The sequence below is a fragment of the Microcystis sp. LE19-10.1B genome (genome assembly GCF_027530565.1).
Lineage (GTDB): Bacteria > Cyanobacteriota > Cyanobacteriia > Cyanobacteriales > Microcystaceae > Microcystis > Microcystis aeruginosa.
Window position 1 is genome coordinate 1 of the sequence record NZ_JAPZQM010000183.1, and the last position, 44116, is coordinate 44116.

General features: G+C 44.1%; 46 protein-coding genes. 18 read left to right on the forward strand and 28 right to left on the reverse strand.

Features of this window, described 5'->3' with window-relative positions; genetic code table 11:
- The first annotated feature begins 458 nt into the window (after positions 1–458).
- On the forward strand, positions 459–2306 hold the full coding sequence (gene ltrA / locus O9332_RS06520; protein ID WP_288024368.1) for a group II intron reverse transcriptase/maturase: 1848 nt from the start codon (positions 459–461) through the stop codon (positions 2304–2306).
- A gap of 97 nt (positions 2307–2403) precedes the next feature.
- Positions 2404–3873 (forward strand): carotenoid oxygenase family protein, encoded by a 1470-nt coding sequence (locus O9332_RS06525; RefSeq protein ID WP_002763641.1) that lies wholly within the window; start codon positions 2404–2406, stop codon positions 3871–3873.
- A 44-nt stretch (positions 3874–3917) separates the two neighbouring features.
- Here the strand turns inward: O9332_RS06525 and O9332_RS06530 are convergent, their stop codons facing one another.
- Entirely contained in the window at positions 3918–4793 is an 876-nt protein-coding gene (locus O9332_RS06530) for a Tab2/Atab2 family RNA-binding protein (protein WP_012264424.1), read from the reverse strand.
- A gap of 182 nt (positions 4794–4975) precedes the next feature.
- The gene (locus O9332_RS06535) at positions 4976–5995 is read right to left on the reverse strand and encodes a glycosyltransferase (RefSeq protein ID WP_004163274.1); all 1020 of its coding nucleotides are present in this window, start codon (positions 5993–5995) and stop codon (positions 4976–4978) included.
- A 2-nt stretch (positions 5996–5997) separates the two neighbouring features.
- Between O9332_RS06535 and O9332_RS06540 the strand changes: the two genes are divergently transcribed.
- Positions 5998–6288, forward strand: a complete 291-nt coding sequence (locus O9332_RS06540; protein WP_288024380.1) for a hypothetical protein — start codon at positions 5998–6000, stop codon at positions 6286–6288.
- On the opposite strand, the gene O9332_RS06545 is transcribed toward O9332_RS06540, so the two are convergent.
- The 5 genes from O9332_RS06545 to grxC all read right to left on the reverse strand — a co-directional run bounded on the left by O9332_RS06545 (position 6240) and on the right by grxC (position 8365).
- Positions 6240–6545: a DUF3593 domain-containing protein gene (locus O9332_RS06545; RefSeq protein WP_043999528.1), complete on the reverse strand. Its 306-nt coding sequence runs from the start codon at positions 6543–6545 to the stop codon at positions 6240–6242. The genes O9332_RS06540 and O9332_RS06545 overlap by 49 nt on opposite strands.
- On the reverse strand, positions 6538–6849 hold the full coding sequence (locus O9332_RS06550) for a DUF2499 domain-containing protein (RefSeq protein WP_002734463.1): 312 nt from the start codon (positions 6847–6849) through the stop codon (positions 6538–6540). The genes O9332_RS06545 and O9332_RS06550 overlap by 8 nt, the downstream gene beginning before the upstream one ends.
- Before the next feature lie 107 nt (positions 6850–6956).
- The gene (locus O9332_RS06555) at positions 6957–7148 is read right to left on the reverse strand and encodes a hypothetical protein (protein ID WP_288024385.1); all 192 of its coding nucleotides are present in this window, start codon (positions 7146–7148) and stop codon (positions 6957–6959) included.
- Positions 7115–8089, reverse strand: coding sequence for a glutathione synthase (gene gshB / locus O9332_RS06560; protein WP_079206826.1), 975 nt, complete (start codon positions 8087–8089; stop codon positions 7115–7117). Before gshB ends, O9332_RS06555 begins: the two co-directional genes overlap by 34 nt.
- 15 nt (positions 8090–8104) lie before the next feature.
- Positions 8105–8365, reverse strand: coding sequence for a glutaredoxin 3 (grxC, locus tag O9332_RS06565; protein ID WP_002803525.1), 261 nt, complete (start codon positions 8363–8365; stop codon positions 8105–8107).
- Positions 8366–8836: 471 nt separating this feature from the next.
- Here grxC and O9332_RS06570 point away from each other — a divergent pair, with 471 nt between their 5' ends.
- The gene (locus O9332_RS06570) at positions 8837–9277 is read left to right on the forward strand and encodes a hypothetical protein (protein ID WP_002753281.1); all 441 of its coding nucleotides are present in this window, start codon (positions 8837–8839) and stop codon (positions 9275–9277) included.
- Here O9332_RS06570 and O9332_RS06575 read toward each other — a convergent pair.
- Positions 9274–9561, reverse strand: a complete 288-nt coding sequence (locus O9332_RS06575; RefSeq protein ID WP_002763635.1) for a YggT family protein — start codon at positions 9559–9561, stop codon at positions 9274–9276. The genes O9332_RS06570 and O9332_RS06575 overlap by 4 nt on opposite strands.
- 166 nt (positions 9562–9727) lie before the next feature.
- Positions 9728–9853, reverse strand: coding sequence for a hypothetical protein (locus tag O9332_RS06580; protein WP_287970302.1), 126 nt, complete (start codon positions 9851–9853; stop codon positions 9728–9730).
- Positions 9854–10075: 222 nt separating this feature from the next.
- Between O9332_RS06580 and rplI the strand changes: the two genes are divergently transcribed.
- The 4 genes from rplI (at position 10076) to O9332_RS06600 (ending at position 12733) form a co-directional block, all read left to right on the forward strand.
- Positions 10076–10534, forward strand: a complete 459-nt coding sequence (gene rplI / locus O9332_RS06585) for a 50S ribosomal protein L9 (RefSeq protein WP_002763634.1) — start codon at positions 10076–10078, stop codon at positions 10532–10534.
- A gap of 99 nt (positions 10535–10633) precedes the next feature.
- On the forward strand, positions 10634–11218 hold the full coding sequence (locus tag O9332_RS06590; RefSeq protein WP_288024389.1) for a chromophore lyase CpcT/CpeT: 585 nt from the start codon (positions 10634–10636) through the stop codon (positions 11216–11218).
- 22 nt (positions 11219–11240) lie between these two features.
- Positions 11241–12029, forward strand: a complete 789-nt coding sequence (xth, locus tag O9332_RS06595; protein ID WP_002763631.1) for an exodeoxyribonuclease III — start codon at positions 11241–11243, stop codon at positions 12027–12029.
- A 149-nt stretch (positions 12030–12178) separates the two neighbouring features.
- Entirely contained in the window at positions 12179–12733 is a 555-nt protein-coding gene (locus tag O9332_RS06600) for a hypothetical protein (RefSeq protein WP_288024393.1), read from the forward strand.
- Here the strand turns inward: O9332_RS06600 and O9332_RS06605 are convergent, their stop codons facing one another.
- The 6 genes from O9332_RS06605 to hslO form a co-directional block, all read right to left on the reverse strand.
- On the reverse strand, positions 12734–13051 hold the full coding sequence (locus O9332_RS06605) for a hypothetical protein (RefSeq protein ID WP_002782546.1): 318 nt from the start codon (positions 13049–13051) through the stop codon (positions 12734–12736).
- 119 nt (positions 13052–13170) lie between these two features.
- Positions 13171–14064: a beta-carotene hydroxylase gene (gene crtR / locus O9332_RS06610; RefSeq protein ID WP_002763623.1), complete on the reverse strand. Its 894-nt coding sequence runs from the start codon at positions 14062–14064 to the stop codon at positions 13171–13173.
- 161 nt (positions 14065–14225) lie between these two features.
- A complete protein-coding gene (locus tag O9332_RS06615; protein WP_288024396.1) occupies positions 14226–14645 on the reverse strand; it encodes a helix-turn-helix domain-containing protein in 420 nt (139 codons plus the stop codon).
- A complete protein-coding gene (locus tag O9332_RS06620) occupies positions 14629–14928 on the reverse strand; it encodes a type II toxin-antitoxin system HigB family toxin (protein ID WP_002766833.1) in 300 nt (99 codons plus the stop codon). Before O9332_RS06620 ends, O9332_RS06615 begins: the two co-directional genes overlap by 17 nt.
- A gap of 595 nt (positions 14929–15523) precedes the next feature.
- Positions 15524–17479 carry a hypothetical protein gene (locus O9332_RS06625; protein WP_002759589.1) on the reverse strand — a complete coding sequence of 652 codons (1956 nt, stop codon included), beginning with the start codon at positions 17477–17479 and terminating at the stop codon, positions 15524–15526.
- Positions 17480–17542: 63 nt separating this feature from the next.
- A complete protein-coding gene (gene hslO, locus O9332_RS06630; protein WP_002759591.1) occupies positions 17543–18457 on the reverse strand; it encodes an Hsp33 family molecular chaperone HslO in 915 nt (304 codons plus the stop codon).
- Between the two features lie 84 nt (positions 18458–18541).
- Here hslO and O9332_RS06635 point away from each other — a divergent pair, with 84 nt between their 5' ends.
- Both O9332_RS06635 and ffh read left to right on the forward strand, forming a co-directional pair.
- A complete protein-coding gene (locus O9332_RS06635) occupies positions 18542–18958 on the forward strand; it encodes a hypothetical protein (protein ID WP_002759593.1) in 417 nt (138 codons plus the stop codon).
- Between the two features lie 170 nt (positions 18959–19128).
- Positions 19129–20565 (forward strand): signal recognition particle protein, encoded by a 1437-nt coding sequence (gene ffh / locus O9332_RS06640; protein WP_002759594.1) that lies wholly within the window; start codon positions 19129–19131, stop codon positions 20563–20565.
- Between the two features lie 3 nt (positions 20566–20568).
- Here the strand turns inward: ffh and thiL are convergent, their stop codons facing one another.
- The 3 genes from thiL to O9332_RS06655 form a co-directional block, all read right to left on the reverse strand.
- Positions 20569–21537 carry a thiamine-phosphate kinase gene (gene thiL / locus O9332_RS06645; RefSeq protein WP_288024402.1) on the reverse strand — a complete coding sequence of 323 codons (969 nt, stop codon included), beginning with the start codon at positions 21535–21537 and terminating at the stop codon, positions 20569–20571.
- Positions 21534–21656 carry a hypothetical protein gene (locus tag O9332_RS06650; RefSeq protein WP_288024429.1) on the reverse strand — a complete coding sequence of 41 codons (123 nt, stop codon included), beginning with the start codon at positions 21654–21656 and terminating at the stop codon, positions 21534–21536. The genes thiL and O9332_RS06650 overlap by 4 nt, the downstream gene beginning before the upstream one ends.
- A 140-nt stretch (positions 21657–21796) precedes the next feature.
- Positions 21797–22468 carry an MBL fold metallo-hydrolase gene (locus tag O9332_RS06655; protein ID WP_288024423.1) on the reverse strand — a complete coding sequence of 224 codons (672 nt, stop codon included), beginning with the start codon at positions 22466–22468 and terminating at the stop codon, positions 21797–21799.
- 104 nt (positions 22469–22572) lie between these two features.
- Between O9332_RS06655 and O9332_RS06660 the strand changes: the two genes are divergently transcribed.
- The 3 genes from O9332_RS06660 to cax all read left to right on the forward strand — a co-directional run bounded on the left by O9332_RS06660 (position 22573) and on the right by cax (position 25952).
- Positions 22573–24057 carry a site-2 protease family protein gene (locus O9332_RS06660; protein ID WP_288024405.1) on the forward strand — a complete coding sequence of 495 codons (1485 nt, stop codon included), beginning with the start codon at positions 22573–22575 and terminating at the stop codon, positions 24055–24057.
- Between the two features lie 156 nt (positions 24058–24213).
- A complete protein-coding gene (locus tag O9332_RS06665) occupies positions 24214–24837 on the forward strand; it encodes a YdcF family protein (protein WP_002759600.1) in 624 nt (207 codons plus the stop codon).
- A 26-nt stretch (positions 24838–24863) separates the two neighbouring features.
- Positions 24864–25952 (forward strand): calcium/proton exchanger, encoded by a 1089-nt coding sequence (cax, locus tag O9332_RS06670; RefSeq protein WP_288024409.1) that lies wholly within the window; start codon positions 24864–24866, stop codon positions 25950–25952.
- Positions 25953–25954: 2 nt separating this feature from the next.
- Here the strand turns inward: cax and rsmG are convergent, their stop codons facing one another.
- Positions 25955–26632 (reverse strand): 16S rRNA (guanine(527)-N(7))-methyltransferase RsmG, encoded by a 678-nt coding sequence (gene rsmG, locus O9332_RS06675; protein WP_288024426.1) that lies wholly within the window; start codon positions 26630–26632, stop codon positions 25955–25957.
- 133 nt (positions 26633–26765) lie between these two features.
- Entirely contained in the window at positions 26766–27413 is a 648-nt protein-coding gene (locus O9332_RS06680) for an ABC transporter ATP-binding protein (RefSeq protein ID WP_002780686.1), read from the reverse strand.
- Between the two features lie 85 nt (positions 27414–27498).
- Here O9332_RS06680 and O9332_RS06685 point away from each other — a divergent pair, with 85 nt between their 5' ends.
- Together O9332_RS06685 and O9332_RS06690 are read left to right on the forward strand one after the other, a co-directional pair.
- Positions 27499–28413 carry a Sll0314/Alr1548 family TPR repeat-containing protein gene (locus O9332_RS06685; RefSeq protein WP_002759604.1) on the forward strand — a complete coding sequence of 305 codons (915 nt, stop codon included), beginning with the start codon at positions 27499–27501 and terminating at the stop codon, positions 28411–28413.
- A gap of 493 nt (positions 28414–28906) precedes the next feature.
- Positions 28907–29947: a fatty acid desaturase gene (locus O9332_RS06690; protein ID WP_002759606.1), complete on the forward strand. Its 1041-nt coding sequence runs from the start codon at positions 28907–28909 to the stop codon at positions 29945–29947.
- Positions 29948–30312: 365 nt separating this feature from the next.
- On the opposite strand, the gene O9332_RS06695 is transcribed toward O9332_RS06690, so the two are convergent.
- The 4 genes from O9332_RS06695 to O9332_RS06710 all read right to left on the reverse strand — a co-directional run bounded on the left by O9332_RS06695 (position 30313) and on the right by O9332_RS06710 (position 35107).
- Entirely contained in the window at positions 30313–31899 is a 1587-nt protein-coding gene (locus O9332_RS06695; protein WP_002759608.1) for a serine/threonine-protein kinase, read from the reverse strand.
- A 156-nt stretch (positions 31900–32055) separates the two neighbouring features.
- Positions 32056–33279, reverse strand: coding sequence for an RNA-guided endonuclease InsQ/TnpB family protein (locus O9332_RS06700; RefSeq protein ID WP_002759610.1), 1224 nt, complete (start codon positions 33277–33279; stop codon positions 32056–32058).
- A 141-nt stretch (positions 33280–33420) separates the two neighbouring features.
- Complete coding sequence (locus O9332_RS06705) at positions 33421–34911, reverse strand: UDP-N-acetylmuramoyl-L-alanyl-D-glutamate--2,6-diaminopimelate ligase (protein ID WP_288024416.1); 1491 nt, start codon at positions 34909–34911, stop codon at positions 33421–33423.
- A 58-nt stretch (positions 34912–34969) separates the two neighbouring features.
- The gene (locus O9332_RS06710) at positions 34970–35107 is read right to left on the reverse strand and encodes a hypothetical protein (RefSeq protein WP_196219830.1); all 138 of its coding nucleotides are present in this window, start codon (positions 35105–35107) and stop codon (positions 34970–34972) included.
- Between the two features lie 141 nt (positions 35108–35248).
- Here O9332_RS06710 and O9332_RS06715 point away from each other — a divergent pair, with 141 nt between their 5' ends.
- Positions 35249–35995, forward strand: a complete 747-nt coding sequence (locus O9332_RS06715; RefSeq protein WP_002759613.1) for a DUF4079 domain-containing protein — start codon at positions 35249–35251, stop codon at positions 35993–35995.
- 6 nt (positions 35996–36001) lie between these two features.
- Here the strand turns inward: O9332_RS06715 and O9332_RS06720 are convergent, their stop codons facing one another.
- Entirely contained in the window at positions 36002–37435 is a 1434-nt protein-coding gene (locus tag O9332_RS06720; RefSeq protein ID WP_288024419.1) for a DUF7305 domain-containing protein, read from the reverse strand.
- Positions 37436–37909: 474 nt separating this feature from the next.
- Positions 37910–40135, reverse strand: a complete 2226-nt coding sequence (locus O9332_RS06725) for a glycosyltransferase (RefSeq protein ID WP_002759615.1) — start codon at positions 40133–40135, stop codon at positions 37910–37912.
- Positions 40136–40321: 186 nt separating this feature from the next.
- Between O9332_RS06725 and O9332_RS06730 the strand changes: the two genes are divergently transcribed.
- Entirely contained in the window at positions 40322–40504 is a 183-nt protein-coding gene (locus O9332_RS06730; protein WP_002759616.1) for a hypothetical protein, read from the forward strand.
- Here O9332_RS06730 and O9332_RS06735 read toward each other — a convergent pair.
- The gene (locus O9332_RS06735) at positions 40497–41036 is read right to left on the reverse strand and encodes an NUDIX hydrolase (RefSeq protein ID WP_002759617.1); all 540 of its coding nucleotides are present in this window, start codon (positions 41034–41036) and stop codon (positions 40497–40499) included. The two genes, O9332_RS06730 and O9332_RS06735, sit on opposite strands and share 8 nt — an antisense overlap.
- A gap of 120 nt (positions 41037–41156) precedes the next feature.
- Here O9332_RS06735 and rpsN point away from each other — a divergent pair, with 120 nt between their 5' ends.
- Positions 41157–41459, forward strand: coding sequence for a 30S ribosomal protein S14 (gene rpsN, locus O9332_RS06740; protein WP_002740009.1), 303 nt, complete (start codon positions 41157–41159; stop codon positions 41457–41459).
- A 135-nt stretch (positions 41460–41594) separates the two neighbouring features.
- Here rpsN and O9332_RS06745 read toward each other — a convergent pair whose 3' ends face one another.
- Complete coding sequence (locus O9332_RS06745; protein ID WP_288024421.1) at positions 41595–43748, reverse strand: polyribonucleotide nucleotidyltransferase; 2154 nt, start codon at positions 43746–43748, stop codon at positions 41595–41597.
- Positions 43749–44116: the final 368 nt, after the last annotated feature.

The following is a 44116-nucleotide window of genomic DNA, read 5'->3' on the forward strand; positions in this document are numbered from 1 at the left end:
CATAATACAGTGAGTTCTTTTCTTCTTCCGTGAATTCTAGGTTAATCATGTTTTTAATGAGTGCTTTGCTTCTAATTATGACTCTTAAACTATATTATTGTCCTTGAGTAAAAAATGCAAGTTGTAGCCGTGCAAAGTATAGCTAGTAGTGAAATAGGTTGACACACTGCGTTCAAAAGAACAAGGGGAAAAGTAAGGAATTTACTAACTCACTTACACAGACCTTTAAAAGTACCCCGATGGATAGGACAAATCTAAAGATGGAATGCCCATATAAACGGAACGTGATAAGCCCTTTCAGGCTCTGAGTATCGGTCGAAATACCCAGTAGTGACAAGTGTAAGCGCAAGCCTTCAAGGGTGTGAGATGTAACCAAAAGCCAACGCCTGACGGTAATAGTCAGGATATGCTAACAGGTTACGGTTTGATTGTAAGGATAGAGTCTAGTAGGAGTCTATATGACGAAATCGAGAGAAGGTAAAGGGTTCGGGAAACCGAAAACCACTAAGACTACGAATGTATGGAAAGCTATCAACTGGGGTAAAATCCAAAGATATGTTTTCAAGCTCCAAAAGAGAATATACCAAGCGGCTAAATCGGGACAGAATGCAAAGGTTAGAAGGTTGCAACGTCTATTGGTGAAATCATACTATGCCCGTCTATTAGCAGTTCGCAAAGTAACCCAAGATAATCAAGGAAAGAAAACAGCAGGAGTCGATGGAGTGATAGCAATATCCCCAGAGCAAAGGCTAAATCTAACCGAAGAAATCAAGGGAACACTTAAAGCAAAACCGTTAAGAAGAGTATGGATTCCTAAACCAGGCAGGGATGAAAAACGTCCACTAGGAATACCAACCATCAAAGACAGAGCTAGACAAGCGTTGATTAAATCGGCACTCGAACCAGAATGGGAGTCAAAAATGGAAGAAACCAGCTACGGTTTTCGACCCGGAAGGTCTTCCCATGATGCAATCGCCAGAATATTTACAACCATCAATAAAAGTAGCTACTTCGTATTAGATGCTGATATTGCCAAGTGTTTTGACCGAATTAATCACAACTTCCTACTGTCAAAGATTCATTGTCCAAGCTCCCTAAAGAAAGACATTAAACAATGGCTCAAAGCAGGAGTCTTGGATAACGGCGTATTTGAAGAAACAGAAACAGGGACACCACAAGGAGGGGTAATAAGTCCACTACTTGCTAACATCGCACTGGATGGAATGGCAAGATTAATCGAAACACTATTCCCCAAAAAGGGTAGTAAAACTCAAGCTGTTCTAATAAGATACGCCGATGATTTTGTAGTAATTTCACCATCACTCGAAATCATTGAACAGTGCCAAACTGCCATTTCTGAATGGTTAAAACCGATAGGACTAGAACTCAAACCAGAAAAAACCAGAGTGTGTCATACACTCAACCCCATTGAGTACAATGGGAAAACAGAAGAACCCGGTTTTGATTTTCTAGGATTCAATATCAGACAATATCCAACAGGAAAGTACAAATCTGGGAAAACAGGAGGGAGAGGAAGCCAATTAATTGGTCACAAAACCCACATCAAACCCAACCAAAAAGCAGTTAAAGCCCACACAGAAGCGATTAAAGGTGTAATCAAAAAACACAAAACAGCACCTCAATCAGCCCTGATTAGTCACTTAAACCCAATCATTAGAGGTTGGGCTAACTACTACTCAGGAGTAGTATCTATGGATACCTTCAATAAACTAGACAATACAATCTGGTTAATGTTAAGGGCATGGACAGTATCAAGATGCGGTAAAGCGAACCACGAAAAGCTGAGAAACTACTTTAGACCGGGTACAGTTAAACTCAGCAATGGGAAAGAAAGACACGAATCTTGGTTATTTCAAACCAAAGATGGTCTCTATCTATGGAAACATAATTGGACACCAAATGTCAGACATACCCTAGTACGCCCCGAAACTTCACCTTACGACGGAAATTGGACCTACTGGGCGACCAGAAGAGGACAAGCAATCGACACACCGACAAGAGTAGCCAAACTACTTAAAAAGCAACAAGGCAAGTGTAACCTATGTGGGCAGTATTTCACCCCATCGGATTTAATTGAAGTTGACCACATTCACCCTCTAAGCTTAGGCGGAAAGGATGAATATAAGAACCTTCAATTACTACACCGCCACTGTCACGATGATAAATCGGCATCTGATGGAAGCCTAAATCCATCTGGTTTGACAAAATCAGTAGTCAAACTAGATAATACAAGGCCAACCAAAGGAAGTCAAGCTGTATCCTTAACAAGGGAACAGTCAAACTAGGAGCCGTGTGAGGTGAAAGTCTCATGCACGGTTCTGAATGGGAGGGGAGGTCGGTGACGACCTTCTCGACCCCTAATAATACAAACGTAAAACTACTATGGTATTAACTCCGACAATTGGCGAAAAATCCTATAATCGTCAGGATTGGCAAAAAGGCTATCAATCCCAACCTAACGAGTACGATTACGAGGTAGAAGACATCGAGGGGCAAATTCCCCCCGATTTACAGGGTACAGTCTTTAAAAACGGCCCCGGTTTACTCGATATCGCTGGCACTGCGATCGCTCATCCCTTCGATGGGGATGGTATGATCAGCGCGATTAGCTTCAACCATGGGCGCGTACATTATCGTAATCGTTTTGTGAAAACTGAGGGTTATCTCCAGGAACAGAAAGCGGGAAAACCCCTTTATCGCGGTGTTTTCGGCACGAAAAAACCGGGGGGAATTTTCGGCAATGCTTTTGATTTGCGTCTGAAAAATATTGCTAATACTAATGTTATCTACTGGGGTGATAAATTACTGGCACTTTGGGAAGCGGCCGAACCCCATCGCCTCGATGCTAAAACCCTTGATACTATTGGTTTAGACTATCTCGATGGTATCTTGGAAAAAGGCGATTCTTTTGCCGCTCATCCTCGCATCGATCCCGCTTGTATCTTCGATAATCATCAACCTTGTCTGGTAAATTTTGCCATTAAAACGGGTTTGTCGAGTGCCATTACTCTCTACGAAATTAGTCCCACGGGTAAGTTATTACGTCGTCATACCCACAGTATACCTGGCTTCTGTTTTATCCACGATTTTGTTATTACTCCCCACTACGCTATCTTTTTCCAAAACCCGGTTGGTTATAATCCTTTTCCCTTTCTTTTTGGGTTAAAAGGTGCGGGGGAATGCGTCATCAATCAACCGGACAAGTTAACTAAGATTATTATTATCCCCCGGGATCCTAACAAAAGAGAAGTGAAAGTTTTAGAAACTCCATCGGGTTTTGTGTTCCATCATAGCAATGCTTTTGCACAAGGGGAGAAAATTTATATCGATTCTATTTGTTATCAATCCTTACCACAACTGGATTCAAATAGCAATTTTCAATCGGTAGATTTTGATAGTTTAGCTCCCGGACATCTGTGGCGATTTACACTAAATTTATCAGAAAATACCGTTACAAGAGAATGTATTCTAGAGCATTGTTGTGAGTTTCCCAGCATTAATCCTGCAAAAGTTGGTCGAGATTACCGTTATTTATACATCGCTGCCGCTCATCATGCCACTGGTAATGCTCCTTTGCAAGCAATCTTAAAACTGGACTTATTAACGGGAGAAAAACAATTACATTCTTTTGCCCCCCGGGGATTCGCAGGTGAGCCAATTTTTGTGCCTAAACCCGATGGAATCGCTGAAGATGATGGTTGGTTATTGGTAGTTACTTACGATGCGGCCAATCATCGATCGAATGGGGTAATCTTAGATGCTAAAGATATCACTAATTCCCTAGCAGTTATCCATCTTAAACATCATATTCCCTACGGGTTACACGGTAGCTGGACTAGACAATGTTTTTAAGTTAATTCTGTGGGGGTGGATTGAAAACCCACCTTGACTAAACTTTACTCTTGAGAGCCTTCTTGTAGTAGCCAAAAACCAGCGAAGGATTCCGATTCAGGGTTAGATTGAATGGCTAAAAAATGCAGATTATTGGCTTTTTGTTTAGCTTCTTCAAAGTTTTTGGCTTCGTTTAAAGTCTCGGCATTAGTGACGTTGACGAGAATCCAGCTATCACTAGCACCCGTTTCTAAACGTAGCAGAGGACGAGAACCAGTTTCTAACTTTAAATAGGCCATTTCTAACCCTGACATCCAACCAGATAATGGTAAAGCGCGGGGGGAAAAAATAACTAAACCGGGGATTTTTAGATTCTCATCTAATCCCATCCCTAGTATAGGCAAATTTTCTCCGAAGCTAATATCCCAATCTTTTAAATCATTAAAAGAAGACAATTCTAGCGTAACAAAAGCCCATTTATCTGCCTTATCTCCCCGGACAGCATCGGGAAGGGGAACAGCATTTAAAGGAGGATAATTAACGGAAGCGGTTTTAGTTAAATTTTGATCATAACCAACTTCTTGAGGGTAGAAATTAACCATTCTTTCTTCTATCCATCTAGTTAAAGCATGAGTGCGACGACTAGGGGAAGCGGGAATACCGATATCCTCGCAAGCTTTGCTAATCATGTTATTCATCTGACGACGGAAAAAGCGAATTTTTTTGGGAGTTACCCCCGCTTCCTTGATAGCTGCAGTAACTGCCTCTCCTAACCATTGGGAATTAACCATCGTATTAGGACAATAACTGGCATATTTAAATATTGTATCGGAGGAGCGATCGATTGTTGCCGGAGTTTCACAGATTAATAATTCCCATCTTTTTTTATTATTTTCATCCACCACCGGCCGCGAATAAAAATCAAGTTCCCAAATAGTCATATTTTTTTCAGTTATCAGTTATCAGTTATCAGTTATCAGTTATCAGTGATTCAGTTATCAGTGATTTAGTTATCAGTCATCAGATTTGAGTTTTCAGTGAACAATATTAAGTGGCAAGTTCCGAGATGTCTTTTCACTGATTACTGTTTACTGATTACTGTTTACTGCTCACTGATTACTGCTCACTGCTCACTGAAAAATCCCCTATTCCCGACAACAGTACGAACGCGGTAGATGGGACGTTTTTGGGATTCATGGTAAGTTCGCATCAAAATTTCTGCCAAAAGACCAAAACAGAGTAATTGTACCCCAGTTAAAAAGAATAACACGGCCAGGATTAACAAAGGTCGATCGCCGATTTCTTGTCCGAAACCGAGTTTGAGAATAGTCAGATAAGTGCCTAGAATAATCCCCACTACCATCGATAACAGTCCGTAGAGTCCAAAAATGTGCATCGGACGGGTGAGGAACTTTTTCATAAAAAAGACAGTAAATAAGTCCATAATCACGCGAATTGTGCGACCTAAACCATATTTACTCTGTCCGAACCGTCTAGCGTGGTGATTAACGGGAATTTCGGTTATTTTTGCCCCTTCAATAAAAGCCAATGCGGGTAAAAAGCGATGTAATTCCCCGTAGAGATTCATATCGGCGACTAATTCGGCTCGATAGGCTTTCAAAGAACAACCGTAGTCGTGTAATTTGACCCCTGTAACCTTTGCTATCAGCCAATTAGCTATTTTTGAGGGTAAAAGCCGTTTTACCCGGTCATCTTGGCGATTTTTGCGCCAGCCACTCACGAGGTCATAACCTTCCTCTAATTTGGCCAATAATAGGGGTATATCATTGGGATCGTTCTGTAAATCGCCGTCGAGGGTAACGATTATCTGTCCCGTGGCATAATTAAATCCGGCAGCCATGGCGGGGGTTTGTCCGTAGTTGCGTCGCAATATTACCGCCTTGAGATCATCGCGATTTTTGGCTAAATTAGTTAAAACCTCGGTGGAACCGTCCTTAGAACCGTCGTCAACACAGATTATCTCGTAGTTAATTTGATAAGAACGCAAAATCGTGGCGATACTCTCGACGAGATGGGGGATACTGTCCACTTCGTTATAAATGGGAACCACTACCGATAAAGTCTGGATGGCAGCCTGCGGGTTTGGTTCGTTGACACTGATGGACGGTGTAATCGGGGACATATTTGACTGACGCGGGGACGTTTTGGGGCGATTGTATCACAATTCAGTTATCAGTTATCAGTTATCAGTTATCAGTTATCAGTCATCAGTTCACTGATTACTGTTTACTGTTCACTGTCCACTGTTCCCTGAAAATACCCCCCACTTCCCACTTCCCCACTTCCCCACTTCCCACACCCTACACCCCACACCCTACACCCCAATTCCCACTTCCCCACACCCCACACCCCACACCCCACACCCCTTATCCCTGTTCCCCTTTCTCTGTTTCCTTTTTCGCTAAAATTGCCTGACGAAAACCTAAGACGACGAGAATATTGGAGAGGGTGAGGAAAAATTCGGCGCTGCCGTGTAACCAATCGACGTTAGCTAATTCTTGACCATAGTGGATTTTGGCGTAGATACCGGCAGGAATGGTGATAAAAACGAAGATTAACAGCACATAAAAGCCAATTAGGGCTAAACGGGGCATTTTTCCCGAACGAGTGATCAACCAAAGAAACCCCAGATAGGGAAACAGGGAGATGGCAAATAAACTCTCTTTATTCATTGTTAACGCTAATTTTACTGGAACGCCACAGCCACCAACCGGCAGCACAGAGGGTAAAATTTCCTAAGACAGTCATGGCTGCCTGTAGGGTGACTAACCAGGATAAGGCACTGATATTATCAAAAAAATGCCATGTACAGGCACACATGGCCCCAATTAAAGCGGGTAACATTCCCCAAGATAACATTCGCCACGATCGATCGCTACTGATGTCGCCATAGGTCCACACTAACCAGATCGCCGCTATCCATTCTACGACACTCGATACATGAACTATCCACGTCGGTATTGATAAAGCATTCATTCGCAAAGGAAAAAGTAAAAAGTTAAAAATAGGTTTTAGGGTTTTAGGGTGTTAGGGTTTTAGGGTGTTAGGGTTTTAGGGTTTTAGGGTGTTAGGGTTTTAGGGTGTTAGGGTTTTAGTTGAATTCCCCCATCTCCCCATCTCCCCATTCCCCCATCTCCCCATCTCCCCATTCCCCCATCTCCCCATTCCCCCATCTCCCCATTCCCCCATCTCCCCATTCCCCCATCTCCCCATCTCCCCATCTCCCCATCTCCCCATTCCCCTAATCCCTGCTGCCCAAATGATTTTCTAGCCATTGAATTACCTGTTGAGCTAAACTAACATTGTTTAATCGATCGATCTCGCGAATGCCGGTGGGACTGGTGACATTAACTTCGGTGAGGTAGCCACCAATCACATCTAATCCGACAAAATATAGGCCATCTTCTCGTAATTTTGGGGCTAAAGTGGCACAGATTTCTAATTCTCGATCGCTGATTTCTGTTTTTGCTACTCGTCCACCCACGGCCATATTACCGCGAAATTCTGAACCGGTGGGAATGCGATTAACTGCCCCGATGGGTTCACCATTGAGGACAATAATGCGTTTATCTCCTTCTTGGGCAGCTGGTAAATAATCTTGAATCATTACCGGTTCTTGTCCCCATTTTGTGCTAATTTCAATCATTGAATTGAGATTGCGATCTTCGGGACTAAGAAATAAAATTCCCTCCCCTGCTTTGCCCCCCAAAGGTTTCATAACTGCCGCCCCTTTTTGGTTGACAAATTCCCTAATTGTCGCTTTATCTTGGGAAACAATTGTGGCGGGCATTACCTGAGCAAAGTGAATAGTATATAACTTTTCGTTGGCATGGCGTAAACCCCTAGTTGAGTTAATTACTTGGGTTTTTTGGGGGTCGATCAGGTCTAATAAATAGGTGGCATAGAGATAGGCAATCGTCACGGGTGGGTCTTTTCGCATCCAGACAAAATCGAAGTTTTCTAGGCAGGTAAAAACTGTCTCTTGTCTTTGATACCATTGAGATACAGCCACCCAATGATTATCTTTTAACTCCACGGGAACCAGTTCAATTTTAGTTAGTTTTGCCCAAGCTTTTCCCGCAATCGCACTGAGATCCGTGATGGAAGTCATCCAGACTTCATGGCCTAATAATTGGGACGCTTCCATGATAGCTACACTGGTATCATGGCCCGGATCTAAATACTCGATCGGATCGATAATAAAGGCTAGTTTCATTAATAGTTTTTATCCTTAATTCTGCAACAGGGGAGCTAAACCACCACTTCTATCTAAAGCATAGATGTCATCGCAGCCCCCGATGTGTTGATCGTTTATAAAAATTTGTGGTACACTTGTACGACCATTGGCTCGATCGGACATTTTGGCTCGCGCTCTTTCATCACCATCGATACAATATTCGGTAAACTCCACCCCTTTTTTCTTGAGTAATGCTTTAGCGCGGATACAGAAAGGACAGGAACTCCAAGTATAGATCTCAACATTAGCGGCCATAAAATTTATCTCCCTTCTTTACATATCTTAAATTTTAGCCGATAACCGAGCAGTGATCTTCCTTCAGGTCAGAAAACGCCAATTAGGGCGATTCCACTGATATATTGCTTGTATTTCCCATTCTTCACCGTTTTGAAAGCGAATACGGCAACTAACAGGGGGGGAATCATCCTCACTTTCATTTACGGCGTTGTCAGATCAGAATAGGTAAAGATGCAATGCAATCCTTGCTATCAAAGTAATTTCAGTTCCGGTGCTGATTCGGAGCATCTTTCAATTTGACAACGCCTATTGTAGGGCTAATTCATGAATTAGCCCTACACCTATTACCTCACAGGTAAACCCGTCGCAACTATCGAGAGCGTCTGTGGGAATCCATTCCCATGAGAGTCCTAAAAAAGCTGATTTCAAAGGGTGACGATCCACGATAATCTAAGTATTGGGGAAATCATACCGTAAAATCACTCATCTATGACACCACGCTCGCTCACCGTTTTGCTCCTTTCTGTTCTTTTCTGGCTGTCTAGCTTGCTTATCATCCCTACTGCTCAAGCTTTGACCCCAATTCAACTATTAGATGTATCTTACAAAGACTGTCCCCCCGAATTAGCCGAGGGGAGTGTCACCAGTGGGGGAACCAGTTTTCCGGCTAATTGTTTTTTAATCACCGGCAAAGCTAAAAATAATTCCGGAAAAACCGTCTATGATGCCGATGTTTTTGGTCGGATTTACGATGCTAACGGGGAACCGGCTTTACAAAATCGTAGCCGAGTCGGGGCAATTCCAGAAGTGCCGCCAGGGATTAGTGATTTCGAGATCAGAATTTCTGTTTCTACCAATCAACCAACCCCCTTGCGACTGGAAAAATTCAAAGCTTCCGGTTTTACCAGCAGTGTGGATCCGCGGATTTAGAAACTGCTACTGACCAGACTGCTGGCCCCTGTGGCTACGACACTCTGAACAACGTTGAGCAGCAGGAACGCGAGGATCGGGGACAAGTCCATCCCGCCTAGGGGTGGGATAATCGAGCGAAAGAGGTTTAAATAGGGATCGGTAATCGGACTGAGAAAAGACATAATCTGATAGGCCCAACCAGCATTTTGGAACCAAGTCAGTAAAACCCTAACAATTAGGATTACCGAGTAAATTTGCAGGAAATTGTTGATTATCGTCAAAATAAACCCTATATCGCTCATAAATAAATCTTTCCTCAAGAGGGCGTGATGGTTAGTTTAGCTTTGATCTTACCAAAAAAATAGTCTTTAGTTACTCTCGCCGCCCTGTCTTACTGGTTTTAACCAGCTATCGGCATTCCTCCCAGTTGACGGACACTGGGGAAGAAAACTGAATACAGCAGTTATCTTAATGATGAGATAGGAAGTTTTCCTTTTGGGGAGACTCGGATTGTTCAAGTAGGGTTTGCGGCAAAAAGTTTTTCGTGGGGGTAGGGTGTGGGGTGTGGGGTGTGGGGTGTGGGGTTTTACCCATTTTCAGGGAAAAAGTCCAGGAATTTTCCCCCCAATCACTCCAATGGTCGGCAGTTTTTGAGGGAAAAAAAGTCTAAAAACCTTATCCAACAAGGTTGTTAGATTTATTCAGCAAACCCCAAGTAGTTTTTCCATAGCTAACTGACGGTCCGGATGGGAGGACAGATAAAAACGATTGCATGGTATGATAGGGGTTTTGGAACTATTGTTTTAGGTCAAGATCATGGCGAAACGAATGCAGGTTATCCTCAATCAAAAAGTCAGCAAATTAGGTGAAAATGGCGATGTGGTGGAAGTGGCCCCCGGTTATGCGCGCAATTACCTTATCCCCCAAGGTGTGGCCGTTTTAGCCACCAAGGGCGCGATTAAACAGGCAGAATTTAGGAAAGAAAAAGAGCGTCAACGTCTCCTCGCTGAAAAACAAGAAGCGGAAACCAGAAAAACTGCGATCGAAAAACTCAGTCCCTACAGCATCCCTAAACAGGTGGGTGAAAACGAGGCAATTTTCGGTACTGTCACCAGTCAAGATGTGGCTACGGTTATTCTAGAAAATGCTAAATTAGAAATCGATCGCCGTGGTATTACCGTCCCCGATATCGGTCAATTGGGAGTCTATAAAGTACAAGTCAAACTCCATCCCGAAGTTAATGCCGATATCGAAATTAAAGTAATTGCACAATAACAATTATCGGGGCATAGTTATCAGTAATCAGTGAAAATTTATCAGAGCGATTAACTAGCTAATGGCTGCTAGCTAATAACCATTAAAATATCAAAAATTATGACTCATCCCACGGATATAAAAACCCTAGCGCGCTGGATGGCGGCGGATTTTAGTAATCAAGAACAAGCTTTTGCTAATCCGCCTTTTTTTGCCCATATTCGCGTGTGTATGCGTCCTTTACCCGATGAATTACTGAATGGAACCAGCTTATTTTTAGAGCAGGCCTACGATTTTATGCTCAATACTCCCTATCGTTTGCGAGTATTTAAATTATCGGTAGTCGATGATCATATTGAACTAGAAAACTTTAAAGTTAAAGAGGAAGCTAACTTTTTTGGTGCTTCTAGAGAACCCCAACGTCTCAAAAATCTCAGCTTAGACTTATTAGAACCGATGCTGGGTTGTGATATGAATGTCACTTGGACAGGTAACAGTTTTAAAGGGGTGGTAAAACCGGGTAAACAATGTTTAGTCTTTCGCAAAGATAGAATGACTTATTTAGATAATAGTTTTGAAATTAGTGAACGGGGATTAATTAGCGTTGATCGCGGTTTAGATCCCGAAACCGATCAATTAGTCTGGGGTTCGATCGCCGGTCCCTTTGAGTTTGTGCGTCGCACCAGTTTTGCTGAGGAAGTGTGAGAAAAATTATCGGTTTTTAGCTATGAAAATCGCCACATGGAATGTCAACTCGATTCGCAGCCGACAAGAGCAGGTAATTAACTGGTTACAACTCAATCCCGTTGAGGTTTTGTGCTTGCAAGAAACTAAGGTAATCGATCGAGATTTTCCCAGAGAAGCTTTTGAATCTTTGGGTTATCATCTCTATATTTCTGGACAAAAATCCTATAATGGTGTGGCGATTTTTAGCCAGAAACCCATGGACGATATCACTGTGGGATTTAGTCCAATTATCGGCGAAAATTTAACAGGAGAACTAGACGAACAAAAACGGCTAATTACTGGAGTAATCGGCGATATTCGGATTATTAATCTCTACGTTCCTAATGGTTCTTCCCTAGATAGTGACAAGTATATTTATAAGCTTAAATGGTTAGAAACTCTCAGGAAATATCTAGATAAAATTATTAATTCTCAACCGGAAGAATTATGTATCTGCGGGGATTTTAATATTGCCTTAGAAGATAAAGATATTTATGATCCCAAGGGCAAAGAAAATCATATTATGTCTTCAGCTAAAGAAAGAGAAGCTTTAGAAAAGGTCTTAGAAATTGGCTTACAAGATGCCTTTAGAAAATTCACCTCGGCAGCGGGACATTATAGTTGGTGGGATTATCGCAGCGGTGGTTTTGCTCGTAACCGAGGTTGGCGAATCGATCATCTTTATTTAACTCCTCAGCTATACGAAAAAGCCGTTAATTGCCTGATCGATCGAGAACCCAGAAAACAAGAAAAACCTAGCGATCATACCCCTGTTATTCTGGAAATATAAGGCAAAAATAGCTAAAGGATCAACCTAGACTTTGCACAGTCAGAATTTTGCTCTCTTAGCTTCCCTAACTAGGGACTTTCACCTTGAGGATTTATTCGGTAACGAGAAAATGCTATGATTCGGGTTGAATTTACCAAGTTTATTAAATTATGCGTTCTCCCCAATTAATTGTTCTATTGCTCGGTTTATCCCTTCTCCCCGGCATCTCCCCCGCTTTTGTCCATGCTAATCCCTCGATAGTGCCAGTGAAACAATCGAGTAATCGCGATGGGGGACAAACAATCAAGGAAGCGGAAATTAAAGCAATGATTCAAGACATTGAAACCGCTATTAAAGATAAAAATATCGCCCTAATCCTCAAACACTATGCCCCGTTTATTTCCTCGCAATTGACCATTAAAACCGATGCTAGTACCGAAATTTTTGAGTTAAATGGCATCACGGAACATAAAATATTTTTAGAGGAATCCTACAAAAATATTAAAAGTATAGAGGTTCTTTCTGAGAATTGGGACGTGGATATTCTTGCTAATGACGAGATGGCGATGATCACTCGCGAGCGGGTAGTCAATATTACCAACACCGAGGGTGATAACTATATAGTGGCATCGGCAGCGGTGGCTAAAGTCGCTCCCATCGACGGTAAATTGAGGATATTTTCCATTCAAGAAACCGCCGAAGTGGGACGCAGACCAAAAAAATAATCAACCTCTCCGGTTGGGACTAGACCAACCCGACTCCCGCCGTCTTCTTCCCTCGATAAAACCGTCATCATAGTCTCTAGAATTGCGCGGATTATCATAGCGGGCAAAGTTAAAACCGTCCTCTAGTCCGCGCTGAAATTCTTGCTCTGGTGGCACAAATCGATAACGTTGTCTATTATCCTGTACCGCCCGGTTGATTAACAAGGCCCCCGCTCCAATACCCACGGCCTCACCAAAGGTTAAAGACCTAGCATAATCGATGTTAATTGTCAAGAAAGTTGTTGTTAAAATTAAGGCTTTTCCCCAATGCTGACCCATAAAATCCTCCTTCAAAAAATCAAGTTGACAACGAAACCAGTACAGATACAGAGTTTCTCATAAAATCGACCACCGACTCCCCAAAACGAAAACCTTGTACCTCACCATTACGATAAATGCTATGAGCTAGATTTAGAAGAATGGGAGTGAAAGCGAATCCCCAAGAAGACATCGTAGAGGAAACTCCAGAAATTCTTACCTTGCAGTAAACCTAAAGACTGTTCACAATCTTTCGCATCTAAAAGCGGTTTAGTGGCATAGTATGCCGGTTGGTATTTGTACCAGGGAATCGACGGCCAAAGATGATGCACTAGATGATAATTCTGCCCTAAAATCAGCAGATTTAAGAGGGGACTGGGGTAAACTCGGGCATTTTTCCAACGATTGCGCTCTTGGAAAGGACGATGGGGGAGATAATCGAAAAATAAACCGAGGGCAATTCCCACCACTAAAGCGGGAACAAACCAAAAATTCATCACATAGCTGATAAAACCGTATTGACAGGCGACGATGACTATGGTAGCAACAAAAAGACGACTGAGGAACCATTCCAGCAGTTCGTATTTCCGCCAGAGTTGCCGCTTAAAAAAGAAAATCTCGTGATAAAAAAATCTGGCCGCAATCATCCACAAAGGGCCACCGGTGGAGACAAAATGATCTGGATCATTTTCGGGATCGTTAACGTGAGCGTGGTGCTGTAAATGGACTCTAGTGAAGACCGGAAAGGCAAAACCGAGCATTAAAGCACTACCATGACCTAAAATAGCATTAAATAGCCGATTGCTATGGGCAGAATTATGAGAGGCATCGTGGATAACTGTCCCCGATAAATGTAAAGCGAGGACATTAGCACTAAAACAAATCCAGTCAGGCCAGGACCATAGCCAATAGCCACAGGTAGATAGGGTTATTAGGCTCAAGGCACTAAAAAACATGGTAACGTTTGGGTTGAAGCCCCCCGGTGCTTTTAAATACTCTTTGGGGACTGTCAGCAACATCTCGGCCGACTGCATTATGGGTGTTGCTCCTTATTGTGTTCGCTTTACTGGCGTAAATTATCATACTACGGCTTTTTCATAAAGTTTTGTAACATTATCTTAATTAATCTAAAGTTATGAAGAAAGTAAGGATTTGTTATATGGTCTTCCCCCCCAGTCCCCGAGGGAAAGCGAGGCTAAAAGAGAAAATCACGGGCGCTTAACGCCAGTTTCGCACTTAAACGATTAAAAAATTCGGCTAGAGACTCGGCTTGAGAGGGAGCGATCGCTTGTTTCCCCCCTATCACCGATTCTACTCTATCCCGATCGCCGAAAATATCGACAAGACACTCCCTATCGATATCGAATTCATCAAGTAAAGATTCTAACGTAGCGGTAGGATTTGTTCGGGCGATCGGATAATGTTTCCGCTCGTATTCTTCCACTAATAACACCAATAAATCGAATAATAGTCCTTCGTCATTGCTTAACTCCCGTGACATCATCCCTTCAATTATGCTTAAAAATCGCTCGTATTCTTGGGAGTTATTAATCGGTTTCGGTTGATACTGCAAGAGTAAATCACCATAGGTTAATGGATTAGAAGTAGGGATCATTTTTCCAGTTCTCCTTATTGTATTCAGCGTGACTTAGAATATATTTAACGAAAATGGTTTGACGAGAATAATTGATGTCAGCGATTAAACGGTATTTGTTTCCCTTGATATTAAAAACTGTAAAATTTCCCACCGCCTCCGCTTTCGGGTAGCGACCTTGAACCTCTACTAAATTTTTCCAGTTAGCCTTACTAGCGAAGTTATACCAATCCCTAAGAGCGTCTTCCGCGTCCGAGTGGCGTTCCCAAAACTCTCGTAATTTGACTTTACTGATCACGCGCATCGATCGCTAGTTTTATTGTTGTTTTTAACTTAGATAAGTAGCTGGTTATAATTAAATTAAAAATGGATTTTAGGTTCGATCCCCCCTGCCCCCCTTGATAAGGGGGGTGCCGATCCCCCCTGCCCCCCTTAATAAGGCTATCCCTTATAGGGATCTTTCTTAACAATTTTTGCAGTAAGCACTCCAACCCTTATCCTGACTTGATTTCAGTTTTTTCTTTGTCAGTAAGGGTGTCAACAAGGAATATTACAAATTGTTAACCGAGTCTTGAAAGCCTTGTGCTACAAAGGTTTGAAATGTTAAGAAAGATGTGACTAATGGACAGCCTTGATAAGGGGGGTGTCTGATAATTTTTAACGCCTACCTACTTATTATCTTTTTAAAATTGGCTTTGGTTATTTGTTGGCAATTTATACTAAATCGGTTTTGAATAGTGCGATGAACTCCCAAGTTATGGATTGTTTCTCCCCGCTCCCCCGCCATCCTATCCCTTGTAAACAGGATTTAGTATAATACAGATTTAACTTGACAGACCCCTGGGGATGAGGGACTTTTTTTAGGGGTAATCCACGGCAAAAACAGCCCCTAAAACTGATTATTGACCCGGACTTGGTGCTTCTATCGGGGACTCTGGGGAAAGGGGAGTCGATTCAACTATTGGTGGTGGGGCCGGAGGTTGGAGAATATTGCGCCAGCCTCGTATTTGGGAGCGAGCCGAACTGTAAGCGGTACTTTCCGGGGATACGGATTCAGCAAGGCGAATAGCTTCCAGATAACTGCCATTATTAGCTAGGTCCGTGGCTAAAGACAAAAGCTGATAACTCCAACGTTCCAGCAATTCAGTCCGTTGCACACCCGCATCGGTTTTAGTGGAAATATTGGTAACTAAAGCAATCGCCTGGGTTAAACCTTCTGCGGTTCCCGTCGCCGCTAATTGATTAGCCTGTTGGAGATTTTGACGGGCCCGCAACTCTCGGCGCCAACGACGGATATTTTGGGAAGCTTCCGAGGAAAGAGTGCGACCGGGGGGAATTTGATTGGCAGTTTCGATCGCTGTGCTATAGTCTTTGAGATTGGCCAAAGCTTGAGCCTGATCTAAAATGGGTTGATCCTCCATGCGTTCAATCCGCACTTGCCAGTCGCGAATTTCCCTTTGGGCATCTCGGTATAAGGCCCGATTCTTAGCGATTGCCCGCGCCTGAATAATAGCGTTACTGAGGGAATTAATATCGCCGGGGAGAGCGATTTCCTGCGCCCGTTCTAAAATCGGCCGGTCTTCAATCACTTGTATTTGACGATTCCAAGAGGCAATTTCCTGCTGTGCTTGCGACCAGAGGGGGTTATTACGGGGAACCTCGCCCGCTTTCGCGATAGCGGTGCTATACTGCTCGATCGTACCTGCTTGTGCTAAATCTCTAGCCTCGGACAGTATTCTTAGATCCTGTACCTGTAACTGCCAGCGCTCCCTCATAGCTAGGGCCGTTTGATGGAGAGGTCGAGAAGCGTCGATTTGTTCTAGTCCCAGTATGCCGGCTTCCAATCCCTCCACCGTGCCGGCTTCCGCATCTAAGGCCGCTGCGGACAAGAGGGACCAATCGGTGACATCTTCTTTAATTTTGAGGTCTTTGGGGGTTTGGTTAGCCAAATCCCGGAGAGCTTGCCATTGCTTCCGCTCAATTAATCTTTCGGCGTATTCTTTTAGTTTATCCTCGGTTTTCCCGATTAATTTTTCTGCCTCCTGATAGGCATAACTGCTGGCTTGAATTTTTCTAGCTTCTTCGATGACTTTCAACCAATTGTCGAGACCGCCCCGGGCAAAGAGATTAAAGGCATTATCTAATTTACTGCTATCTTCCCGGGCGACGGTAATTTTAGCGAGCGCTTCATTATATTTAACCGTTGCCCAATATTCGTTATTTAAGTTCAATAAATCCACTGCTAGGCGGAAAGATTGATTCCAGTTGGAAGCGCGGAGATTTTCCTCTAGTTTGCTTAAGATATCGTTGCCTTCCGTCCAAGTTCCTTGCCACTTAGCGATTCTTTCTTCAATAATTGCCGCTACTGCCATATTATTGGGGATTTGACGAGCTTTAGTGATCGCTTGCTGTAAATTTCCCGCTTGATAGTCTTTTTCAGCCAAATTCAGGATATCTCGCGCCCATTCTTCCACCTGTTGATTAACTTGCGATCGCAAGGGATGGTCATCGGGTAAAGCTTCCACTAGGGCAATTGCTGCGAGTAAACCCTCCACGGTGCGACTATCGGCGGAAAGTTGAGCGCAGTAGAGACGCAGGGAGGCAGAAGCAATAGGCCAGAAGATTTTTGGGCAATTGGGCGACTTCTGCATATTTAATAACTGCCAAGTGGCGAGAAAGCCAACACCGCCAAAGACGACGACAAATAAAGCCGCCCAAACTTTCCAAGTGAAACGATGCTGGTATCGAGACCAAAAGAGAAAAAGAAAAGACTTAGTTTTCTCTGGCCAACGAGTCAGGGAGTCAATCGATTCTCGTTTGACTAGATTTTTGGTTAATTCTTTTCCTTTAAACATTCACGACTCCCTGACGGATATTTTAGATAGATTTTACCCTAAGGGCGCTCATTGCCCAACTTCTCAGCAAGATTCAGCTTGTAGAGACTCGACTAATTGGATTAATTGCGTCTCGTTGGCACTATACACTTCCTGGCAAAACTCACAGATGGCTTCCGCTTGTTTATCCTTTTCGATAATGTCTTTTAATTCATCGACCCCAAGGAATTTTAAAGCTCCTAAGGCCCGTTCAAAAGAGCAGTCACAATCAAAACGCAGCATCTGCACAGCTGGAAAAATTTCTAGACCCATATCTCCGAGAAGTTCCTGAAAAATATCTTCTAGACCCTTTCCTGCTCGTAAAAGGGGTGTAAATCCCGTTAATTTTCGCAATCTCGACTCTAAACGAGCCACCAAGACCTCATCCCTGGCGGCCTCTTTCGAGAGAACTTGTAATAAAATTCCCCCAGCTGCCGTTACTCCTGTGGTCGTACCGACAAAAACCCCCACTTGCAAAGCGGAGGGAATTTGTTCCGACTGGTCTAGGTAGTAGGCGATATCTTCCCCCACTTCCCCAGAAACTATCTCGACGATGCTTTCCTGAAGTTCATTTCTCTCCTCACCTTTTTCTTCCCGCAAGACTCGCACATAACCTTTGTTACCCACGGCGCGACCCACATCTAATTTACCCTGAGCATTGGGGAGTAATTCCACCTGGGGACAGTCCACATAACCCCGCACCGTGCCATCGAGTCCAGCATCAACTAAAACACCGCCTAGGGGACCGTCGCCTTTAATGCGAATATTGACCCTAGAACCGGGTTTTTTTAAACTGGAAGCCAAGAGTAAAGCCGATGCCATCGTGCGACCGAGAGCGGCAGTGGCTACGTTAGATAATTTATGTCTTTGGCGGGCTTCTTCGGTTAAACGAGTGGTAATCACTCCTACTACTCTAATTCCGCCATCGGCGGCCGTGGCGCGGATTAATTTATCTGCCATACTACTTACTGTTATCCTTGGAAAACGCTGTCCCGATTTTTAGTTATTCTTTAACTAACTTAACAAAAATTATCAGACAACAATATGTTCGGCAATTTTCAACAAAGTCAGCTGCGTATCGAAATCTCGGCCCGTGAACAGGCTATCCGGGATAGTTTGCTCAAAACTGCTCATCTCCGTCAATGGCTGTGGCCGCAAATGCTCTCGCCCAATCTACCCGATAAATTAGAGGAAGGTTTGACTTTTACCTCTTGGTTAGGTTTAATTCCCGTACAACATCAGGTTTTATTGGCCAATGACCAGTGTTTACGCTTGCTTTTGAGTCAAGGTATCGATGGCTATCACGAATGGTATTGGGGCGATGGTTGGTTACAATCGCGTTTAGAAGGCATTTCTTTCCTTCCCCTCAATCTCGGTCAAACTCTCAGTTTGTTGAAATTACGACTATTTTTGAGCAATCAAAAGTTAGAAGTGAAGGATTTAGGAGTGGCTAGTAAGTAAATCGCACTTTAAAAACCCAATTATGGATTGTCTCTCCCCGCTGCTCACTCTCCTACACCGGGAGAGTGGCTGCACTATGCAGGCCCTGGACTAATGACAGGCTAAGAACAGGGGTCTTCCCCCGACATTTGAGATAAAATCGATCTAGTTAAAAATTTAATTCCGAAACTATGTTCGACGCACTGGCCGACCGCTTAGAAGACGCATGGAAAAAATTACGAGGTCAAGATAAAATCTCCTCGGCCAATATACAAGAAACCCTCAAAGAAGTCCGGCGGGCCTTATTAGAAGCAGATGTTAACCTACAGGTAGTCAAGGGATTTATTGCTGAGGTCGAGAAACAAGCCCTCGGCGCTGAAGTTATTTCTGGAGTCAATCCCGGTCAGCAATTTATCAAAATTGTCTATGATGAATTAGTTAAAATTATGGGGGAAAGCAACGTTCCCCTAGCTCAGGCCGATAAACCCCCCACCGTAATTTTAATGGCCGGGTTGCAAGGGACAGGAAAAACCACCGCCACCGCCAAATTAGCCCTATATCTCCGCAAACAGTCCAAAAGCTGCCTGATGGTGGCCACCGATGTTTACCGTCCCGCGGCCATTGACCAATTAATCACCCTCGGTAAACAGATAAATGTTCCCGTCTTCGAGATGGGTTCTCAGGCTAATCCCGTCGATATCGCCCGTCAAGGTGTGGAAAAAGCCAAAGAATTGGGCGTAGATACCGTTATCATCGACACCGCCGGTCGTTTGCAAATAGACACCCAGATGATGGGCGAACTAGCACAAATCAAGAAAATTGTCAAGCCCGACGACACTTTATTAGTGGTGGATGCCATGACCGGTCAGGAAGCGGCCAGTCTTACCAACACTTTTCACCAACAAATCGGCATCACGGGGGCAATTCTCACCAAACTTGATGGCGATACTCGCGGTGGTGCGGCCTTATCAGTGCGGCAAATATCGGGACAACCGATTAAATTTGTTGGGGTTGGCGAAAAAGTAGAAGCTTTAGAGCCATTTTATCCCGATCGCCTTGCCAGTCGCATCCTCAATATGGGTGATGTCCTGACGCTAGTGGAAAAAGCTCAGGAACAGTTAGACCTAGAAGACGCGGCCAAAATGCAGGCCAAGATTTTAGAGGCTAAGTTTGATTTTAATGACTTCCTCAAACAGATGCGGCTGTTAAAAAATATGGGTTCCCTGGGGGGAGTCTTAAAGTTAATCCCCGGTCTGGGCAAACTGAGCGGTACAGACATCGAAAAGGGCGAAAAAGAGTTAAAACGCACGGAAGCGATGATTAATTCCATGACCACGGAGGAACGCGCTAACCCCGATTTATTGGCTAAGTCTCCTAATCGTCGTCGTCGCATTGCCAAAGGTTCGGGACATCCAGAAACGGAAGTGACCAAACTAATTGCTAATTTCACCAGAATGCGATCGATGATGCAACAGATGGGACGGGGACAAATGCCCGCTATGCCGGGGATGCCCGGTATGGGTGGCGGAATGTTTGGGGGTGGCAATCAACCGGGGTTCCGCGGTCAGGGTGGCAGCCCGAAAAAACCAAAGAAAATCAAGAAAAAGAAAGGTTTTGGCGATTTATAGAGGCTAAAAATGTTGAAATCCAGAGCTTAAACTGAGGTTTCTACCGTCGGCTAATTTTATCTCTTTCCCGGGGACAATTTGACCGATTATCGCCCCCTCTTCCCCCACTTTCTCGAGCAATTCTCTGGCACTGTCCGGAGGCAAACACAAAACTAACTCAAAGTCTTCACCGCCGTATAAAGCCCATTCTAGAGCTTTTTCGGCTCCTACATATTCTTTCAGGGTTGGATGCAGGGGAATCCTCTCGATTTCGGCACCAACCCCACTACAGCGACAAATTTGCATGATGGCATCTGCTAACCCGTCACTGCTATCCATGCCCGCGATGGGAAATTGCTTGACAATTTTTTGTAAATGTGGTATGCAATCGAGTCTCGGTCGCGGCCGTTGATGAGCTTGGATTAATCGCTTTTTTTGGGCGGAATTTAAATTCCTCCCGGTTTCAGGGTGAAAGAGTAACTCTAATCCAGCCCGCGATAAACCGTGATAACCAGTAATAACGATACTATCGCCAACTTTTGCGTTAAAACGTCTAATTTCTTCATTTTTTGCCACTTGTCCCAGGGCAGTGATACTGATGTTAATCTCCGTGGCCCGACAGACATCGCCACCAACGATCGCCGTCTGATATACTTGCAGACAAGAGCTAAGACCCCGATAGAGTCCTTCTAGCCAATCGATGGCTAGATCGGGAGTTAAAGCCAATCCTACCGTAATTCCCAGGGGTTCTGCCCCCATAGCCGCTAAATCGGATAAATTAGCCGCCGCCGCTCGCCAGCCCACATCTTCCGGAGAGGTAGTAAGATTGCTAAAGTGGACGTTATTAACTAAAACATCAGTGGTGACAACGAGAGAGTAACCCTCTTTGATCGATAAAATCGCCCCATCATCACCGATAATCTCCGCAGGACAATATTTTTGCAGAATCGGTAGCAATCCCTGTTCACCCAAATCTTTAACGGTTAAATTCATAATTTCTGGGAATTGAACAATGCAGCTTCTAAAAAGTCTTTAGTTAGGGTTTGCGGCAAAAAGTTTTTCGTGGGGGTAGGGTGTGGGGTGTGGGGTGTGGGGTGTAGGGTTTTATCCATTTTCAGGTGGTCAATTACCTAATTTTCAGGGAAAAAGTCCCTAAAATTTCCCCCCAATCACTCCAATGGTCGGCACTTTTTGAGGGAAAAAAAGTCTAAAAGCGTTATCCAACAAGGTTTTTAGATTTATTCAGCAGACCCTAGTTAAGAGGATTGGCGCTGATTTTTTCGTAGGCGCGATCGATAATTCCCCGACCGCGCAGAAAGCCGGTATTAGCCCCCGGACAAAGATAGGAGAGGGTTTCCGGACTAAAACGGTCTAAAATAGCCCTTTGCGATCGCAATTGCCGCAGCCAGTGGAAAGTTTTCGCGGTCTGTAGGGGTTGCGGTTGACCCTTAGTGTCGGGGAGAAGATGACGACCGGTAAATAAAACCCCCCCGTGACGCTGCCAGTAGAGACAGGAGGAGCCGGGAGAATGGCCGGGAGTCCAAAAACCGCTACAAGTAGGAGATAACTGGATTTGCTGCTGAAAAACGGTAATTTGACGGTGAGGAAGCAGATAAGCTTCCTGTTCCTGTAGAATAATCTCACAATCAAGTAAACTTTGCAGAGAATCGCTCTGTTTACCCTGACCCCCGCGATGGGTAAAAAATAGGTAACGGACACCCTTTTCTAGGAGAAAATCTCGCTCGCTCTCCTCACAGCTAGGACAATCCACCAGAATATTGCCGGTATTTTCTACAATAAGATAAGAGGTTCCCCCTAGGGTTTCCCGATTAGGCGAGAAAGCGTATAAACCTTCTAGAATTAATCGAGGGGGTTTTGTGGTTTTGCTAACCTCTAAAGGAGACGATTCGGTTTCCGATCGCATGGTTTGCCTATCCAAATCACAATCAATGCGGTTTATAACTTAGCACGATCGATGACCGGGCCGGCTGAAATTAGCCGCCTTTTACTCAAGAGAAAAGAGCCGATATGGAAATGTGGTTGTTATTAGGGATTCTTGGTGGTTTCACTTATTTTATCGTCAAGCGTAGCGTGGCCAAAATCACGACAACACCAATTTGGTTAATTTGGTTAGTCCTGATGACTCCGGCTCTTATTTGGACCGGCTGGACGTTAATCTATGGAGAGGATACCCCCATGCCGGCATTTTTGCTGATCGGTCCTTTTGTGATCTGCCCTTTTTTGTATTGGTGGCTAGTACAAATGGGTCGGATTACTCCCCAAGAAAGCCCCCCATCACCAGCGGAAACAGCGAATTTAGTCCTAGAAAATCTTGATAATCCTGCACCTAAAAATGATTTAAAACCGATCACTGCCGAAGAGGAAAAATACCTAAGAGATTGTTTTCCTTGGGGTGTTTATTATCTGCAAAATATCGATTATCGTCCCCAAGCAATTCTCTGTCGGGGGAAATTGCGAGCAGTTCCCGAAGAAGCTTATCAAGTGATTAAAAACAATGTGGAAAAGGTTTTTGGTGATCGCTTTTTATTGCTTTTCCAAGAAAGTTTTCAGGGACAACCTTTTTTCGCTCTTGTGGCTAATCCCTGGCAGCAAAAAACAGAAACCATAGAAACTGAAAAAGTTACTCGCCCCCTTCTTGCCCTGGGTTTATTGTTATTAACTATCTTAACTACCACAGTGGTCGGTGCGGGATTAAGTGGCATTACTGCCCAACAATTAGAAAATAATTCTAGTTTATTATTGCAAGGTTTACCCTACAGTTTAGGCTTAATTGCTATTTTAGGACTGCACGAATTCAGTCATTATTTTACAGCAGTTAAATATAAAATTAAAACTACCTTGCCCTATTTTATCCCCATTCCTTTCTTCCTAGGCACCTTCGGGGCTTTTATTCAAATGCGATCGCCTGTACCCACCCGCAAAGCTTTATTTGATGTGGCGGTGGCCGGTCCTTTGGGGGGTATAATTATCGCTATTCCTCTACTGTTTTGGGGGTTGTACCTCTCGGAAATAGTTCCCCTAACTAATCAAAGCAGTTTATTAAATTTTCAGGCGTTAAATCCGCAGTTTTCTTTTCTCTTGTCTATCCTAGCTAAACTAGCCCTCGGCAGTAATTTAATCGCCGGAAAAGCGATCCATTTACATCCTTTAGCGGTAGCTGGTTATGTAGGAATTATCGTTACAGCCCTAAATTTAATGCCCGTGGGTCAATTGGATGGTGGTCATATTGTTCACGCCATGTATGGGCAGAAAACCGCCATAATTATCGGTCAATTAACTCGATTATTCATGTTTATTTTAGCCCTAGTGCAACCAGATTTTTTACTCTGGGCGATTATTCTCTTATTAATGCCAGTCAGCGATCAACCAGCTTTAAATGATGTCACCGAATTGGATAATAAACGAGATTTATTAGGTTTATTTTCCCTGGCTTTATTATTAAGTATTTTGCTCCCCCTTCCCGAAGCGGTGGCCCGTTGGTGGGGAATGTAAGCGACTGCATCAATCAACCTGAGTTCTGGGAAAATTATCGGTCAGTTAGGGAATAAAATCCCTATCTCCTACGTCAAGTGAGTTCGATGATCCTCACCCTCGATCACTTTAATCCACAAAGCTGAAGGTTGACAAACGCTCACAGATCACTGATATATGGTTCTCAAGGCTAATTCTCAGAGAAAAAAGCGAGTTTCTCTGAAAGGGAAGTTAGGCAAATCTAGGTTAAAATTGCTGGCTATTCCGCTAATTTTGGCGAGTTTAGGCTGGTTATACCACGATTTACGTCAGCAGTGGCTAAAACCGGAAGCGATTTTTGTTTTGGGAGGTCATGCCGATCGAGAACGTTTTGCGGCAAAATTGGCTAAGGAATATCCCGATCTACCGATTTGGGTGTCTTCCGGTAGTCCGCGACGATATGTGAGAAAGATTTTTAAAAAAGCGGGAATTCCCCCAGAACGTCTCCATCTCGATTACAATGCGCGAGATACTGTCACTAACTTTACTAGCCTAGCCGATCAACTGAAAGCCCAAGGTATTGATAGTGTCTATCTAGTCACTTCCGATAATCACATGAGAAGGGCGCGATTAGTGGGAGAAATTGTTTTTGGTAGTCGCGGAATTATGATTAAACCGGTGACTGTTCCCTCCCAATCACCCCCCGAACCCCTAGAAAAGTCCCTCAGAGACGGTTTTAGGGCAATATTATGGGTAATAAGCGGTTCCACCGGGGAATTTTGGCTAGAATCCGCTTCTAGTTCCCATCTCCGATCAAAATAAAATTATCTTGACAAAATACTCACTTTATGTTAAGCAAAAACACCATTTTCGCCATCCTATTGATTTTTGTGCCTATATCGATCGCCGGTTCGCTGTTACACTGGGGCGGAACAGTTGTTTTTATCACCGCTTGTCTAGCCATTATCCCCCTAGCGGCCTACATGGGGGAAGCCACGGAAGCGATTGCGGTGGTGGTCGGGCCAAATATTGGCGGTTTGATGAATGCCACCTTTGGCAATGCCACAGAATTAATTCTCGCCTATGTCGCTTTGCGGGAAGGTTTCATCGATGTGGTAAAAGCGACGATTACTGGCTCAATTATCGGTAATTTACTCTTAGTTATGGGATTATCGATGTTTTTAGGCGGTTTACGCTTCAAAGAACAGGAATTTCAACCAATAACCGCTCGTTTAAATGCCTCAGCCATGAATTTAGCGGTGGTGGCGATTCTTTTACCCACTGCCGTGGAATTTACCTCCACGGGAGTCGGGGAAGCAGTCCTGCAACGTCTATCCGTGGCCGTGGCAGCGGTGTTAATTTTCGTCTATGGTTTAAGTCTCTTGTTTTCCATGAAAACCCACACCTATCTCTACGATGTCGGGGTTGCCGGTATCGAGGAGGAAAGCGCCAGAGAAAGAGCCGCAAGGCCGAAAGTCTGGTTTTGGTCTTTGATTTTATTGATCGTTACCATCGCCGTGGCCGTAGAATCGGAGTTATTGGTGGCATCCCTAGAGGAGGCTACGGAACAGCTAGGTTTAACGGCGCTGTTTACCGGGGTAATTCTTTTGCCTATTATCGGTAATGCGGCCGAACACGCTACGGCTGTCACCGTCGCCCTTAAGAATAAAATGGATCTATCGGTATCTGTGGCCGTCGGTTCCAGTATGCAGATCGCCCTGTTTGTGGCTCCAGTTTTGGTTATCATGGGTTATATTATCGGTCAGCCCATGGATCTAAATTTTAATCCCTTTGAGTTAGTGGCAGTGGCTGTAGCGGTGTGGTTGGCTAATTCGATTAGTAGTGATGGGCGATCGAATTGGTTAGAAGGAATGTTACTCTTAGCTACCTATGCTATCCTGGCCTTGGCTTTCTTTTTCCATCCTCTCACCGCTTAAAGTTATTTCTTGGAGATATATAGACAATGACGGACGCTTTCGCTTAAGGGAGTGGTAAAACTGGCAATTTCGAGGATTTTACCACCAGCTTTCCCTAAATTCTTCTCTAAACTCGAACTATCCTCCGACGACCACTGACCACGATAGAGGATAGCGATTCCGGTCTTTTTCAGGAAAGGCAAAGCATAGTTAACACAGATATCCACATTAGCTACCGCTCGCAAACAGACGATATCGTAAGCACAGTTATGTTTAGGGTTTTTCCCGACGATTTCCGCCCTACCTAAACGAGTTTTCGTGTTATTTAACTCTAATTTGTCAATAACTTCTTCAAGAAAATTAATCTTTTTTTGGGTGGAATCCAAGAGAGTCACCGACCAATGGGTATATGCGATCGCAATTGGCACCCCCGGAAATCCGGCCCCAGTCCCCAAATCGATGACTGATAGGGATTTTGTCAATAAATCTGGCTGGGATTTTTGTAACCAAGCTAAACCCGATAAAGAATCCCAAAGATGTTTTTCCCAAAACTCCTCCGGTTGGGTAATTCGAGTGAGATTACAACGTTGATTACCCTCTAAAATCAAGTCATAAAGTTGTTGAAATCGCGCTTGTATGGCCCCATCGGGTTGCCATTCTAGGGTTTCTTGCCAAAGGTCAAATAATTCAGGAAGGATCATTAATTCAGTAATCAAGGTCAGGAGACAGGAGACAGGAGACAGGAGATGGGGGAAGTGGGGAAGTGGGGAAGTGGGGAAGTGGGGAAGTGGGGAAGTGGGGAATTTCAACTAAAAACCCCAAAACCCTAAAACCTCAACTATCTGTTTTTTCACTTTTTAATTCCCTCAAATGTCCTTGTTCAATTTTCCAGTGACGGTCAGCAATGGGGAGTAATTCTCCGGCATCGTGACTAACTACTAATAAAGTCCAGTGTTGTTTGAGACTAGCGAGAAGTTTAGCCAATTGACGACGCATCGACCAATCTAAACCGGCCGTAGGTTCATCGAGAAGTAACAGATTAGGCTGCCGGATTAACTGGACAGCGAGAGATAAACGACGCTGTTGACCCCCACTAAGATTGTGGGGAGAAGTATCCAGAGGAATATTTTCTAATCCTACCTCCTTTAAGGCCGCCGTTAGGCGATCGCTTTTAATTTCTGGATGACCGAGACGCAACTCCTCAAGGATGGTTTTACCGCAAAAATGACGTTCGGGAAACTGAAAAACGATTCCTCCTAATTGTTGCAGGTGCAGCACCGTTAATTCTTGGTCGCGCCAGTGAATCGTCCCTCCTGTTTTATCGGCAAAGCCTGCTAAAATTTCCAAAAGAGTCGTTTTTCCGGAACCACTGGGGCCAACAATCAGACCTAATTCTTGGGGGGCTAATTCGAGATTAATCCCCTGTAAAATGGGATTGAGGGCAGCGGGGGGATGATAAACCACATCTTTGAGATAAAGCATTGACAGGAAAATAACTGGAAATTAAGTCTAGAAACTCGTTTCTATTGTGACAGATTTTTTCATTCGCTCAAGGAGACTTTTAACCATGGCGCTGCGGTTAGGTTTAACGAAAAAAATGGCGATCGGTGCTTCGCTGGCTGTTATGGTAGTGGTTAACTGGATTGGTCCCGGTTTAGCTGGAGATCCTTTCCGCAAAACCAATCCCCGACCGATTGGTGATAAGACCGAGGCCGCTTTTAACGCTATTTTTAAACAAGGTAACTATCTAGAGGCAAAAAAATTAATTGTTGAGGCCACAGAAAAGGAACCCCAAGAACCTTTGTCCCATGCTATGCGCGCCTCTCTTGCTTTTACCGACCAGGATTGGAACACCCTAAAAACCTACTCCGAGAAAACTAAGGAAGCGGCCAAGCAAATGCAGGCCAGCGACCCCTTAAGGGGAAATTTGTATCTCGCGGTGGGGAGTTTTTTGGAGGGAACCTACGTTTTTCAAACCGAAGGAGCAGTATCGGCTATCCCCAGACTACAACAGGTGTTTCAGTATTTGGAAACCGCAGAAAAGGTTAATCCTACGGATCCGGAATTGAACCTGTTAAAGGGTTATATGGATTTGATTTTAGCGGTTAATCTGCCCTTTTCTAGTCCTCAAGAGGCAATTCAACGGCTAGAAACCTATGGGAGTCCTGATTACTTGGTTGATCGAGGTATCGCTCTAGCTTACCGGGATTTAAAGCAGTACGATCAGGCTTTGCAGTTTATCGATAACGCTCTGAAAGCGACCCCCGATAATCCGGAATTAATGTATCTCAAAGGTCAAATCCTAAGAATTCAAGGCAATACGGATAAAAATACTGGCTCTTTGAAATTGGCATTAGATTACTTTAATAATGCCCTGAAAAAACAGGAACAACTCCCCGAATCGGTCAAAAAACAGTTAAATCGCGAACACCGTAAGGTACAGGAGGAGATTAAATCCCTAGAAAACACAGCTAATCGTTGAAAAAAGCCTATTATCAGTTATCAGTTTTTGAAGGCAAGAGGCAGCCGTCAAGGGTGCATCTCACATTTGCAGGAATACCGACAATCAGGAATTGTCAGTGACTCTTAGATGATGACAAATGTATCAGCAGCTGCCTGTAAGCATCTCACCGAAAAGCTAATGCGCTCCGGGGTTTGGGGGGTAGAACCCCCCAAAAGCTGGGATTGAGTGATAAAATCGGAAGTAATGCCCGATTTTAGGCGAGAGTTTCGCCGTAAAAATCCCAATTGGTAGATTTACAAAAATGAGATGCACCCGCCGTCCAATTTTGCCAAAACAGAAAATCTCCTCTTATGGTATATAAAGTAAAGGATTATTAAGCTTCGCGGAAGTTTATTAATTAAAGTTCAAAATATATTGACAAAAAAATTGGCTTGTGGTAAGGAGCAGAATTTAGCCAAACCTCCTAGCTGATTTCTTGTCAAGGGTTCACCTAAGTGTAATTGGAGATTTCATGACGGCAACGACGGATAAATTGCATGGGGAGTTGATCACCTCGATCGAGCCAGACTTTAAACTGAAAGATATTATTAAAACCATTCCCAAAGAATATTTCCAGAAAGACCCAGTTAAAGCTTGGTTTGGAGTGATTACGAATATTTTGGCGGTCATTGCGGGTTATGCAATGCTAGTTTATTCTCCCTGGTATTTACTGCCTTTAGCTTGGATTTTCACTGGTACAGCTTTAACGGGATTTTTTGTGATCGCGCATGATTGCGGTCATCGGTCTTTTTCCAATCGACCCTGGGTTAATGATCTTGTCGGTCATATTTTCCTCTTACCGCTTATCTATCCCTTCCACTGCTGGCGTTTCCTGCACGATCGCCATCATACTAAAACTAACATGGTAACTATAGATAATGCTTGGGATCCGTGGGAATTAGAAGCTTTTAACTCGGCCAATCCCTTAGTGCGTCTCTTTTATCGCGGCATTCGCGGACGTTTCTGGTGGCTTGGTTCGATCGCCCACTGGGCTATTCTACACTTCAACATCGAACAATTCAAAGAGAACGAACGGGAAAAAGCGCGCTTTTCGATGATTGTCGTCCTAGTTTTTGCCGCTATTTTTTTCCCAACCCTAATTTTCTACACTGGTGTTTGGGGATTGGTTAAATTTTGGGTGGTACCTTGGTTTGTCTATCATTTTTGGATGAGTACCTTTACCCTTGTCCATCACACAGACCCCGATATTCAATTTTCCTATCCCGAAGACTGGAATCAAGCTTTAGCGCAACTAGAAGGGACAGTTCACTGTAGCTATCCCCGTTGGGTAGAAATTCTCTGTCACGATATTAATGTCCATATCCCCCATCATATCTCGACGGCGATTCCTTCCTATAACCTCCGCAAAGTTCACGCTAGTCTCAAAGAAAATTGGGGTAGTCACCTGAAAGAAACCGAGTTTTCTTGGGCATTAATGCAGCGAATCGTTGATTATTGCCATATTTTCGACTCCGAAACCGCCTACAAAACCTTTAAGGAAAGCCGCGGTTAAATCAGTGATCAGTGATCAGTTATCAGTTATCAGTGGGTAAGTTGTCAGTGATCAGATTTGAGTTTTAAGTGACAGTATTAAATAGGGTTTGCGGCAAAAAGTTTTTCTTGGGGGCAGGGTGTGGCCCCCCCAACCCCCCCGACATCGGGGGGGCAGGTGGGGTGTAGGGTTTTACCGATTTTCAGGTGGTCAACTACCTAATTTTCAGGGAAAAAGTACCTGAATTTTCCCCCTGATCACTCCCAGTCCTGGACTTTTTGATTGACAAAAAGTCTAAAAGTTTTACCCAACAAGGTTTTTAGATTTATTTCAGCAAACCCTAAATAGAAGTTTCCTATTACTGTTGACTGATCACTGAAGAAAGATTACCAGTAACTGCGTTTACCATTGGGCATAACTGTTAACCAATTGGTTTTTGCCAGGGCGATTTGTTCTTGAGTTACTTGGGCATCAGAGAGATTAGCCCCGCAAAGATTAGCATCTTTGAGATTAGCGTAGCGAAGATGGGCGCCGGTGAGATTAGCCCCGCGTAAATCGGCCTTTTCTAGGTCTGCATAACCGAGATAGGCATTATTTAAATTGGTACTTTTGAGAATAGCTTGACTGAGATTAGCCCGGCCCAGATCCGCATTGGACAGATTTGCCCCTTGTAAATTAGCTCCTGTTAATTTGGATTGACAGAAATTGACGCCCAAAAGTTTGGCTTTGGCCAGATTGAGATTTGGTAATTCCTCTTGGGCGAAATTGCGCCGGCCGTTATTGTAAGCATCGAGAATCGCTTTTTCATCTAAGCGGGGTTTTTTCTTCAGTAAGGTTAGCTCTGTGCTGCTGCGGGCTTGACTTTTAGTCAATACATTTGTATTAGACAGTGAAAAAGCCATCTGTCCCCCCAGCATATTATCTGGAGAGGCCTCTGGATTTTTATTTTTGGGACGAAATTTAGACTTGAGAGGGACAGAAACGGAGGAAGTGGCTATCGAACCTGAATCTTGTCGGGGGGGCTGGGAAGTAACCATTGGAGCGGCGATTAAACTTTGGGCTAGACTATCGGCATAAGCCGTCATGTCTAAAGCATCCATTACCTCTTGGGCGGATTTGTAGCGATGACGGACAGAGACTTCCAGCATTTTTTTCAGGACTTTAGCAAACTGGGGACTCACCTTGACTAATTTTTCCCAGAGTAATTCACCTGTATTAATATCAACTTCGATCGCTTTAGGAGATTTGCCCGTGAGTAGATAGAGACAGGTAGCTCCCACCGCGTAGATATCACTAGCGTAAACGGGACGCATGGCCATCTGTTCGGGGGGGGCAAAACCTTGGGTACCCACGGCAAAATTAGTGAAAGCGGTTTGAGAATCGGCATTGGCCATGACGCTATTAACTGGATTTTTGACAGCCCCGAAGTCAATCAGAACCAATTTTCGGTCTGTTTGCCGACGAACTAGGTTAGCGGGTTTGATATCCCGATGAATTACCTTTTGCTCGTGGACATATTTCAAAATCGGCAAGAGTTCACTTAAAAACTGTTTGACTCCCGCTTCGCTAAACGGTCCGCGTTTTTTGACCTCTTGGTGCAGGTTATGACCTTTAACGTATTCTTGAACTAGATAAAACTGTTGATTATCTTCAAAATAGTCCAATAATCGGGGAATCTGCGGATGAACTCCCAGTTTTGCCAAGGTGGCCGCTTCTCGATCAAAAAGTTCCCTCGCCATGCGAAAAACATTAGCATCTTGAGGGGGAGGTTGCAGTTGTTTGACCACACAGAGGGGCTTATCTGGTAGGGACAGATCCGATGAAACAAAAGTTGCCCCAAACCCACCTTTCCCCAAAATGCGTAGGGTTTGATAGCGGTCGTGCAGAAGAAGTTTTGAACCGCAACTCTCGCAGATTAACGCTGTCGGGGCGTTTTTCGGTTGAGTACAGTTGGGATTAAGGCAGTAGGTCATCTAGAATCACCAATTGACCGATCTTTTTTACTAACACACCTTAACAATGCACTTTAAGAGATTCTCCTCAAGGGGGGGTATCTCCCAAAGTCTAAAGCCAGAGGCCTCAGACAATCAAAGCGCCTGTAACGCCTTTTTTGTTTGACGCTCCCCGCTCTAAAAAGACGGGGATTCTTCGTTCATTGAGTCTCCGTTAGCAAGCAGGATTTCTCCAACCAACCAAGAGGGAATCTCTCCCGAAGCGTTTAAAGTTTGCGTGCGCCCCACGCTACTTAATCCCTTTTGCAAGATGTTTAAAGCGGCGTTTCTGTCTCGACAATCTGTATATCCACAATGAGGACAAACATGGGTTCGAGTAGATAGCGACTTTTGGACTTTTTGTCCACAATTAGAACAATTTTGAGACGTATTATGAGGTGAGACAGCTATAGTTAACTTGCCGTATTTGTCCCCAAAATACTCTAGCCATTGCCTAAAAACAGACCATCCTGCATCGGTTATCGACTTCGCTAAATGACGATTCTTGACCATGCCTTTGATATTCAAGTTTTCATAGGCGATTAAGTCGTTAGACTTAACTAAACGGAGTGCCACACTCTTGACAAACTCTTCTCGTTGCCTACTTACTCTTAAATGTTTCCGAGCATATCGCTTTCTAGCTTTGTGATAATTACGAGATTGTTTTTTACCCTTACGGTATTTCTTTGACTTTTTTTTATTTAATCGGTTTAGTTGTTTTTCAGCTTTTCGATAGTAGTTCGGACAATCAATTTGATGGCCTTCGCTATCTACTAAGAAAAACTTTAATCCCACATCAATCCCAGTGGCTTTCTGGGAAGGTGTTAAAGGCTTAACCGTGTCTCTGGGGTCTAATTTAATGCAGAACTGCACATAGTAACCATCGGCACGATTAAGGATTCTTACCCGTTTAATCTGGTCTGGTTGATAGTAATTAATATCTCTAGAACCAATCAACTTAAGAGTACCAATACCTTTTTTGTCTGTAAAGGTAATATGGCGTTTATCTTTTGATAGCTTCCATCCAGATACTTTATACTCAACAGAACGGGAATGTTTTTTAAACTTAGGGTAGTTTTTCTTTCCTTTAACTTTATTTTGGCAATTATCGTAAAACCGAGTAATTGCCCGCAAGGTTCTTTCTACGGCAGTCTGGCAAGCATGGGAGTTTAAATCATCAACAAATTTAAACTCTTTCCTTAATGCTGTGTTGTATCGAAATAACTCTGTTTTGCCAACACCCTGATTATCCATCCAATAACGCAGGACTTTATTCCGAACAAATTGGGTTGTCCGTATTGCCTCATTAATGGCTTCTATCTGATTAGGTTTTGGCTTAACCTTGTATTCTAGTACAAACATTTTGACATTGCTCGATCGAGTATCAACATCTTAACACAAAATTCCTTAAGTTGACAATACATATTTAAGCGGAGGGCGGGGCTTGTACCCAAATTTTCGGTCAACTAATGTTAGCTTTTCTTGACAATTAATCATCCCTCATCACTTTTTCACTTTTATCAAAGCGGCCCGGGCCTGTTCGCGGTCATCGAAAGGGATTTTTTCCGTCCCCAAAATTTGATAATCTTCGTGACCTTTACCGGCAATAATTACTCCGTCTCCCGGTTGCGCTGCTTGAATAGCGGTGTCAATGGCCAAAGCGCGATCGCTAATTACCTGCACGGTAATTTCTGGGGGAATGCCAGCGACGATATCCTGAAGGATTCGTTCGGGAGACTCTGTGCGGGGATTATCGGAGGTAACTATGGCTAAATCTGCTAATTCTGCGGCTATTTTACCCATTAACGGTCGTTTTGTCCGATCTCGATCGCCGCCACAACCAAAAACACAAATCATCCGACCAGAAATAAAGGGACGTGTTGCTTTTAAAACATTCTCTAAACTGTCGGGAGTATGGGCATAATCAACAATGACGCTGATATCTTGGTCGGGAGCGGTGCTAACCCGTTCCATCCGCCCCGGTACTCCTGAAAACTGGGGAATTTGAGCGATTACTGTCCCTAAATCTACACCACATTCTAACACTGCCGCCACCGCCGCTAAGAGGTTAGCTAGATTATATTGACCCACCAGAGGAGAAGCAAAGGCTATTTCTCCTTGGGGAGTCACCATCACCCCTTGAACTCCCGTGGGTTGATAGTGTAAATCTTTAGTATAAAAATCGGCACGAGCATCGGACACACTATAGGTTAAAACCTGTTGGGGAGACAGGGAGGCCGCTAAACGTTGACCATATTCATCATCAAGGTTAATAATCGCCTTACCTTGCAGATAATCGGGACTAAATAATTTAGCTTTAGCGGCGAAATAATCCTCCATGTCGAGGTGATAATCGAGATGGTCCCTGGTGAGATTGGTAAACACCGTCACGGGAAAAGTACAACCCTGTACCCGTCCCTGGGCCAGTGCATGGGAACTAACTTCCATGACGGCGATTTCATTGCCGGCGCTCACCGCTTTGGCTAAACTGGCTTGTAACTCGTTAGCGAAAGGGGTGGTATGATTAGCGGTTTCTTGGAATCCTTGCCAACGGGTGTAAAGAGTCCCGAATAAAGCGGTGGGAATCTCTGCTTGGCTGAGAAAATATTCAATTAAATGGGTGGTGGTGGTTTTGCCGTTGGTTCCCGTCACACCGATTAATTTTAGGGTAAGGGCCGGATAATGATAGAATTTAGCAGCGATCGCAGCAGCGGCAGTAACTAAATCTGCCACAACCATTACCGAAGCATCCTCCGGGGGGGGAAATTTAGCTGCGGCTGCCGGGGAGATAATCGCCGCTACGGCCCCGGTTTCCAAAGCGGAACGCCAAAATTCGCCCCCATCGACGCGAGTACCGGGTAAACCGATAAATAAATCTCCCGGTTGACAAGCATGGGAATTAGTAGAAATTCCTGTAATCTCGGTAATAGAAGCGATAGGAGAAGAAATCGGGGAAACCAGAGGGATAGTTGTTAAAAGTTCTTGTAGTTTCATAGTCAGGATTGAATCTAAGGATTGCTGCTTTTAGATTAGCCGATCATCGAAGAGGTTCCTAGTCCGAAATGGGAAGTGGGGGTGTGGGGAAGTGGGGTGTGGGGAAGTGGGGTAGTGGGGTAGTGGGGAAGTGGGGTAGTGGGGTAGTGGGGTAGTGGGGTAGTGGGGTAGTGGGGTAGTGGGGAAGCTGTCTCATCACCCTATCACCCTATCACCCTATCTCCTGCCTTTTGCCTTTTGCCGACCGGCTCCTGATATCTGCGATAAGCTAAAAAAAACAAGGCTATAGCTTGTCAACTATTGACGATTTTCTGCTGACTATTTTCGGGATATTTATATGCAATTCGTCGATTTTCTGGCTCTCATTCATCCTGTCCTAGGGATAGTGGTCGTTTTCCCTATTATCGGCCTCGTAGTTAACTTTGCTTGGCAAACCCGTCAACGTCGCTTAGAAACCAATGCGGGAAATAAAAGTAAAATTCCCCCAGTGGTCGGGCCAGAACATCTACGCTTAGGCCGCTGGTTAACGGGTACAGTGGTAGGGGTTAACCTGTTAGCACTAGCTTACTCGGTCGTTTACGGGTTTAATGGTTTTGTCGATCAACAAAAAGAGGGAAAATTAGACTCCTTTCAGGTCTTTTTTGTGATTTTGATGTTTTTTGTCACCATTGCCTCTTTGGTCTGTCTCTACCGCGCTAGACAAGGCCTCTGGCGCGGAATTTTTGCCACCTTGACTGGCATGGGTTTAATTATTATCGGTGCTCAGGATGGGGTCTGGCGACTCTCGGCCCAATGGTACTGGTCCCACTACTATATCGGCATGGCGGCATCATTACTGATGATTTTCTCTCTGGCCATTGTCGAAGATATCTATAAAGACCGTTCCCATCGTTGGCGCATCGCCCATACAATTCTCAATTGTATTGCTCTGGCTCTCTTTCTGGGACAAGCCATGACCGGTTCCAGGGATTTGCTGGAAATTCCCCTCAGTTGGCAAAAACCGGCAATTTATCGCTGTGATTTCGCCAATAAAACCTGTCCTGAACCGAAATCCTCAACCCCCCCCACCAACCCGATAAGTTAAACTTTTTTAGGGACTGGGAGAGGGTGAAGCAGTCGGGAAATAATCACACATAGATTCACCCGGAAGGGTATCGATGGGTTCCTCACACCAATTGGCAATCTGACCAAGTCGGGGAAATTGGGGTTTCAGGTCATAGATTAATTCAGTCCATTCTACCCCTTGGGTAACAGCTACAGCACCGCTACTTGAGAGACAGCCTGAAATTTGGCCCCAATTTTTACCCCAGGCAGCACCGATAAAAGTACCATTATCGGTTTTACCGAGGGAATAGTCAGGAGCAAAGATAAACGCTTGTAGTGTTTGGTTTCCTTTCAGACAAATTTGCGGATTGGCGGAACCTAATCCATTATCGGCATAAATCTGTAGATTGCCCGGTTTACAGCCAGTCACACTACCACAATCGTGTTCGATCGCACCGTTAATGTTACCTTTAACATAGAAAACTACCCGGTCCCCCGCAGTAATGGTAATCTTCTCGCCATCATCCAAGTCGATATCATCAAAGATATACTCGTACACTCCGCTGGGAGATGCTGTGTCTCCCGTTCTGGGAAAAGTTTCAGAACTGGTAAGGTCTCCTAGGCTTGGAATACCGGTGGGAGTCTCCGGTAAATTGGGGAAAAACACACCGACAACTTGTGCTTTGTAGGGGGGGGTTCCAGTGCTGGGCGTTGGAATCTTATCCTGCTTAATATCACATTCTGGCCACGCCACAACCTCCACCACATCCCCTTCAAATTTAGCACCATCGTCCGCCGTTCCCTCACTTATCCATAAAGCTGGGACCGTGGTGCGGTTAAATGCGTGGTGAGGGGCATCAAGAATAGGGATAGTTACCACCACGCGGTTACGGGAGGCGGCATTATCGTCACTATCTCTATCGATAGTAATGTTAGTTATGTCTGTTGCGGCACTTTTGCGGGAAAGTCCTTCGAGGGTGAGAACTCCCATGCCAGTATCAATACGATAATTGTATTCAACCACGCGATAATAACTATTATTACCGAGATCAACCCATTTATCTGCGCTCAAATCTCTTAATTCATTGATTTTTTTCTTCAAGGTAACAGCATCGTTGGGATTACTACAGGAGGGGGCGGCGTCGACTAATTTTTTTAAATGTTTTTGTAAATCGGTGGGATCAGTATCCACATCATATCTGGCGTTCTGCCAACAATCGCCGGAAGTACAATTCCTATCAACCGTCGCCATAACTCGAACACTATTGAGTAGATCCTGCACGCGAGCCAGCCCCACTTCGGAACTTGTTAAACTATCAGCCCGGGCTTTTTGGGCAATTACTTTCGATTGGTCCCCTTGGGCGCGCATGATCATAGTCATTCCTGTCACCATCAGGATAAGTCCAATTAACACGGCAAGAGGCAAGGCAAACCCTTTTTCCTTATTAGCCATCAGGTGAAGACATAAACGATTGTTCATAAGCCAGTTCATCTAAGAATGGTTACTTCTATTATAATAATAAATAGCTGGTTATAATTAAATTGAAGATGGATTTTGGGTTCGATCCCCCCTGCCCCCCTTGATAAGGGGGTGCAGCTCCCCCCTTATTAAGCGGGGTATCTGACAGTTTTTAACACCTAACTACTGATCAAGTTTTGCTCAAGTGACAACTGTGATAATACAGGAATAGCCATGTGAGTAAAATCACAGACAAAAGCCAGTTGATAGGATAATCAGCCAGTAATTTTTCGATAAGTAGGTAGGCGTTAAAAATTATCAGACACCCCCCTTATCAAGGGGGGACTAAGGGGGGATCGGCACCCCCCTTATCAAGCGGGGCAGGGGGGATCGGCACCACCCTTATCAAGGGGGGACTAAGGGGGGATCGAACCTAAAATCCATTTTAAATTTAACTATAACCAGCTACTTAAGTATTTTCGATTTTTGACGTAACTAAAGGGCTGTTTTTCGATGCAAAAATGCCCGACAAATTAAGCCTATACCCCGAAAAAAGCTGATAATTAACAACCAAAGGGATTGTAATTCTCCTGCCGTATTTTTCACTGGCCAGCGCTGGGGACGACAGAATAAAAAAGTAATTAGTTTTCTCTGGTCTGATAGGGTAAGTGGCTGGAATTTAAGGGTTGCTTGCCAGATTTTTCCTCGTTTTTCTAGATTGACTAGATGAGACGATAGGCGCAAATCTTCGCCTAAAATATCTAGGAGTAATTTTTCTGAGTAGATGGGTTCCCTCAGGTGAATTTCTGCTCCTATTTCTGAAAGTTTTTTCAGATTGCCCTGCATAATTATATCCGATTCTGTTATCAAGTTAACAGGATATTCTAGCAATTGGTATTGAGTTTCTAGGGTGAGGGGAGCTTCCAATAAAGCCACTAAAGCAGTCATGATAATAACCACGTTATATATAGCCAAAATCAAGCCAAAATTTAGGGGACTTGCTTGATAATTGTGATGGCGTAAATTAAAGAAAATACTAATTAAGGTAATGGTGAGAAAAAACAGTAATGGGTAGGATAAACGCCAATTATATTGATAATTTTTACGAGCAATTCCCTTCGGTGTCACCTGAAATCCTTTGTCAAAGGGTTTCCAAAGAACATGGAGAACTGTTAGGGATGTAGGTACACAAATAATCATCGATAGTACCTCAGAAAAAATAATGGAGCGCGAGCGAGAATTTAACCAGTGATAAGTGGCTAACTGCAGCATCATGTAGGGTAAAAATATATAGATTGTCTCATGGATGGTAATGTTCAAAGGTACGATATAACCAAAGGTATAAAGGAGAGGAATAAGGAGAGAAAATAAACGAGCTAAGGGAGAAAACCAAGATAATATTCCTTCTAAGTGTGCCAATCTTTGTGGTAGAGTTAGTCCCGCAATTTTTAGGGGATTAGCTTTGATAAAAAAGGCCTGTAAAGTTCCCCTTGCCCAGCGCAATCTTTGCCGTAAATAAGCTGATAAACTTTCGGCAGATAAACCAGCGCTGAGTTTTTCATTTAAGTAAATAACTTCATAACCTTTGGCAGAGATAGCAATCCCAGTGAAATAGTCTTCACTAATAGATTCTATATTAAAGTAGCCCACTTCTTCTAAGGCCTTTCTTCTGACAATAAAAGAAGTACCAGCACAGACAGGACTACCCACCCCATCTTTAGCTGGTTCGATATGACGATAAAATAATTCTTCGTCGGGAGTAACGATATTTTCTAAACCTAAGTTATAGGCGATAGGATCGGCATTATAAAAGCTTTGAGGCGTTTGCACTAAGGCAATTTTTTGGTTTTGAAACCAGCCAACAGTTCTTTCTAGAAAATTCCGACAAGGGATAAAATCTGCGTCAAAAACTACCACTAATTCCCCTTGAGTTTGTCTGAGAGCATGGTTTAAATTGCCTGCTTTAGCATTTTTTTTATCCTCACGAGTCAGATAATTACAATTTAATTTTTCTGCTAATTCATAAATTTCTGACCTCTGGGTATCATCGAGAATATAAATATTTTTATGAGGATAATTAAGGGCTTGACAACCGATAATAGTTCTTTTTAAGATAAAGGCTGGCTCATTATAGGTGGGAATCAGAATATCTACCGTGGGCAAATACTGTTTATTGATCACTGCTTGGCTATAAAAATCAGCTTCTTGGCTTCTATCTTTCGTGGTTAAGACTAAAACTAACTGAATTATGCTACCACTTAAAACTATCATCTCAATGCCTAAAAGCAGTAAACTAAAAAAGCCATTGAGAGGGGTGGAAAGATTTAAGGTTTCCAGAATCCTCCAGAGTAGATAGCGCAGGGTGATAGCGAGAGTGATAGAAATAATGACTAATCTTGACCAAACTTGCGGACGCGGAGACAAGAAAATGATTAACTGCGTAAAAATTAGCAGGATAACCGTGGGTAATAATAATTGATAGCTATGAGCAACCGTGGGAACTTTAATCCAAGCAAATGGATTAAAAAAATCTTCTACTAAGCCAAGTATTAATCGATCAATATTGTGTTCTGGCCAACATAATGATAAACTGACCATCATTAGCCCGCCGATCACTGCTAACATAATTAAAATAACTGATATTATCGCTAAAATCGACTTGAATACGGAGTAATATGCTGGTTTTTGAGGGAACGGAAAAATCGATTCTTGGTTAGACATAAATCCCCTTCTGAGTAAATAAATCTAACTACATTTTACAATTCTTAACAAAAACCTGTGCATTTTTGGCAATGACAGGAGCGCTCTCCACCAAAATGCTACATTTTGTATCAAGCCGAAGATGAAACTGGCAAGAAAAAGTGTAGAAATAGTATACTTCGGTTAACCGTGAGGAAAAATTAATCTATGATAGCCGTCAAAATCGCCGTTGTTAGCGCTCTCGTTTTAGTTGTGGTCAAATTCGTCGCTTCTGCTCTAGGCAAAGGCAATATACCCCTGCTTAATCAGGCTGTCACCGTGATTTTAAGCCTTTTTATCGGTTTTGAGTTGATTCAACTAGGACAAGCGGTGATTGAAAAGATTAATTAAGGGCTAAACGGGCCAGATAGAAGCTAGTAATAGTTTTAGCATCGATCGATTCTCCCCGTGCGATCGCCGATTCCATTTCCTCAAAACTCATCAAAACCACTTCTAGATCTTCATCGACATCTTGAGCGGGGGGCAAGCTTAATTTTTCCAGATCCTGGGCTAGAAAAGCATAGATGTATTCATCGGAATAACCGGGTGCCAGGGCAAATTTACCCAAAGATTGCCAATTGTGCGCCCGATAGCCCGCTTCTTCCTCTAATTCTCGTTTTACCGTCGTAGCAGGGTCTTCTCCTTCATCAATCGTTCCGGCGGGAAATTCCAGAATTCGAGCTTGCAAACTAAATCGATACTGACGTACTAAAACCAATTGACCTTCCTTGGTGATTGGAACTGCTAAAGCACCCCCCGGATGACGGACACATTCCCATTCTCCCTCGACACCGTTAGGTAAACGCAGTTTCGAGACTTCAAATTGAAAGACGCGACCTTGATAAAAAAGACGTTGTTGGAGAAATTGAGGCGGTTCAGACATAGAAAATTTTCAACTAGGACTTTAAGAATTAATATCAAGAAATGTTGCTTTTGTCACCGGTGTTTCAGGTTATAATGGGAAATGCTGTCTTTACAGGTTAAATCTTTTTCGAGAAACCCCATGGCAAAAAAATCGATGGTAGAACGCGAGAAAAAACGCGCTCGTCTCAGACAAAAATACGAAGCTAAAAGAGCGGAACTAAAAGAACAATTCCGCACCGCCGAGGATTTTGAAGAAAAACTGGCAATTCACCAAAAATTACAGGAATTACCCCGCAATAGCGCTCCCAGTCGTCACCGCAACCGTTGTTTAACGACCGGCAGACCGAGAGGATACTATCGCGATTTTGGTTTATCCCGCAACGTTTTACGGGAATGGGCCCACCAAGGTCTTTTACCCGGTGTGGTCAAGTCTAGCTGGTAGTCAGAAACAATATCTAGGGAAAATACCGTGATAGAGGCGTGGTTTTTGCGTCTCTATTGCCGTTTTTAGGCAATTTTAGCGATAAAAAAACCCTCGATCGAGCGATCGAGAGTTAACCATGAACAAAAAATTCACCTAGACTACAGTAGCAGCCTTACGGGCAGCGGCGGCCTCATCGGGATGAATACCGAGACGGGTGAGATTGAGACGACCTTTACTATCGATCTCCCGTACCTTGACTAACACCTCATCCCCCACGGCCACTTCATCCTCGACCTTGCCGACACGTCCCTCGGCCAATTGGGAAATATGGATCATTCCCTCTTTTCCTGGCAAAACTTCCACAAAAGCGCCGATTTGGATAATGCGAGTCACGCGACCGAGATAAACCTCACCCTCATTGAGTTTGCGGGTCATATTGTAGATCAGTCGTTTAGCTTTTTCGGCCTGTTCCCCATCGGTGGAGGAAATGGTGACAGTACCATCGTCATCGATATCGATTTTCGTGCCAGTCTGTTCAGTAATCCCTTTAACCGTCTTACCACCCGGCCCGATTACTAACCCGATCAGATCTGGATCGATCTTGATCGTCAATAACCGGGGTGCGTGGGGAGATAATTCCGTGCGCGGTTTTTCTAGGGTCGCTAACATCTTCTCTAGGATATGTTTGCGGGCCGGTAAAGCTTGTTTGATCGCGTTGGCCACCACTTCCATGCTTAAACCGGGGATTTTCATATCCATCTGGAGAGCGGTGATGCCGGAATCAGTGCCAGCCACCTTAAAGTCCATATCTCCCAGAAAATCCTCGATACCCTGGATATCGGTCAAAATCCGCACTTCTTCCCCTTCTTTAATTAAACCCATGGCCGCACCGCTAACGGGTTTTTTCAGGGGAACACCGGCATCCATCAGCGCCAGGGTGGAACCGCACACGGAACCCATGGAGGTGGAACCATTAGAAGAGAGGACTTCCGACACTACCCGCAGCACATAGGGAAATTCCTCCTGTGGGGGAAGGACAGGTACGATCGCTCTTTCCGCTAAAGCACCGTGACCAATTTCTCGACGGCCGGGAGAACGCATGGGACGGGTTTCACCGACGGAAAAGGGTGGAAAATTGTAGTGATGAAGATAGCGCTTTTCATCTTCGGGATGGAGATCGTCCCCTAAATCCTGAGCATCACCGGGGGTGCCAAGGGTGGCGATCGAAAGCACTTGGGTTAAACCGCGATTAAACAGGCCGCTACCATGAACCCGACGGGGTAAAACTCCCACCCGGCAAGAAATCGGGCGTACTTCGTCCAGTTGGCGACCATCAACCCGCACCCCATCCTCAATAATTTGGGCGCGCATCAGTTTTTTGGTCAGATCCTTGAAGAGATTACCGATTAACTTGGGTTCTTCCAGCGTTGGAGCTTTTAAGGGATCTTCATCGGGGAGAGCGGTTATAGTTTCCTTGAGCCGATTTTCGATCGCCGCTAATTTCTCATCCCGTTCGGTTTTGCTGAGGGTAAACTGAGAGAGAATCTGTTTAATTTCCTCTTTAGCTTGTTCTTTCAGGAAATTATGCACGGTTTCGTTTACTGCCGGCGCTTCTCGGGTGACGAGGGGAATACCCAACTGATCGATCAATTCCCGTTGAGCGGTGATCAGGTCGCGGACCGCTTCATAGCCAAAATCGATCGCCTCAATAATATCCCGTTCTGGTAACTGATTAGCTCCCGCTTCGATCATCACCACCCCTTCAGGACTACCGGCCACCACTAAATCCAATTCTCCGTTATGGATTTCCTTGTAGGTGGGATTGATGATAAATTCATCCCCTAGTAAACCGACGCGCACCGCTGCCATCGGCCCTTGGAAGGGAATACCTGCCAACAAAACCGCCACGGAAGCCCCGGTAACGGCCAAAACATCCGGGGGTACTTCCTCGTCCATGGAGAGGGTCGTAGCGACCACCTGAATATCATCCCGTAGCCAACTGGGGAATAGAGGCCGCAGGGGGCGATCGATCAAACGACCGGTCAGAATTGCTTTTTCCGGGGGACGACCTTCACGACGCAAAAATCCTCCCGGGATGCGCCCGGCGGCGTATAATCTCTCTTCGTAGTCAACGGTCAAGGGCAGGAAATCTACTCCTTCTCTGGCTTTGGCTGTGGTTGCTGTCACTAAAACCGCCGTTTCTCCCGATTGGATCAGAACACTACCGCCAGCTTGGGGGGCTAAAAGCCCTATTTTTAGTCGAATATCCCTGCCATCAAAGGATATTGACTTGTCAAACTCTTCCATGTAAAGCTATATTCCTTTCTTTCACTTTTCTCTGTGCTGTGGCAATCCTAGCATTTTTTGTCCCCCTTTCTGCCAGGTTTAGTATTCAGTGATCAGTTATCAGTGATCAGTTATCAGTGATCAGAGTTGAGTTTTCAGTTGGCTGATTACTCTTTACCGTTTACCGATCACAGCAAAAAAGCTCCCCACTTCCCCAATCCCCCAATCCCCCAATCCCCCACTTTTAAACAGGATTTAACATTAGAGTTCTTGCATAATTAATTTTTGAGAGGGCAAAAATGAGAAAAATAAGCATAAAATTGCATAAAATAACCAAATAGAGCATTTAATTGATTAATGCTCATTCTTAATTCTCCTGACTACTGACT

Excerpts from the sequence above, each read along its gene's own strand:
- ltrA (WP_288024368.1), top strand. The coding sequence starts at position 459 with ATGACGAAATCGAGAGAAGGTAAAGGGTTCGGGAAACCGAAAACCACT.
- O9332_RS06525 (WP_002763641.1), top strand. The coding sequence starts at position 2,404 with ATGGTATTAACTCCGACAATTGGCGAAAAATCCTATAATCGTCAGGAT.
- O9332_RS06530 (WP_012264424.1), bottom strand. The coding sequence starts at position 4,793 with ATGACTATTTGGGAACTTGATTTTTATTCGCGGCCGGTGGTGGATGAA.
- O9332_RS06535 (WP_004163274.1), bottom strand. The coding sequence starts at position 5,995 with ATGTCCCCGATTACACCGTCCATCAGTGTCAACGAACCAAACCCGCAG.
- O9332_RS06545 (WP_043999528.1), bottom strand. The coding sequence starts at position 6,545 with ATGAATAAAGAGAGTTTATTTGCCATCTCCCTGTTTCCCTATCTGGGG.
- O9332_RS06550 (WP_002734463.1), bottom strand. The coding sequence starts at position 6,849 with ATGAATGCTTTATCAATACCGACGTGGATAGTTCATGTATCGAGTGTC.
- O9332_RS06555 (WP_288024385.1), bottom strand. The coding sequence starts at position 7,148 with ATGGCTAGAAAATCATTTGGGCAGCAGGGATTAGGGGAATGGGGAGAT.
- gshB (WP_079206826.1), bottom strand. The coding sequence starts at position 8,089 with ATGAAACTAGCCTTTATTATCGATCCGATCGAGTATTTAGATCCGGGC.
- grxC (WP_002803525.1), bottom strand. The coding sequence starts at position 8,365 with ATGGCCGCTAATGTTGAGATCTATACTTGGAGTTCCTGTCCTTTCTGT.
- O9332_RS06570 (WP_002753281.1), top strand. The coding sequence starts at position 8,837 with ATGACACCACGCTCGCTCACCGTTTTGCTCCTTTCTGTTCTTTTCTGG.
- O9332_RS06575 (WP_002763635.1), bottom strand. The coding sequence starts at position 9,561 with ATGAGCGATATAGGGTTTATTTTGACGATAATCAACAATTTCCTGCAA.
- O9332_RS06580 (WP_287970302.1), bottom strand. The coding sequence starts at position 9,853 with ATGGGTAAAACCCCACACCCCACACCCCACACCCCACACCCTACCCCC.
- rplI (WP_002763634.1), top strand. The coding sequence starts at position 10,076 with ATGGCGAAACGAATGCAGGTTATCCTCAATCAAAAAGTCAGCAAATTA.
- O9332_RS06590 (WP_288024389.1), top strand. The coding sequence starts at position 10,634 with ATGACTCATCCCACGGATATAAAAACCCTAGCGCGCTGGATGGCGGCG.
- xth (WP_002763631.1), top strand. The coding sequence starts at position 11,241 with ATGAAAATCGCCACATGGAATGTCAACTCGATTCGCAGCCGACAAGAG.
- O9332_RS06600 (WP_288024393.1), top strand. The coding sequence starts at position 12,179 with ATGCGTTCTCCCCAATTAATTGTTCTATTGCTCGGTTTATCCCTTCTC.
- O9332_RS06605 (WP_002782546.1), bottom strand. The coding sequence starts at position 13,051 with ATGGGTCAGCATTGGGGAAAAGCCTTAATTTTAACAACAACTTTCTTG.
- crtR (WP_002763623.1), bottom strand. The coding sequence starts at position 14,064 with ATGCAGTCGGCCGAGATGTTGCTGACAGTCCCCAAAGAGTATTTAAAA.
- O9332_RS06615 (WP_288024396.1), bottom strand. The coding sequence starts at position 14,645 with ATGATCCCTACTTCTAATCCATTAACCTATGGTGATTTACTCTTGCAG.
- O9332_RS06620 (WP_002766833.1), bottom strand. The coding sequence starts at position 14,928 with ATGCGCGTGATCAGTAAAGTCAAATTACGAGAGTTTTGGGAACGCCAC.
- O9332_RS06625 (WP_002759589.1), bottom strand. The coding sequence starts at position 17,479 with ATGTTTAAAGGAAAAGAATTAACCAAAAATCTAGTCAAACGAGAATCG.
- hslO (WP_002759591.1), bottom strand. The coding sequence starts at position 18,457 with ATGGCAGATAAATTAATCCGCGCCACGGCCGCCGATGGCGGAATTAGA.
- O9332_RS06635 (WP_002759593.1), top strand. The coding sequence starts at position 18,542 with ATGTTCGGCAATTTTCAACAAAGTCAGCTGCGTATCGAAATCTCGGCC.
- ffh (WP_002759594.1), top strand. The coding sequence starts at position 19,129 with ATGTTCGACGCACTGGCCGACCGCTTAGAAGACGCATGGAAAAAATTA.
- thiL (WP_288024402.1), bottom strand. The coding sequence starts at position 21,537 with ATGAATTTAACCGTTAAAGATTTGGGTGAACAGGGATTGCTACCGATT.
- O9332_RS06650 (WP_288024429.1), bottom strand. The coding sequence starts at position 21,656 with ATGGATAAAACCCTACACCCCACACCCCACACCCCACACCCTACCCCC.
- O9332_RS06655 (WP_288024423.1), bottom strand. The coding sequence starts at position 22,468 with ATGCGATCGGAAACCGAATCGTCTCCTTTAGAGGTTAGCAAAACCACA.
- O9332_RS06660 (WP_288024405.1), top strand. The coding sequence starts at position 22,573 with ATGGAAATGTGGTTGTTATTAGGGATTCTTGGTGGTTTCACTTATTTT.
- O9332_RS06665 (WP_002759600.1), top strand. The coding sequence starts at position 24,214 with ATGGTTCTCAAGGCTAATTCTCAGAGAAAAAAGCGAGTTTCTCTGAAA.
- cax (WP_288024409.1), top strand. The coding sequence starts at position 24,864 with ATGTTAAGCAAAAACACCATTTTCGCCATCCTATTGATTTTTGTGCCT.
- rsmG (WP_288024426.1), bottom strand. The coding sequence starts at position 26,632 with ATGATCCTTCCTGAATTATTTGACCTTTGGCAAGAAACCCTAGAATGG.
- O9332_RS06680 (WP_002780686.1), bottom strand. The coding sequence starts at position 27,413 with ATGCTTTATCTCAAAGATGTGGTTTATCATCCCCCCGCTGCCCTCAAT.
- O9332_RS06685 (WP_002759604.1), top strand. The coding sequence starts at position 27,499 with ATGGCGCTGCGGTTAGGTTTAACGAAAAAAATGGCGATCGGTGCTTCG.
- O9332_RS06690 (WP_002759606.1), top strand. The coding sequence starts at position 28,907 with ATGACGGCAACGACGGATAAATTGCATGGGGAGTTGATCACCTCGATC.
- O9332_RS06695 (WP_002759608.1), bottom strand. The coding sequence starts at position 31,899 with ATGACCTACTGCCTTAATCCCAACTGTACTCAACCGAAAAACGCCCCG.
- O9332_RS06700 (WP_002759610.1), bottom strand. The coding sequence starts at position 33,279 with ATGTTTGTACTAGAATACAAGGTTAAGCCAAAACCTAATCAGATAGAA.
- O9332_RS06705 (WP_288024416.1), bottom strand. The coding sequence starts at position 34,911 with ATGAAACTACAAGAACTTTTAACAACTATCCCTCTGGTTTCCCCGATT.
- O9332_RS06710 (WP_196219830.1), bottom strand. The coding sequence starts at position 35,107 with ATGAGACAGCTTCCCCACTACCCCACTACCCCACTACCCCACTACCCC.
- O9332_RS06715 (WP_002759613.1), top strand. The coding sequence starts at position 35,249 with ATGCAATTCGTCGATTTTCTGGCTCTCATTCATCCTGTCCTAGGGATA.
- O9332_RS06720 (WP_288024419.1), bottom strand. The coding sequence starts at position 37,435 with ATGAACAATCGTTTATGTCTTCACCTGATGGCTAATAAGGAAAAAGGG.
- O9332_RS06725 (WP_002759615.1), bottom strand. The coding sequence starts at position 40,135 with ATGTCTAACCAAGAATCGATTTTTCCGTTCCCTCAAAAACCAGCATAT.
- O9332_RS06730 (WP_002759616.1), top strand. The coding sequence starts at position 40,322 with ATGATAGCCGTCAAAATCGCCGTTGTTAGCGCTCTCGTTTTAGTTGTG.
- O9332_RS06735 (WP_002759617.1), bottom strand. The coding sequence starts at position 41,036 with ATGTCTGAACCGCCTCAATTTCTCCAACAACGTCTTTTTTATCAAGGT.
- rpsN (WP_002740009.1), top strand. The coding sequence starts at position 41,157 with ATGGCAAAAAAATCGATGGTAGAACGCGAGAAAAAACGCGCTCGTCTC.
- O9332_RS06745 (WP_288024421.1), bottom strand. The coding sequence starts at position 43,748 with ATGGAAGAGTTTGACAAGTCAATATCCTTTGATGGCAGGGATATTCGA.